The 55956-nt window shown below is 63.2% G+C and carries 53 protein-coding genes and 1 tRNA gene (2 of these 54 running past the window's edge); 27 read left to right on the forward strand and 27 right to left on the reverse strand.

Features of this window, described 5'->3' with window-relative positions:
- From ACZYTC_RS27725 to ACZYTC_RS27765, 9 genes are all read left to right on the forward strand, one after another.
- Positions 1-58 carry the 3' end of a RidA family protein gene (locus tag ACZYTC_RS27725; protein WP_434955091.1) on the forward strand. Its footprint begins 329 nt before the window's first position, so 58 of the gene's 387 nt are visible here — the last part of the coding sequence; its start codon lies beyond the left edge, outside the window; the stop codon is at positions 56-58.
- Positions 59-352: 294 nt separating this feature from the next.
- Positions 353-1210, forward strand: a complete 858-nt coding sequence (locus ACZYTC_RS27730; protein WP_434955092.1) for a LysR substrate-binding domain-containing protein — start codon at positions 353-355, stop codon at positions 1208-1210.
- A gap of 456 nt (positions 1211-1666) precedes the next feature.
- Positions 1667-2737, forward strand: coding sequence for an ABC transporter substrate-binding protein (locus ACZYTC_RS27735; RefSeq protein WP_441771290.1), 1071 nt, complete (start codon positions 1667-1669; stop codon positions 2735-2737).
- A gap of 260 nt (positions 2738-2997) precedes the next feature.
- A complete protein-coding gene (locus ACZYTC_RS27740; protein ID WP_488991052.1) occupies positions 2998-3888 on the forward strand; it encodes an ABC transporter permease in 891 nt (296 codons plus the stop codon).
- Positions 3885-4721 (forward strand): ABC transporter permease, encoded by an 837-nt coding sequence (locus tag ACZYTC_RS27745; protein WP_434955095.1) that lies wholly within the window; start codon positions 3885-3887, stop codon positions 4719-4721. Before ACZYTC_RS27740 ends, ACZYTC_RS27745 begins: the two co-directional genes overlap by 4 nt.
- Before the next feature lie 31 nt (positions 4722-4752).
- The gene (locus ACZYTC_RS27750; protein WP_434955096.1) at positions 4753-5844 is read left to right on the forward strand and encodes an ABC transporter ATP-binding protein; all 1092 of its coding nucleotides are present in this window, start codon (positions 4753-4755) and stop codon (positions 5842-5844) included.
- Between the two features lie 48 nt (positions 5845-5892).
- A complete protein-coding gene (locus tag ACZYTC_RS27755; RefSeq protein ID WP_434955097.1) occupies positions 5893-6684 on the forward strand; it encodes a transporter substrate-binding domain-containing protein in 792 nt (263 codons plus the stop codon).
- Positions 6685-6841: 157 nt separating this feature from the next.
- Positions 6842-7510: an amino acid ABC transporter permease gene (locus tag ACZYTC_RS27760; protein WP_434955098.1), complete on the forward strand. Its 669-nt coding sequence runs from the start codon at positions 6842-6844 to the stop codon at positions 7508-7510.
- Positions 7507-8148, forward strand: a complete 642-nt coding sequence (locus ACZYTC_RS27765) for an amino acid ABC transporter permease (RefSeq protein WP_434955099.1) — start codon at positions 7507-7509, stop codon at positions 8146-8148. Before ACZYTC_RS27760 ends, ACZYTC_RS27765 begins: the two co-directional genes overlap by 4 nt.
- Positions 8149-8181: 33 nt before the next feature.
- On the opposite strand, the gene ACZYTC_RS27770 is transcribed toward ACZYTC_RS27765, so the two are convergent.
- The 4 genes from ACZYTC_RS27770 to ACZYTC_RS27785 form a co-directional block, all read right to left on the reverse strand.
- On the reverse strand, positions 8182-8442 hold the full coding sequence (locus tag ACZYTC_RS27770) for a hypothetical protein (RefSeq protein WP_434955100.1): 261 nt from the start codon (positions 8440-8442) through the stop codon (positions 8182-8184).
- Between the two features lie 4 nt (positions 8443-8446).
- Positions 8447-9457, reverse strand: a complete 1011-nt coding sequence (locus ACZYTC_RS27775) for a WD40 repeat domain-containing protein (protein WP_434955101.1) — start codon at positions 9455-9457, stop codon at positions 8447-8449.
- 141 nt (positions 9458-9598) lie between these two features.
- Entirely contained in the window at positions 9599-10663 is a 1065-nt protein-coding gene (locus tag ACZYTC_RS27780; RefSeq protein ID WP_488991053.1) for a CobW family GTP-binding protein, read from the reverse strand.
- 178 nt (positions 10664-10841) lie between these two features.
- Positions 10842-13991 (reverse strand): cyclic nucleotide-binding domain-containing protein, encoded by a 3150-nt coding sequence (locus tag ACZYTC_RS27785; protein ID WP_488991054.1) that lies wholly within the window; start codon positions 13989-13991, stop codon positions 10842-10844.
- Between the two features lie 610 nt (positions 13992-14601).
- Here ACZYTC_RS27785 and ACZYTC_RS27790 point away from each other — a divergent pair.
- Both ACZYTC_RS27790 and ACZYTC_RS27795 read left to right on the forward strand, forming a co-directional pair.
- On the forward strand, positions 14602-17637 hold the full coding sequence (locus ACZYTC_RS27790) for an ATP-binding protein (RefSeq protein WP_488991055.1): 3036 nt from the start codon (positions 14602-14604) through the stop codon (positions 17635-17637).
- A 101-nt stretch (positions 17638-17738) separates the two neighbouring features.
- Positions 17739-18413 carry a redoxin domain-containing protein gene (locus ACZYTC_RS27795; RefSeq protein WP_488991056.1) on the forward strand — a complete coding sequence of 225 codons (675 nt, stop codon included), beginning with the start codon at positions 17739-17741 and terminating at the stop codon, positions 18411-18413.
- Positions 18414-18527: 114 nt separating this feature from the next.
- Here the strand turns inward: ACZYTC_RS27795 and ACZYTC_RS27800 are convergent, their stop codons facing one another.
- From ACZYTC_RS27800 to ACZYTC_RS27825, 6 genes are all read right to left on the reverse strand, one after another.
- Positions 18528-19397 carry a tetratricopeptide repeat protein gene (locus ACZYTC_RS27800; protein WP_434955107.1) on the reverse strand — a complete coding sequence of 290 codons (870 nt, stop codon included), beginning with the start codon at positions 19395-19397 and terminating at the stop codon, positions 18528-18530.
- Between the two features lie 219 nt (positions 19398-19616).
- Positions 19617-19850, reverse strand: a complete 234-nt coding sequence (gene rpsU / locus ACZYTC_RS27805) for a 30S ribosomal protein S21 (protein WP_068285423.1) — start codon at positions 19848-19850, stop codon at positions 19617-19619.
- A 125-nt stretch (positions 19851-19975) separates the two neighbouring features.
- Positions 19976-21070 carry a 5-(carboxyamino)imidazole ribonucleotide synthase gene (locus ACZYTC_RS27810; protein WP_434955108.1) on the reverse strand — a complete coding sequence of 365 codons (1095 nt, stop codon included), beginning with the start codon at positions 21068-21070 and terminating at the stop codon, positions 19976-19978.
- Positions 21067-21591 (reverse strand): 5-(carboxyamino)imidazole ribonucleotide mutase, encoded by a 525-nt coding sequence (purE, locus tag ACZYTC_RS27815; RefSeq protein WP_434955109.1) that lies wholly within the window; start codon positions 21589-21591, stop codon positions 21067-21069. The genes ACZYTC_RS27810 and purE overlap by 4 nt, the downstream gene beginning before the upstream one ends.
- Positions 21592-21778: 187 nt before the next feature.
- A complete protein-coding gene (locus tag ACZYTC_RS27820) occupies positions 21779-22432 on the reverse strand; it encodes an alpha/beta fold hydrolase (protein ID WP_488991057.1) in 654 nt (217 codons plus the stop codon).
- Positions 22433-22719: 287 nt separating this feature from the next.
- Positions 22720-24315, reverse strand: a complete 1596-nt coding sequence (locus tag ACZYTC_RS27825) for an OpgD/OpgG family glucan biosynthesis protein (RefSeq protein ID WP_434955111.1) — start codon at positions 24313-24315, stop codon at positions 22720-22722.
- A gap of 166 nt (positions 24316-24481) precedes the next feature.
- Here ACZYTC_RS27825 and ACZYTC_RS27830 point away from each other — a divergent pair, with 166 nt between their 5' ends.
- Positions 24482-25057 carry a DNA-3-methyladenine glycosylase gene (locus ACZYTC_RS27830; RefSeq protein WP_434955112.1) on the forward strand — a complete coding sequence of 192 codons (576 nt, stop codon included), beginning with the start codon at positions 24482-24484 and terminating at the stop codon, positions 25055-25057.
- 84 nt (positions 25058-25141) lie between these two features.
- Here ACZYTC_RS27830 and ACZYTC_RS27835 read toward each other — a convergent pair whose 3' ends face one another.
- The gene (locus tag ACZYTC_RS27835; RefSeq protein WP_434955113.1) at positions 25142-25810 is read right to left on the reverse strand and encodes a FecR family protein; all 669 of its coding nucleotides are present in this window, start codon (positions 25808-25810) and stop codon (positions 25142-25144) included.
- 744 nt (positions 25811-26554) lie between these two features.
- Here ACZYTC_RS27835 and ACZYTC_RS27840 point away from each other — a divergent pair.
- Complete coding sequence (locus ACZYTC_RS27840) at positions 26555-26854, forward strand: hypothetical protein (protein ID WP_434955114.1); 300 nt, start codon at positions 26555-26557, stop codon at positions 26852-26854.
- A gap of 171 nt (positions 26855-27025) precedes the next feature.
- Here ACZYTC_RS27840 and ACZYTC_RS27845 read toward each other — a convergent pair.
- Positions 27026-27101: transfer RNA gene (locus ACZYTC_RS27845), tRNA-Glu, on the reverse strand.
- A 221-nt stretch (positions 27102-27322) separates the two neighbouring features.
- Between ACZYTC_RS27845 and ACZYTC_RS27850 the strand changes: the two genes are divergently transcribed.
- Complete coding sequence (locus tag ACZYTC_RS27850; RefSeq protein WP_441771280.1) at positions 27323-28354, forward strand: RluA family pseudouridine synthase; 1032 nt, start codon at positions 27323-27325, stop codon at positions 28352-28354.
- Between the two features lie 8 nt (positions 28355-28362).
- Here the strand turns inward: ACZYTC_RS27850 and ACZYTC_RS27855 are convergent, their stop codons facing one another.
- Both ACZYTC_RS27855 and ACZYTC_RS27860 read right to left on the reverse strand, forming a co-directional pair.
- A complete protein-coding gene (locus ACZYTC_RS27855) occupies positions 28363-28761 on the reverse strand; it encodes a hypothetical protein (protein ID WP_434955116.1) in 399 nt (132 codons plus the stop codon).
- The gene (locus tag ACZYTC_RS27860) at positions 28758-29123 is read right to left on the reverse strand and encodes an ElaB/YgaM/YqjD family protein (protein WP_441771279.1); all 366 of its coding nucleotides are present in this window, start codon (positions 29121-29123) and stop codon (positions 28758-28760) included. The genes ACZYTC_RS27855 and ACZYTC_RS27860 overlap by 4 nt, the downstream gene beginning before the upstream one ends.
- A gap of 540 nt (positions 29124-29663) precedes the next feature.
- On the opposite strand from ACZYTC_RS27860, the gene rpoH reads away from it, so the two are divergent.
- On the forward strand, positions 29664-30551 hold the full coding sequence (gene rpoH, locus ACZYTC_RS27865) for an RNA polymerase sigma factor RpoH (RefSeq protein ID WP_434955118.1): 888 nt from the start codon (positions 29664-29666) through the stop codon (positions 30549-30551).
- Positions 30552-31099: 548 nt separating this feature from the next.
- A complete protein-coding gene (rnk, locus tag ACZYTC_RS27870; protein ID WP_434955119.1) occupies positions 31100-31501 on the forward strand; it encodes a nucleoside diphosphate kinase regulator in 402 nt (133 codons plus the stop codon).
- A 15-nt stretch (positions 31502-31516) separates the two neighbouring features.
- On the opposite strand, the gene ACZYTC_RS27875 is transcribed toward rnk, so the two are convergent.
- Positions 31517-32821: a hypothetical protein gene (locus ACZYTC_RS27875; RefSeq protein WP_434955120.1), complete on the reverse strand. Its 1305-nt coding sequence runs from the start codon at positions 32819-32821 to the stop codon at positions 31517-31519.
- A 307-nt stretch (positions 32822-33128) separates the two neighbouring features.
- Positions 33129-34418 carry an adenylosuccinate synthase gene (locus ACZYTC_RS27880; protein ID WP_488991058.1) on the reverse strand — a complete coding sequence of 430 codons (1290 nt, stop codon included), beginning with the start codon at positions 34416-34418 and terminating at the stop codon, positions 33129-33131.
- A gap of 451 nt (positions 34419-34869) precedes the next feature.
- Between ACZYTC_RS27880 and ACZYTC_RS27885 the strand changes: the two genes are divergently transcribed.
- The 4 genes from ACZYTC_RS27885 to ACZYTC_RS27900 all read left to right on the forward strand — a co-directional run bounded on the left by ACZYTC_RS27885 (position 34870) and on the right by ACZYTC_RS27900 (position 38765).
- The gene (locus ACZYTC_RS27885; protein WP_434959586.1) at positions 34870-35913 is read left to right on the forward strand and encodes an ABC transporter substrate-binding protein; all 1044 of its coding nucleotides are present in this window, start codon (positions 34870-34872) and stop codon (positions 35911-35913) included.
- A gap of 70 nt (positions 35914-35983) precedes the next feature.
- Entirely contained in the window at positions 35984-36883 is a 900-nt protein-coding gene (locus ACZYTC_RS27890; RefSeq protein ID WP_488991059.1) for an ABC transporter permease, read from the forward strand.
- Positions 36880-37665 carry an ABC transporter permease gene (locus ACZYTC_RS27895; protein ID WP_434955123.1) on the forward strand — a complete coding sequence of 262 codons (786 nt, stop codon included), beginning with the start codon at positions 36880-36882 and terminating at the stop codon, positions 37663-37665. Before ACZYTC_RS27890 ends, ACZYTC_RS27895 begins: the two co-directional genes overlap by 4 nt.
- Before the next feature lie 20 nt (positions 37666-37685).
- Entirely contained in the window at positions 37686-38765 is a 1080-nt protein-coding gene (locus ACZYTC_RS27900; protein ID WP_434955124.1) for an ABC transporter ATP-binding protein, read from the forward strand.
- Positions 38766-38806: 41 nt separating this feature from the next.
- On the opposite strand, the gene ACZYTC_RS27905 is transcribed toward ACZYTC_RS27900, so the two are convergent.
- The 3 genes from ACZYTC_RS27905 to ACZYTC_RS27915 all read right to left on the reverse strand — a co-directional run bounded on the left by ACZYTC_RS27905 (position 38807) and on the right by ACZYTC_RS27915 (position 41228).
- Positions 38807-39631, reverse strand: coding sequence for a creatininase family protein (locus tag ACZYTC_RS27905; RefSeq protein WP_488991060.1), 825 nt, complete (start codon positions 39629-39631; stop codon positions 38807-38809).
- Between the two features lie 94 nt (positions 39632-39725).
- A complete protein-coding gene (locus ACZYTC_RS27910) occupies positions 39726-40889 on the reverse strand; it encodes a DUF6600 domain-containing protein (protein ID WP_488991061.1) in 1164 nt (387 codons plus the stop codon).
- Between the two features lie 159 nt (positions 40890-41048).
- On the reverse strand, positions 41049-41228 hold the full coding sequence (locus ACZYTC_RS27915; RefSeq protein ID WP_434955127.1) for a YdcH family protein: 180 nt from the start codon (positions 41226-41228) through the stop codon (positions 41049-41051).
- Between the two features lie 367 nt (positions 41229-41595).
- Here ACZYTC_RS27915 and ACZYTC_RS27920 point away from each other — a divergent pair, with 367 nt between their 5' ends.
- Entirely contained in the window at positions 41596-41820 is a 225-nt protein-coding gene (locus tag ACZYTC_RS27920; protein WP_434955128.1) for a YdcH family protein, read from the forward strand.
- 66 nt (positions 41821-41886) lie between these two features.
- On the opposite strand, the gene gcvA is transcribed toward ACZYTC_RS27920, so the two are convergent.
- Entirely contained in the window at positions 41887-42807 is a 921-nt protein-coding gene (gene gcvA, locus ACZYTC_RS27925) for a transcriptional regulator GcvA (RefSeq protein WP_434955129.1), read from the reverse strand.
- Positions 42808-42937: 130 nt separating this feature from the next.
- On the opposite strand from gcvA, the gene ACZYTC_RS27930 reads away from it, so the two are divergent.
- Complete coding sequence (locus ACZYTC_RS27930) at positions 42938-43225, forward strand: hypothetical protein (protein WP_434955130.1); 288 nt, start codon at positions 42938-42940, stop codon at positions 43223-43225.
- A gap of 199 nt (positions 43226-43424) precedes the next feature.
- On the opposite strand, the gene ACZYTC_RS27935 is transcribed toward ACZYTC_RS27930, so the two are convergent.
- On the reverse strand, positions 43425-44144 hold the full coding sequence (locus tag ACZYTC_RS27935; RefSeq protein WP_434955131.1) for a DUF1013 domain-containing protein: 720 nt from the start codon (positions 44142-44144) through the stop codon (positions 43425-43427).
- A gap of 382 nt (positions 44145-44526) precedes the next feature.
- Here ACZYTC_RS27935 and ACZYTC_RS27940 point away from each other — a divergent pair, with 382 nt between their 5' ends.
- Together ACZYTC_RS27940 and ACZYTC_RS27945 are read left to right on the forward strand one after the other, a co-directional pair.
- Positions 44527-45390, forward strand: coding sequence for a DUF1444 family protein (locus tag ACZYTC_RS27940; RefSeq protein WP_488991062.1), 864 nt, complete (start codon positions 44527-44529; stop codon positions 45388-45390).
- A 14-nt stretch (positions 45391-45404) separates the two neighbouring features.
- Complete coding sequence (locus ACZYTC_RS27945) at positions 45405-45596, forward strand: DUF1192 domain-containing protein (protein ID WP_434955133.1); 192 nt, start codon at positions 45405-45407, stop codon at positions 45594-45596.
- Positions 45597-45618: 22 nt separating this feature from the next.
- Here ACZYTC_RS27945 and ACZYTC_RS27950 read toward each other — a convergent pair whose 3' ends face one another.
- Entirely contained in the window at positions 45619-46215 is a 597-nt protein-coding gene (locus ACZYTC_RS27950) for a TetR/AcrR family transcriptional regulator (protein WP_434955134.1), read from the reverse strand.
- Positions 46216-46326: 111 nt separating this feature from the next.
- Here ACZYTC_RS27950 and ACZYTC_RS27955 point away from each other — a divergent pair, with 111 nt between their 5' ends.
- Positions 46327-47535 carry an MFS transporter gene (locus ACZYTC_RS27955; RefSeq protein ID WP_441771275.1) on the forward strand — a complete coding sequence of 403 codons (1209 nt, stop codon included), beginning with the start codon at positions 46327-46329 and terminating at the stop codon, positions 47533-47535.
- 539 nt (positions 47536-48074) lie between these two features.
- On the opposite strand, the gene rpmE is transcribed toward ACZYTC_RS27955, so the two are convergent.
- Both rpmE and mgtE read right to left on the reverse strand, forming a co-directional pair.
- Positions 48075-48302: a 50S ribosomal protein L31 gene (gene rpmE / locus ACZYTC_RS27960; RefSeq protein WP_434955136.1), complete on the reverse strand. Its 228-nt coding sequence runs from the start codon at positions 48300-48302 to the stop codon at positions 48075-48077.
- A 147-nt stretch (positions 48303-48449) separates the two neighbouring features.
- The gene (gene mgtE / locus ACZYTC_RS27965) at positions 48450-49823 is read right to left on the reverse strand and encodes a magnesium transporter (RefSeq protein ID WP_434955137.1); all 1374 of its coding nucleotides are present in this window, start codon (positions 49821-49823) and stop codon (positions 48450-48452) included.
- 334 nt (positions 49824-50157) lie between these two features.
- Here mgtE and ACZYTC_RS27970 point away from each other — a divergent pair, with 334 nt between their 5' ends.
- On the forward strand, positions 50158-51960 hold the full coding sequence (locus ACZYTC_RS27970) for an ABC transporter transmembrane domain-containing protein (protein ID WP_441771274.1): 1803 nt from the start codon (positions 50158-50160) through the stop codon (positions 51958-51960).
- A 102-nt stretch (positions 51961-52062) separates the two neighbouring features.
- Here the strand turns inward: ACZYTC_RS27970 and ACZYTC_RS27975 are convergent, their stop codons facing one another.
- Positions 52063-52479, reverse strand: coding sequence for a hypothetical protein (locus ACZYTC_RS27975; protein ID WP_434955139.1), 417 nt, complete (start codon positions 52477-52479; stop codon positions 52063-52065).
- 375 nt (positions 52480-52854) lie between these two features.
- Here ACZYTC_RS27975 and ACZYTC_RS27980 point away from each other — a divergent pair, with 375 nt between their 5' ends.
- Positions 52855-53226 (forward strand): hypothetical protein, encoded by a 372-nt coding sequence (locus ACZYTC_RS27980; protein WP_434955140.1) that lies wholly within the window; start codon positions 52855-52857, stop codon positions 53224-53226.
- A gap of 111 nt (positions 53227-53337) precedes the next feature.
- Here the strand turns inward: ACZYTC_RS27980 and ftsH are convergent, their stop codons facing one another.
- Entirely contained in the window at positions 53338-55266 is a 1929-nt protein-coding gene (ftsH, locus tag ACZYTC_RS27985) for an ATP-dependent zinc metalloprotease FtsH (protein WP_434955142.1), read from the reverse strand.
- 243 nt (positions 55267-55509) lie between these two features.
- Positions 55510-55956, reverse strand: the end of a protein-coding gene (gene tilS / locus ACZYTC_RS27990; RefSeq protein ID WP_441771273.1) for a tRNA lysidine(34) synthetase TilS. The gene runs 597 nt beyond the window's last position; the window shows 447 of its 1044 coding nt (coding positions 598-1044); its start codon lies beyond the right edge, outside the window; it ends in the stop codon at positions 55510-55512.

Raw genomic sequence — 55956 nt, forward strand, 5'->3', positions numbered from 1 at the left:
GGGCTTCACGCGTGAGGAATTCAAGGTCGAGGTGGAGGTCGTGGCTGCAAAGGCGTGAGAGCCGAGAGCGTTTTGCGATTTGGTGGTGACGCCAAGAATCGCAAAGACGCTCCAGCCAATCCGTAAGAGTGGCTTGGAACCAAAGAGTTAGAGCAAACAAGCGTTTCCGTCTAAACGCGCTTTGCTCCAGGGGGCAAGGGGACTTGTCGCCGAGCGGTATAAGCCCTTGTGATTTTTGATCGGTGTGGAACAATGCCGACAGGTGTCCTGAGGTCGCAGAAGGCCAGCCAGCACAGGTGGGGGCGCCAGACAAGGGGACCGAAAGCATGGACCACCCTATCCGGCGCCCCGCATGCTGAATCTCGATCCCTATCTGCTTCGCGCCTTTCTCTCCGTCGCCGAAGTGGGGACGGTGAACGGTGCGGCGCTGTCGTTGCATCGCACGCAGGCCGCGGTCAGCATGCAGATCCGCAAGCTCGAGGCCCTGGTCGGCTCGGACCTGTTCGAGCGTAGCCCCAAGGGGCTGACGCTCACCGCGGACGGGCTGCTCCTGGTGCCCTATGCCCGTGAGATCCTCACCTTGACCGACGAAGTCGGCAAGCGCCTGAATGGCCGGCAGATCGAGGGGCGCATCCGCCTCGGCGTGGTCGAGGATTTTGCCGCTACCCGCCTGATCGATATTCTCCGGGATTTCCGCGACAAGAATGCCCGTGTCGACATCGACATCCTGGTCGAGTCCAATGCGCGCCTGGCCGCCATGCTCGAGAATGACGAACTCGATATCGCGGTGTGCGATACCAGCCGCTGCAGCCGCAAGCCGGCGCATGTCTGGAACGAATATCTGCACTGGGTCGGGCGTGCCGATATCGAGTTCACGCCGGACATGCCGCTGCCCGTGATCATGTTCGTGGAGAGCTGTCCCTGGCGGGGACCGGCCATGGCGACGCTGGCTACGCGCAACCGCAACTGGCGCATCGTCTGCGAGGCTTCGACCCTGGTGGCGATGGCGACGGCGGTGCGCGTCGGCATCGGCATCGGTCCGATGATCGCGGCGACGATTCCCGAGGGTTGCCGCGCCCTCGACAAGTCGATCGACATGCCAGGCTCGGCCCGAATCGACATCGGCCTGTACGTTCGCAGCGGCGCGCGCGAGGAATCGCGCTTCCTGGCCGATTTCGTGTTGCGCCAGGTCGAGCTCGGCCACGCCTGAGCTGTTTTCAGTGACCGACCCGAGCTCGACAAAGTCGCCACGAAAAGTCGAGCTCGGCCACGCCTGAGCTGTTTTCAGTGACCGACCCGAGCTCGACAAAATCGCCACGAAAAGTCGAACTCGGCCACGCCTGATACCGATCCGGGCGAGTGTTTTGTCATCCCCGCCGAGCGAAGCGAGGGGAAGGGGATCCAGGGGCCGCAGGTAGAATCTCTTGGCCCCTGGATCCCCTTCCCGAGGCCTGTAGCCTCGCCGGGGATGACAAACAGACACTCAGTATCTTCTGTATGAGATAATCCGTTTCCCCCGGGGAGCATTCAGCAACGCTTATACCCTCACGCGAATTATCCGGCTACCGCAGCCTGCCTTTTTCAGGCCCCTTGGCCTCGTACCGAGCCTGTCCATAACAGTCGATCCACGACGAGGGCATGGTGACGGCTACCGAGGGGAAACATCATGGTCGAATTGTCGCGCAGGAACCTGCTCGCTCTCATAGGCTCGCTGAGCCTGCCCGTCTTGCTGGGGCAGGCCGCACCGGCCCGGGCGGCTGGCACCAAGCTGACGGCCGTCGAATGGGGCGGCGATGTCGTCAAGGCGATGAAGGAAATCGCCGCGCAGCAAAGCGCCGTCGATATCGATTGGGTGCTGCACCAGGGCGGCGCCGCCGCCATCCTGCCCAAGATCAAGGCGATCTGGCCGCGCACCGATTTCGACTATGTCGCCGGCTGGGAAGGCTCTTTCAACTCGATGATCAAGGAAGACTGGCTGGAAACCGTCAATCCAGCCGACATTCCCAATCTCGCCGATATTCCCGCCAAGATGATCATCAAGAACGACAAGGGCGGCATCATGGCGGTGCCGCGCGCCGTCGGCGGCATGTATTTCGGCTATCGCACCGACACCGTGCCGATGCCTGTCACCAAGATCGACGACCTGTTCGACCCCAAGCTCAAAGGGGCGATCTGCTGGCCCGGCCCGACCCAGAGCATGATGTTGCAGATCGTGGCGCTGGCCCTGCATGGCGGCGGCGACGAGAAGAACATGGAGCCGGGCTGGAAGCTGATGGCGGATCTCGCCAAGTCCGGCAATATCGGTCGCATCGCGGTGACGGATGTCGACTTCACCAATTCCTTCACCGCAGGCGAGACCTCCGTCGGCTTTTTTGCAGAACCGAGTTGGGCGGCGGTCGCCAAGAATTTCCCGGTGACCCGCCTGACCAAGCAGAAAGGCATGGCGACCTTCCTCTATCAGAGCGGTTTTGCCGTCCTGAAGAACCGGCCCAATCTCAAGGCAACGCTGGACTTCATCAATTTCGCCATCAGCCCGGCGATGAACACGCTCTACGCCAAGGTCGCGGGCGAAGCGCCGCTCAACGCCAAGGCCGAGAAGCCCGAGAACCTCAAGCATCTCATCTTCACGCCGGCCGAAATGGACGAGTTCGTCCATGTGCCCGACTACAATGTGGTGCTGTCCAACCAGGATGCCTGGGCCAAGCGCTGGGAAGCCGATATCGCCCCGCTGCTTTGAGGTTCTCAACCCTCCCCTGGAGGGGGAGGGTCGGCCTGAAAGGCCGGGGTGGGGTGACTCCTTTTATGGGACTCCGAGATCTCGCCGGCAAATACCTTGAAGACGTGGCGTCAGATCACCCCACCCCACCCCGACGCCTCGCTTCGACCCCAGGCACTTCCAAGAGGAAGTGCCGACCCCCTCCAGGGGAGGGTGTCGTCAGCGCCTATGCCGTTTCCGCCCCTGTGCTCAGCCGGGGTAGGTTGCAGGAGGTTATCGCCTTGTCGTCCCAAGCCGTCCCGATCGCCAGCGCGGCGACGCCATCCCCCAATCGCGGCGCGATGCTGCTGCTCGTGCCGGCGCTCGCCGTCTTCGCCCTGATCTTCGCCGCGCCGCTAATCGACTTGGCGTTGGAGAGCTTCCGTCAATTCGTGCCGGGCCGCATCGGCTCGGCAGCGGATTCGCCCTTCGTCCTCGACAATTACCGTGAACTGGTCAGCCCGTCCTTCGCAGGCGTGCTGATGGAGACGTTCCGCATCAGCGTCGCCGCCTCGCTGGTCGGCATGATCATCGCCTTCCCGATTGCCTATGGCGTCGTGCGGCGCTTTTCCAAGCGCTGGCGGGTCGCCTGCATCGGTCTGATGATCACGCTGGTGCTGCTGTCCATGCTGGTGCGAACCTATGCGCTGGAGCTCACCTTCGGCTCGGTCGGCATCGCCCGCCCCCTCTTGACCCTGCTCGGCATAGCGCCGACCAGCCGCTGGTATATCGAGACGCTGGTCGGGGCCGGGCTCTTGCATGCGGTGATCCCGATCAGCGTGCTGACTTTGATCGGCACGGTGCAGAATCTCGATCCTCGCCTGATCGATGCCGCACAGTCGCTGGGTGCGCCCGCATGGCGGGCCCATCTCGACATCACCCTGCCGCGCAGCCTGCCGTCGCTGGTCTCGGCCTTCCTGGTCTCGCTGACCTTCTCGATCAGCGCCTTCGTCATTCCGATGGTGCTCGGCAAGGGGCGGGTGCTGTTCATCTCCAACGTGATCTACAACCGCTTCAGCGACGTCTCCAATTATCCCAGCGGCGCCGCCGTCTCGATCACCATGCTGATCCTGACCCTCATCGTCGTCTATCTGGTCTCGCTGGTGCAGCATGGCCGGAGGCAACGCGCATGACCGCCGAGGGCAAGACCAAGCTGTGGGGCGACCGTGTCGCCATCTCCACCACGAACATCGTGATCGGGCTAGGCCTGGCTTTCCTGATCGTGCCGTTGCTGGTGGCGGGGCTGCTCGCCTTCGACGCCCGCGACTATCTCGGGCCGCTGCCGCCGCCCGGCCTGTCGCTGCACTGGTTCGAAAAACTGTTCTCGCAGGATTATGTCGTGGCGGGCCTGAGCACCAGCCTGGAGATCGCGGTGCTGGCGACCCTCGTCAATGTGGTCATCGGGACCGCAGCGGCGGTGGGGCTCGACCGCGGCGACTTCCGCGGCAAGGGCGTCATCATGGGGGCCTTCCTGTCGCCGCTGATCGTGCCGGCGGTGGTGACGGGTTTCGCCCTCCTGCTCTTCCTCTCCAAGATTGGCGTGATCAGCGGTTTTCCGCGCTTGCTGGCCGGGCACATCATCATCACATTGCCCTATGCGCTGCGCGCCACGCTGGCCAGCCTGGTCGGCCGCGACAAGCGCTTGACCGAAGCGGCCCTGATCCTGGGCGCCACGGAGCGGCAGGCCTTCTGGAGCGTCACACTGCCGCTGATCCGCACCGGCATCGTCACCGGCGCCGTCTTCACCTTCGCCATCTCGATGGACGATGTCGCCGTCAGCCTCTTCCTCACCGATCCCACCACCTACACGCTACCGGTGGCGCTGGTGAGCAATATGCGGGCCTCCTTCGATCTCACCATCGCGGCCGCGGCCGTCCTGCTCGTCGGCATCACGGCCATCCTCATCATCATCCTGGAACGGCTCGTCGGCTTCGATCGCCTGATCGGCCAAGGAATGTTCAGGTAACGACCTACTCTTCAAATAACGGGAGCGAGACATGGCGAACTCCGTGGAATTCATCGATGCCGTCAAGCATTTCGGCGATGTGACGGCGGTCGACGGCGTCTCGTTCTCGATCGCCGGCGGCGAGACCGTTGCCCTTCTGGGACCGAGCGGCTGCGGCAAGACCACCATTCTGCGCATCATCGCCGGCTTCGAAAGGCCGGATGCCGGCACGGTGCGCATCGCCGGCGAGGATGTCACGCGGCTCAAGCCCTATCAGCGCAATGTCGGCCTGCTGTTCCAGCATTATGCGCTGTTTCCGCATATGACTATCGCCGAGAACATTGCCTACGGGCTGCGCTATCGCGGCTGCCCGCGAAACGAGATCGACGACCGCGTCGCGCAGATGCTGGAACTGGTGCGCCTGCCGGATTTCGGCCATCGCAAGCCCCATCAACTCAGTGGCGGCCAGCAGCAGCGTGTCGCCCTGGCGCGCGCCCTGGCGACGCGGCCCGGCCTGGTCCTGCTCGACGAACCGCTGTCCGCCCTCGATGCCAAGCTGCGCCAGGAATTGCGGGCCGAACTCAAGCAGGTGCTCGCCGCAGTCGACGCCACCACCATCGTGGTCACCCACGATCAGGAGGAGGCGATGAGCCTGGGCGAGCGTGTCTTCGTGATGAAGAGTGGCAGCATCGTGCAGGAAGGACCGCCGAACGAGGTCTATGGCAAGCCCCGCTCGCGCTTCGTGGCCGAGTTCATGGGCAGGGCCAACTGGTTCCGTGGCCGCCTGGAAGCCCAGGGCAACGGCCTTGCCGCCTTCGTCGGTGCCAACGGCCTGAAGCTGGTGGTCTCGACCCCGCACGATACGGCTGGGCGGAGCGAGGTCGATCTGTGCGTGCGCCCCGAGAGCATCGACCTGATGCCGCTGCAGGCGGCGGCTCTTTCCAGTGAGCGCAACCGCATCCCGGGCCAGGTACTGGAGGTGACTCCGCTCGGTGCCATGCGGCAGATCCTGGTCGAATTGCAGGGCGGCGGGCAGGTTCTCGCCGTCCAGCCCAACCGCGGCGGTGACGTGCACGGCCTCGGCCAGCCGGTCATCGTCGGGCTGCCGGCCGAAGGCTGCGTGGTCGTGCCGGTTGCAGCCTGAGCCATTTCCTCCAACCAGAACAAACCATCCAAGGAAAGGACCGACATCATGATCCTACGCAGTCTCCTGCGGGCCGCCACCCTGACGGCCGCCCTGTTTGCCGCGACCGTCGCGGCCAAGGCCGACGCACTCGACGACATCACCAAGGCCGGCGTGATCAATGTCGGCGTCTTCGGCGACTTCCCGCCCTTCTCCTCGGTCAACCCGGATATGAGCCTGAAGGGCTATGACATCGACGTCGCGCAGATCCTCGCCGACGGCCTGAAGGTCAAGCTCAACCTCGTCAGCGTGACCGGCCAGAATCGCATTCCCTTCCTGACCGAAAAGCGCGTCGACCTCTTGATGAGCGTCGGCTACAGCGCCGAACGCGAGAAGGTGGTCGATTACGTATCGGCCTATGCGCCCTATTATATCGCCGTGATCGGCCCGCAGGCCCTCAAGGTGGCCGGAAAGGAAGACCTCGGCGACAAGACCATTGCCGTCAATCGCGGCACGCTGGAGGACACTTCCCTCACGGCGGTGGTGCCGGCTTCCGCCGATGTTCGCCGCTTCGACAATTACAATTCGGTGATCCAGGCCTTCCTCTCCGGCCAGGCCCAGGTGATGGTGGTCGGCAACGACGTCGGCTCGCAGGTGCTGGCCAAGCGGGTGGATCTCAAGCCCGAGCAGAAGTTCCAACTGCTGTCTTCGCCCGATCATATCGCCATCAACAAGAACGAGCCCCGCCTCAAGCAGGCTCTCAATGACGCCGTCGCCAAGCTGCTGGCGGATGGCAAGCTCAACGAGATCTCGGTGAAGTGGTTGCAAAAGCCGCTCGATCCCAAGGATCTCAAGGACTGAGCGGTTCTCAGAATTGACCCGCACGTCATTGCGAGGAGCACTGCGACGCGGCAATCCAGGGACCTGGATTGCTTCGCTCCTCTCGCAATGACGACGCCTCATCGTTCAGGCATCAAGGCCGTTGGTGCGCCCCGGCTTTGAAGGGAAGGGCACGGAAATGGGCAGTAGTCTCGACTTCGGCTGGCTCGGCGCCGCGCTTGCCGCGATCGCAAGAGGCGCCGGGATCACGATCCTGATGATCCTGGTCTCGGCCGTGTTCGGCCTGTTCCTCAGCGTTCTGGGTGCCGCCGGCCGGCGCAGCCGCCATGCGCCGGTCCGCTATCTGGTGACTGTCTATGTGGAGTTGATCCGCAATACGCCGTTCATCGTGCAGATGTTCTTCATCTTCTTCGGGCTGCCGAGCCTCGGCATCCTGCTCAATCCGCTGATGGTCGCCATCGTGGCTGTTACCATCAACCTCACCGCTTATGGCATCGAGATCGTCGGCGCCGGCCTCGACGCCGTCTCGCGGGGGCAGAAGGAGGCGGGGCTGGCTCTAGGCCTGCGACCACGGCAGGTCTTCGTCAAGATCGTGCTGCCTCAGGCCCTCAAGGTGATCTTTCCGGCCCTCAGCAGCCAGATCGTCATCATGATGCTGGAATCGGCGGCCGTCTCGCAGATCGCGGTGAAGGAACTCACTTATGAAGCCGATCTCATCCAGGCGCGCACCTTCCTGCCCTTCGAGACCTATCTGGTGGTCGCTTTGATCTATCTGGTGCTGAGCATCGTCCTGCGGCGTCTCCTGCAGTTCGGCGGCCGGCGTTTCCTGTTCGGAGGTCTGGCATGATCGAGTTCACCTTCTGGGACATCGCGCGCAATCTGTTGCTGGCAGCCCGCTGGACCGTGCTTCTCTCGATCGTCGCCTTCATCGGTGGCGGCCTGGTCGGCCTCGCCATCCTGATCGCCCGCATCGACAGCCGCAAATGGCTGAGCCGGCCGGCCGAATGGTATATCGGGCTGTTCCAGGGCACCCCGCTCCTGCTGCAGCTCTTCCTGGTGTTCTTCGGTCTGCCGCGCATCGGCCTGCGCATAGACCCCTGGCTGACGGCAGTGCTCGGCCTGACCTTGTGCGCCAGCGCCTTTCTCGCAGAGATCTGGCGGGGCGGCGTCGAAGCCTTGCCGCGGGGCCAGTGGGAGGCGAGCGCCAGCCTTGGCCTGCATTACTGGCGCCAATTGCGCCTGATCGTCCTGCCCCAGGTCCTCTCGATGACGCGCGCCCCGACCGTCGGCTTCCTGGTGCAACTGGTGAAGAGCACGGCGCTGACCTCGATCATCGGCTTCGAGGAATTGCTGCGCACGGCCAATGCCATCAACAACGCCACCTTCCAGCCCTTCATCGTCTATGGCTGCGTGGCGTTGATCTTCTTCGTGATCTGCTTCCCCTTGACGCGCTACGTCGATGCACTGGAAAGGCGCGGGGTGTAGGGGCACTCCTGGAACGCCGGTTTCCAGCTGGCCCTATCCAGCCAAGGCCAGCTCTACTGCAGCCCGTTCCACCTCCAGGAGCGGCGCCAGCACCTTGTAGGCCTTGGTCTTGACGCCCGGCTGCATCACCAGGATCACCGTTTCCGTGCCTGGGCAGGCGGCATCGCCGCATTGGATTTCGCTGACGGAGATGGTGGTCTCCTCGCCGAGGCCCAGGATCTCCCGGGCCATCTGCTTGATGGCGGCTGCCCTGTCGCGCTCGGCCTGGCTGGATTTGCGGAACAGGCCGAACATCGCCTCAGGCAGCTCCGGGCAAAGTGAGGATGCCGGCAGCGCCATCCTCGGCGCCGAGGGCGAGCTGGGCTCCTGTCTTGTCCCAGGCCAGGGCTGTGATGCCCGATCCGGGCATGGCACGGCGCACCAGGATTTCGGAGGCGTCGGTCAGGCGGCAAAGCAGCACGCAGCCGTCCTCATAGCCGAGCGCCAGCACCAGCGCCTTGGGGTGGAAGGCCACCTGCGTCACCTTGGCGTGGCGGATACCGCATTCGCGCGGAGCCTTACCCATGGGACCGTCCTTGCTCTGGAACGGCCAGACGATGCCGGCATCGGCGCCGGAAGTTGCCAGCCAGTTGCCGTCATGCGACCAGGAGAAGGAGCGTGTCTTGGAGGGATAGCCCGACATGCGCATGTGCTTCTTCTCGGCCACAGTCCAGCCATGGAGCGTGTTCTCCTGCATGGAGGTGACGATGAAGCGGTTGTCGGGCGAAATCGTGATGTCGAGGTGGCTGCCCTTCCATTCGTAGAATTCGGGGGCAGCGCTCGAATTGGGAAACCAGGCGGATACGCCATTGTAGTGCGCCACGGCGAGGCGGTAGCCTTTGGGCATGAAGGCAAGGCCCCGCACGCTGGACGGCGCCGTCCACTGCTTCACAGTACCCTTCTCGTCGCGGGCATAGACGGCCTTGCCCGCCGACCAGGCCGTCGCGCCTCCTGCGGACACCGCCACAGCGTCGATCCATCTGTTGCCGGCCTGCCCGATCTGGCCGATCTCGCCATTGGCGGAGAGGGCCATGATTCGGCCGTCATCGCCGCCGGCGACGAGTGTGGTGGCATTGGCGGTGACGGCCAGCAGGCCGGCATCGCCGAACAGGGCGTCGCGCTTCTCTTCGCCGATCTCCGCCCTGAGCACGGTGCCGTCGGCCAACGCAAAGACAGGCGTGCGGCCAAGCCAATGGCAGGCCAGCACATGGCTGCCGGCTTCGATCGAGGTGACGCTCTCGGACAGGGAAGGGAAGGTGGTGGTGTTCAAGGGAGACTCTTGGAACTTACACCCTCCCTGGAGGGGGAGGGTCGACGCGTAGCGTCGGGAGGTGACGGGTCCGGGTGGGCGGTGAATTCGTCCCACCCCAGCCTTCAGGCCGACCCTCCCCCTGCAGGGGAGGGTATACGATCACGCCGCGCAGGCGCGGAAGCCCTTTTCGAGCTCGTCGCGGTTGAGATTGTGTCCGATGAAGACGAGACGCGATTCTCGCTTTTCGTCCGGCTTCCACTCCCGCTGGAGGTCGCCGTCCACGATCATGTGCACGCCCTGCAGCACGAAACGGCGCGGCTCGTCCTTGAAGGAGAGGATACCCTTCCAGCGCAGCAGGCTCGGCCCCTCGCTCTGGGCGATGCGGTCGATCCAGGGCATGAACTTGGCCGGATCGACATCGCCATCGATCTTCAGCGACAAGGACTGCATGGTCTCGTCGTGATAGTGCTTCAGGCCGTGGTCATGGTGATGATGGTCATGGCCATGGCCATGGCCATGGTGATGGTCGTGATCATGGTCGTGCTCGTCGACCTCTAGGAAAGCGGGTTCCAGGTCCAGGATGCGGTCGAGGTCGAAGGCGTTGCGGCCGAGCACATCTGAGATCGCCACGTTGGAACGGGTCGCCTTGTGCAGCTTGGCATAAGGGTTGAGAGCGCGGATGCGCATCTCGACCTCATGCAGTTCGGGCGCAGTGACGAGGTCGGTCTTGTTCAGCACGATGACGTCGGCGAAGGCGATCTGGTTCTTGGCCTCGGGGGCGTCCTTGAGCCGATCCTTGAGCCATTTGGCATCGGCCACGGTGACCACAGCGTCGAGGCGGGTCTTTTCGGCGACATCCTGGTCGACGAAGAAGGTCTGCGCTACCGGCGCGGGATCGGCGAGGCCCGTGGTCTCCACCAGGATGGCGTCGAACTTGCCCTTGCGCTTGAGCAGGCCGTCGATGATGCGGATGAGGTCGCCCCGCACCGTGCAGCACACGCAGCCATTGTTCATCTCGAACACCTCTTCGTCGGCGTCGACGATGAGGTCGTTGTCGATGCCGATCTCGCCGAATTCATTGACGATGACGGCATAGCGCTTGCCATGGGGCTCGGTCAGGATGCGGTTGAGCAGGGTGGTCTTGCCGGCGCCGAGATAGCCGGTGAGAACGGTGACGGGAATCTTGTCGGACGTCTTGCTTTCGGAAGCAATCGTGTCGGCCATGGCAATCTCCGGAGCGCGGACGCACTCTTCAGCAACGGATAGGCGCACGGCCGGGTGCGCATTCGTCCCAGCCGCATTCGCTCAGCCTTATATTGGATTGATGGCCCGAGATGTAAGCCCCAAAGCGCGCGATTCTTGATGCTGCGTTCAAAGGCCTCGTGCGCCGGCCCGTTTCCGCTCAGGACGGACCGGGGTCATCCGCGCCGAAGGGAGGCAGGCCTTGCATCAGGCGGGTGAGGCGGCTCTCGGCAAGGCCTAGCCGTTTGATCTGGTCGTGCATCACCACGAGCGCGACGGAGGGCAGTTCGGCAAGGAGATTGACGAAAATGTCCTTGGCGATCTTCAGGGTGCCGAGGTCAGTGGCCGCCACCACCGTGGCCGAACGAGGCAAGCTGCCTATCAGTCCCATCTCGCCGATGATGGAATGCCGCTCGGTCGTGGACAGGTGAAAGCTCTCGCCCTCATGTTCCATGAAGGCGTCGGCGGTGCCCGAGAGGATGACATAGGCGGCATCGGCGACATCGCCCTGGCGAAACAGGGTCTGGCCTTGTGCGAATGCCACGTGTTCGCAGGTGAAGGCGATCAGCTTCAGGCGTGGCGTGTCCAGGGCCGCGAACATCGGCACGTCGCGCAGGGCCTGGACCTCGGGCAAGTCATCGATCAGCGTCTCGGGCACGGCTTCCTGGGGCGCCGTCGGCGCGGATAGCCGGGTCACCGCTTCGATGCGGTTGCCACGGGTCGCAACCACGACATCGAACGAAGTCCGCGCCGTGTCGTCCCGCGTGGCGACGATGAGGGTACACCCGGCCATGCGGCGGCGCGCCGTCTCCAGGATGAGGGCGCGCTGGCCTTCCGGAAACATCAGGTCGGGCTGGTCGAGGATGAGGATCTTCGGGCGTTTGATGAGACAGCGCGCCAAAGCAAGGGCGCATTTGTGGGCCGGCAGCAGCAGGCGTCCGCCGGGGCCGGCCTCCTGATCGAGGCCGAGCCGGTAGATGACAGGCTCGAGCCCGCAATCCTGCACGACCTTGCGCAGGGTGGTCATGACGCGCTCTTCGGCGCCGGCCATCGCATGGTCGATGCGTCCGAACAGCAGATTGTCGCGCAGCGGTGCGGCGGGGCAGAGCCGGTCGGGCGCGTAGAATTCCAGCTTTCGGACGAACCGGGCGGGATCGAGGGCCATGATCTGCCTGCGGGTTCGCACGATCGTCTCGGCGAGGGCATCGGTCACCAGCCCAAGCCAGTGGCGGGTCTCGACATAATTGAGCGCCAGCATGAACAGGCTTTTGCGTTCGGTTGGTGCAAGGGGGCCGGTGCCTCGTGCGCCGGCGCGGGCGACAATCTCGGCAAAGTGCGGCAGATCGCTCGAAGAGATGAAGGAAAAGCGCTCGAATGCGATATGGTCTGCGGCGATCTGCGAGAAGACTTCCACCATGGTCGCGCTGATTTTCAGTCCCAGGTCGGCGAGGCTGCGATCGAGTCCCTGCTCGGCCAGCAAGGCGGCGATCTGCGGGTCGTCGATCAGGGCCTCGATGGCGCCTTCGGCGGTCGGCACGCCGAAGAACAGGTTCTCGCCCAGGGTGGCATAGGGGTTGAAGCAGGCCGGATCGAAAGGCTCGATCAGCTCAGCCAGATGCGTCGCTTCGAGTTCCCGGATGAGCTGCCGGCGGCAGGCAACGAGGCGTTGGGCAAGCTCGGGATCGGGCTCGACGGCGAATTTGCGGGCAAGGCCGAAGCCATAGACAGCCTCGGCGAGGCCGACCTCGGCCAGCAGGTTGACGATAAGCTGGTCGAGTTCCCGCGAATCGGTTGCCCCGGCCCTGCTCAGATCAAGGACGCTCGCACTCGCGCCAACAGGTTGGTTTAGCAGGCTGTAGACGATGTTATCGCGCAGCGAACGCCCAAAAATGCTGCAATCGGGACCGAGATAACCGAGATTTTCCCCGATCCAGTCTGCAGGCAAGGCGGCGATGTCCTGTCCGGCAAAGCGTACCCTGCCGCTGAATTCCGTCAGGCGGCGCGCCAGAACCTGGGCCAGGGCGATGAAGCCCTCGCCGCGGGAGCCGGTGAACAGCACATGCGACCCCAGCGGCAGGGTGAGATTGGCGTTGTCGAGGAGGACGTCGCCGCTTGGCGCGTGGATCCGCAGGGCTTCGACGGCGATGGAGCCGCCGGACGTCAGGTCGGGGGCTGCTCCGGTGGGCCGAGGCAGTTCGGCCAGGGAGAACTGCTCCAGGATCTGCTCATATTTGACCTCGACGTCCTGGCGCTGCTGGTCCCAGTCGATCAACTCCTTGATGGGCGGTGGCAGGTCGCGATAGGCCGCGATCACCGCCACCAACTGGCCGATGTCCAGCGAACCGCGCAAGGCGAAATAGCCGCCTAGCGCGTAGAACAGGAAGGGCGTCACCTGCGCCAGCACGGAATTGATGAATTTCACCATGAACTTCCGGCCATAAAGGCGATAGCGGATCCAGAAGAGCTCATCGAGAATGCCGACGATCCTGTGCCTTTCGTAGGCAGCCGTGCCATGGTTGCTGACCTCGCCGATGCCGTCGACGATCTCGCCGACATGACCGGCAAGCGAGCGTGAGCGTGCCTGGCGCTGGCGCCCGAGCCTGAGCTGCTCGCGCCGCAGCCGCGGGATGATCAGGCCCTGGACCAGCACCATGGCCGCAGCGAGAAGGCCAAGCAGGGGACTTTGCAGCAGGATGAAGCCGAGGGCGGTGAGAGCCTGGCTGCCAAGAAAAGCGGGTTGGATATAGGCGTCGCCGACGAAGCCGCCGATCGGCTCGACCTCGTCACGGATGATGGTAGCGACCTCTGCCGAGCGAATCGTGCGGATGGCTTCGGGCCTGAAGCGCAGCAACAGGTCGAAGAGATCGAGGCGCAGGCGACGCAACAATTCCTCGCCGAGCTTGCCCTTCTGCATGTTGATGACATAGCGAAAAGCACCGTTGACCAGCACCAGCAGCATGAAGACGGAGCTGAGCACCATCAGATAGGCGATGCGGGAGAAGGTGACGCCTGCATAACTCAGCGTGCCGCCGCCCAGAAAGGCCGGCAGGGTCAGGCTGAGGGCGAAAAGCGGCGCCTCGGTAACTTCGTGCGGGAAAGCGCGACCCTGGATGGCATCGTTGACGATACTGCGGGGCAGGTCGAGCGACAGAAAGTAGAACGGCAAGGAGAGCAGGACCGCGACCAGGATAATGATCTGCTGCCGCCGGCTGTTGCGCCAAATATAGACAAACAATGGTGGGAGCGTCTTGCCATCCGCCGCCGGCTCGATGGACCCCCGGCCGGGCGCCTCGGCCTGGATGCTCGGCATGGGCTCTTGCTTCACCGCTCCCTCGTACCAATAGCGCACACGACCTGAGTGAGGTGGTCTTCGGTCGGTGCCTGAAGTCAAAATACCGGGAAATACGGATAATTGTAATCGAAATACTTATCGATTGAAGTTGGTGTGACGGACGGGGCGCGGCGAAACATTCATATCTACTCTTTGCCAAGGAAGAAGGAGGTTGCGAGTGGCCGGCTCAAAAGACGCTTGCTGTGCCCCTATGCGCCGCCTAGAATAAAAACGTGAGCAAAATCCTGCGTTTGGAGCAGGAAGATGTATTTCCTTCCACCTGGCGTCGCTCGATCCATCAGGACATGGAATTGGATCTGGTCTGGCGCTGACCGGCTATCGCGGCCATGGGCGGGGCGGTGGGCCCGCATTATCTCTGGCGGATCGTCCTATGGTGTGCGCCGGGTGCGGTCTTGAGCTGATATCGGTCTTCGCGTTCTGCCCGCGATGCGGATGTGCGCAACCGGCGCCTTGCGCAAAATGCGGCTTCCTCTGTGAAGCCGGATTTGCCTTTTGTCCTCGTTGCGGCACGGCGCGGACGCTCGGCGCAGCTGGCCCGGCCGCCGAACCCGTCGCCCCTGCGCCATTGGTGCCGGCCAAGACGCGCGCCGATCCAGAGGTCGACAGGCGACAGGTGACAGTGCTCTTTGCGGATGTCTCGAGCTTCACCCAGCTCGCCGAGCGGCTCGATCCCGAGGAGGTGCGGGCGTTCCAGAACGCCCTGTTCGAAACCCTGGCGGGCGTGGTGACGCGTTATCAAGGCTTCGTGGAAAAATTCGTCGGCGATGCTGTCCTGGCCGTGTTCGGTGCACCCATTGCCCATGAAGACGATCCGGAGCGGGCCCTCTGCGCTGCGCTGGACATGACGAAGGAGAGCGTCCGGCTCAATGAACGCTGGGCCGGGCGGCTGGGACAGCAGGTGAGCCTCCATATCGGCGTCCATACCGGCCTTGTGGTTGCGGGTCGCCTTGGCCAGGCCGCCGGCGCCGCCTATGCGGTGACCGGCGACACCGTCAACACGACGGCACGCCTGCTGGCGGCGGCCTCAGGCACTATCCTGGTTTCCGCGGTCACACATGCCCTGGCCCAGCACCGTTTTAGTTTCGAGCCGGCGCATGTCCTGGCTCTGCGCGGTAAGGCGGAGCCGGTGGCGGCCTATCGGCTAATCGGCCTGTCGACCACGCCCGCTTCGGCGCGCGGGCTGGCTGCCCATGGGTTGGAAAGCCCGATGATCGGCCGTGACGACGAATTGGCGGGGCTGATCGCCGCCTTCGATCGAGCGCAGACGGGATCTGCCCAGATCGTCAACCTCGTGGGGGAAGCTGGTTCGGGCAAATCGCGGCTGGTCGCCGAATTCTTGGCGGTGCTCGAAGCGCAGGGCAGGCTGGCCGGCGGTGCCGTGCGCCGCACCGCGTGTTCCTCCCTTGGCGAACCGGTCTATGGCGTCTTCGGTGCCCTGTTCCGCGAGGCCTATCGGGTGAACCGCGACGATACGCTCGAAACGGCGAGCCGAAAGCTTGCGGCTGGACTTGTCGGGCTGGGTGCCGAGCTCGAAATGGCCGAGGCCGTCATCCCGGTCCTGAGCTACATGCTCGGCATGGAGGGGGCGAGCGCCGACGAACTCGCGCCCGAACAGGTGAAACGCCAGATCGCCCTGGCCGCGCGCATGCTGATCGGGCGCCGCCTGGACCAGGGACATTTGCTGGTCGTCGTCGAAGACCTGCACTGGGCCGACATGGCCTCGGTGGAGCTGTTGTGCGACATCGCCGACCACCTAGCGGATCGGCGCCTGATGATCGTGCTGTCCCACCGCCCCGGCCGGCCCCCGCTATGCTTTGCCCACGCCGTGCAATCGAGCCTTCCCCTGGCTCCCCTTTCGGCGGATCAGACGCGGGCCTTCGTCGGCGCCCTTTTTGGGGAGGCCGACGCGGATACTCTCGATGAAATCCGGGCCTTCGTCATCCGTCGGTCCGGTGGCAATCCTCTCTTCGTGGAAGAGATCGTCCGAAGCCTGGTGGCCAGGGGCGTGCTCCGGCGCGAGGGAGATCGCTGGATCCGCGCGGCCCCGCTCGAAGCCGACAATGTCCCGCCGACCCTGCAGGGCTTGCTGCTGTCGCGCGTCGATGAACTGCCGGCGGACCAGCGGCGTGTGCTGCATGAGGTAGCCGTACTCGGCATGGCGTTCGAGGATGCCCATCTTGCGGCTATCGCCACCGAACCGGCTCGAGTGGAAGCCGCTCTCCGCGACCTGACCGAGGCAAATTTCATCGTCCGGGTCAGCGAGGGCGCGGGCAGCTATCGCTTCACCCATGCTCTCATCCATGAAGCCGTCTACCAGAACCTGCTGCTTGCCCGCCGGACCGAACTGCACGACCGGGCCGGCCGCGCACTCGAACGGGCCGTGGGTGGCCGTCCCGAGAGGCTGAGCGATCTGGAGGCGTTGGGCCATCATTGGAGCCTGAGCTTCGACAAGGCCAAGGGCGCGCGCTATCTCATGGCGGCTGGCGACCGGGCCCGCGCCGTCTACGCCAATGACGATGCCATCCGCCATTATGAGCGGGCCTTTGGTATTCTGTCCGACTGCGCCGGCTGCGAAGGTGACAGCTTGGCGACACGGGAAAGGTTGGCGGACCTGCTGGCGCTGACCGAGCGGCGAACAGAGGCGGCTATTCACTATGAGGCCGTGCGTCAGGCCTTCGAGGCCGCGGCGGATTCGGCCGCGGCGGCGCGCCTCCAGCGCAAGATCGGTGGTCTGCATTGGGAAGCGGGCGATCGCCAGGCAGCCAGGGGCTGCTTCATGCAAGGCCTCGCCTTGATCGGGGGCGAGGGATATTCGCCCGAGCGTGCGCAATTGCTCCAGGAGGTCGGGCGGTTGGCCTTTCGCACCGGCGACAATGACGGTGCGATCGCCTGGGCGGAACGAGCCCTTGCCGAGACGGATCGTGAGGGTGCCGATGCGGAGCAGGAACGTCTGCGGGAATTGGCTGCGATACGGGCTCAGGCCTACAACACCATCGGCGTGGCGCTAGCGCGCATCGGCCGGCCGGCGGATGCGATCGAGCAGATCGAGCAGAGCGTGCGGCTCGCCGAGGACCATCGCCTGCTGCAGGCTGCCTGCCGTGGCTATACCAATCTCGGCGTGCTCTACAGCTCCCTCGATCCGCAGCGCAGCATCGCAACCTGCCTGCGTGGCTTGGAGATGGCCAAGAAGGTAGGAGACCTTGGTTTCCAGTCCCGGATCTACGCCAATCTCGCGGTCGCCTATTGTGCGCTGACCGATCGCTGCGAAGCGGAGGGCGTCGAAGCGGCGCAGATGGCGGTCGATCTCGATCGGCGGCTCGGCCTGCTCGATCACCTGGCCGCGCCGCTCATCATCCTTGGCCAGATCTATCAATGTCGCGGCGAACACCGGCTCGCCTTCGCCTCCTATGAGGAAGCCTTGCGCCTGGCCGAACGCATGGGCGAGCCGCAATTCCTGTTTCCCTGCTATGATGGCTTGGGCACGCTCCATCTGGACGCTGGGAACCAGGAGCAAGCGGCGCTATACTTGGCCAAGTCGCAGGAGGTTTGTCAGCGTGCCGGCCTGGAGCCAGACGCCCTGATGGTCTTGCCGTTTCTTTGTTAACTCCATTCCTTGTCGTCGCATCGTTTCCGCCGAAACCATCACGGACGGCACACCCTAAATTTTCGACACGATGTTTTTGGCCACGATGAAAGGGGTTTTGCATGAACATGCAGCCGACACTGGTGCCGATTGCCTTGGGTGAACGCGCGCCGGATTTCTCGTTGCCCGCTCTCGACGGGTCGGGCAGCGTATCGCTCGCCGATTTTCGCGGCAGGAATTCGTTGTTTCTTGCCCTGTTCGTCGGATTGTGGTGCCCGTTCTGCCGCAGGGCGATCGCGCAGATGGCCGCAACGGCTCCCCAATTGCAGGCGTTGGGGATCGAGACGCTCGGCGTCGTCGCGACCGAACTCGAAAATGCCCGGCTCTATTTCAAGTTCAGGCCGAGCCGGCTGCGCATCGCAACCGATCCGACGTTGTCGACGCACCGGGCCTATGGTGTCCCCAAGCCGCTGCCGACACCGGAGCTGATGGCCGCCCTGGCGGAGACCCGTGTCAATCCCACCGGTGAGCTGGCGGAACCTTTGCCGGTTCGGCAAGCCGCAGAGGCGCTGGCCCAGCTCGACGGTTACATCGAGAACCAGACCGATCATGCCGATCTGGAGCGGCAATGGCCTCAGCTCAAGGGGCAATTTCTCATCGATCGCGAGGGGCTGGTGCGCTGGACCCACATCGAATGCAGCGAGGGCCTGGCGGGAATCGGGAAGTTTCCTTCCGCCCAGGAAATCGTTGCCGCGGCCGAGACGGCGCTCGGACGGGAGAAAGGCGGGTCCCACTGAGGGCCCTGCCTTCCAGCCGAACGGGCAAGGGGACATCACGCGAGGTGAGACGGCCTGCCACTCGCGGATGGCCGCCCTCACCGACTTGAGGCGCGTTGCCTTGCAGCCGTGCCCTCAGGCGCCGCCGCCGAGCCGGCTGAGGCCGCTCTTAGCCGCTGCGTTGCTCGAATCGATCGCCAGCGCGCGCTGGAAGCTCTCGCGTGCCTTCTGGGTGTCGTTCAAGCCGGCCTGGGCATAGCCGCGGCCCGCCCAGGAGGCGGCGTTGCGGTTGTTGATCTGCAGGGCCTGATCGAAGTCGGACAGTGCTTCCTTGTATTTCTGCAACTGCAGATAGGAGCTGCCGCGTGAATAATAGGGGGCCTCGGCGCGCGGATCGTTGGAGATCGCCGAGGTGAAATCGTCGATCGCGACTTCATGATTGGCGCTGGCCTGGCGGATCAAGCCGCGATTGTAATAGGCCTCGGCCGTCTCCGGCTTGATCTTGATGGCCTTGTCATAGTCGGCCATGGCCTGCTGGGTCTGGCCCTGCAGGCGATAGATGTTGCCGCGGCCGACATAGGCTGGCGCATAATTGGGATCGTGGGTGATCACCTGATTGTAGTCGGCGAGGGCCTGGGCCGTCTGGCCGGTCTTGCGGTAGACCAAAGCGCGGTTGGCCAGGGACTGGACGAAGTTCGGATCGATCTGCAGCGCGCGGTTGAAGTCGGAGATCGCCGGTCCGTACTGGTTGGAACGCGCATAGGCCGAGCCGCGCATGTTCCAGGCTTCGGGATCGTTGGGATTCTTTTCGATCACCGAGGAAAGTGAACCGATATCGGCCGACGAGACCTGGCGGCTGCTGGCATCGCCATCATCGCCACCGCTGCCGGTGGAGGCACAGCCGACCAGACCGAGGCCCGCAACGCCCAGCAGCAGGAGGGCGGCGATACGGGAGATGGAGGTTCTGGCTGGGGACTCTGCCGTGGTTGTCGTGGAAAATGTCATCTTGTCGGTCCGAATCCATCGAGACGAGTTACGGGAGCTGCGAGTCCTCGACCGGCAATCTGCCGCATTAACCTTGCTGGAAAGTAAAGCCTTTCCATGCATTTCGACGCATCTCACCTGGCCGGCGCACCCCCGGCGACCTCATACGCTACAAACGTGAACGCCCGGGCCAAATGGCTCGGGCGTTCGTTCAACCTATCTTCCGATCAAAAATCAGACTTACTTCTTCACAACGCGCGGCGTTGCGGGAATCAGGCCTTCGCGCTGCAGCTTCTTGCGAGCCAGCTTGCGGGCGCGGCGAACGGCCTCGGCAGCCTCGCGGGCGCGCTTCTCGGACGGCTTCTCGTAATGGCCGCGCAGCTTCATTTCACGGAAGATGCCTTCACGCTGCATCTTCTTCTTGAGCGCCTTCAGCGCCTGATCAACATTGTTATCGCGAACGAGAACCTGCACGCGTGCTGTCCTATTATCCTGGTGTGAATCGCTGCGGCGGCTTGGCAACAGGAAACCCGGTGCCAAAGCACCGCCGAATTTGGAAGCGGGGTCATATCAGAAGGTATCGCCGCTGTCCATACGGATTAGCGCGATCTCGGCGTTATCCGTGTGACATGGCCCATTTTCCGTCCCGCACGTGCCTCGCGCTTGCCATAGAGGTGCACCGAGGCGTTCGGTTCAGCGGCCAGAGCACGCCAGGCATGCACGCTGTCGCCGATCAGATTGGTCATCACGGCGTCTGAGTGGCGTTCGGTGGAACCCAGCGGCCAGCCGCAGACGGCGCGCACGTGATTCTCGAATTGGCTGACCAGACAGGCATTCTGCGTCCAGTGCCCGGAATTGTGCACGCGCGGGGCGATTTCGTTGACCAGGACCTGACGGTCCGAGGTCACGAACATTTCGACGGCGAGCACGCCGACATAGTCGAGCGCAGCGATGATCCGGGCGGCGATTTCGCGGGCCTCGACCTCGACCAGCGCCGAAAAATGGGAAGGTACGATCGACTGATCGAGAATGTGGTCGTGATGAAGGTTCTCGGTGAGGTCGTAGGTCCGCACGGCGCCGTCGTCGGCCCGGACTGCGATGACCGAGACTTCTGTCTCGAAAGGGACGAAGGCCTCCAGAATCGCGGGCTGGCCACCCATGCGGGCCAGTGCCTCCGAGAGGTCGTTGCCCGGCCGGATGATGGTCTGCCCCTTGCCGTCATAGCCGAAGCGCCGGGTCTTGAGCACGCTGGGGCGGCCCAGGGCGGCAACGGCGGAGGCGAGGTCGGCATGGCTGTCGACGGCCCGGAATTCGGCGGTGCCGATGCCGAGCGAGCGCACGAAGTTCTTTTCCGTCAGGCGGTCCGCGGTGGTTTCCAGGGCGCGCACGGCCGGCAGGACGGGGCGCGCCGCGGAAAGGATCGCCGCCGTGGCGGCCGGGATGTTCTCGAACTCATAGGTGATGGCATCGACGCTTTCGGCAAAGGCTGCAAGCGCCGCCTCGTCCTCATAGGCGGCACATGTGAAGCGCTCGGCGACCTGGAAGGCCGGGCTGGTATCGTCGGGGCAATAGATGTGACAGCGTATGCCGAGCTGTCCGGCCGCCAGGGCCAGCATGCGGCCGAGCTGGCCGCCGCCGAGAATGCCGAGCGTTCCTCCCGGTCCGACGCGCGGTGTTTGGATACCCTGGCTCATGCCTTCACCGTGTCGTCGGAAACGGGATGATGGGCAACCGCTTCGGTCTGGGCGGCGCGCCAGCGCTCGAGCCGCGTCGCCAGGGCCTCGTCGTGGAGGGCGAGCACGGCGGCGGCGAGCAAAGCGGCGTTGACGGCGCCCGCACGTCCGATCGCCAAGGTGCCCACCGGTATGCCGGCCGGCATCTGCACGATGGAATGCAGGCTGTCCACGCCTGAAAGCGCCTTGGATTCAACCGGAACGCCGAAGACGGGGAGCGGGGTGAGGGCCGCAGCCATGCCGGGCAGATGGGCCGCGCCGCCAGCGCCAGCGATCACCAGCTTGAAGCCCTTCGCCTTTGCCGATTTGGCGAAGTCGTAGAGGCGGTCGGGCGTGCGGTGTGCCGAGACGATGCGGGCTTCATAACCGATGCCGAGCGTATCCAGGGTCTGCGCAGCGTGGCGCATCGTGGCCCAATCGGACTGACTTCCCATGATGATGGCGACAGGCACGGCCTGCCCCGCCGCGGTGCTGGATGGCATCGGGACTCCCTTCGGCAAAAGGGGTGTCTAGAGCAAGATGCCGGTTTTGGGAAGGTAGCGCGTTATTCTCCGCCCGACTTGGAAGTCAGCGATGGGGACGAGCCTTGAAGCAAGGCCTATCTTGCGGGAAGGGAGCACATGAAACGAAGCATTGTGGCACGTTGCGTAGACTGCGGTCGTCGGTTGCTCAAACCTGGGCCAGCAATATCGCGGCCAGGGCCTCGGGCTTCAGTCGCGCGACATTGTGCCCGCAATCGAAGGCATGGGTCGCCCACTCCGGCTCGCTGCTCAGGCGCCGGTAAAGGTCAAGGAACGGGCTTCCTTCCCATCCAAATGCGCCGATGAAGGTCTTGCGCGGCACGTCACGCCAACGTCCGCCGAGATTGATCGACTGGAGAAACGTTCCGATTGGATGGGGCCGGCATCGCGGGTCCAGATGGGGAGGCGGCGCGCAAGTCAGTCCGTCGGCCTGTGTGCCTGCGATGAAGACATCCCGAAAGCGAGGCGTCGTCAGCGACCAGACGGAGTCGCCGGATTCAGGCACATAGGCGTCCACATAGACCAGTGCCCGGATTTGTGATGGTGCAGCATCGGCGGCGCCGCTTACGATCATTCCGCCGTAGGATTGTCCAACCAGGACCACATCGTCGCCATGCGATTTCACGGCACGAACGGCCTCACCTATGTGAGTTTCGAGATTGGCCGCTGGGGCCGGAGCGTTGCCGAGCCCCGAAAGGGTGATCGGCAGGGCCTTGTGCCCGTGCGTGGTCAGTAGATCGGCCACCTTTTGGTAGACCCAGCCGCCCTGCCAGCCACCGGGTATCAGGATAAAGGTGGCCATCTCATGCACCCCCGACTTTGACGCCTGCGGAGCTTCGCCACCTCTTTGGCCGAAATCAAGACCGCTGTGTCGGCAGCCGGGGCCGAATTGAGGCCATGGGCCTATGCTGACTGTCCGGAAGGGGCGAAAATAGTCGCCCCTTCGTCGCTTCAATGCCGATTAAAGCAAAGCTCTTGCGCCGATTTCTGCAGCGCCTGGCATGGACCTCGTACTTTCCAGCAGAGGCTTCCGAGGGACGTGGTGCACACCCCCAGATCGCAAGAGCAGGCGTTCCAGTATATCCAGCGCTATACGAACGGATGGTACTGATAAAGCCAGGTCTCGCTCAGCACCTTGTCGCCGAGCTTGAGATAGCAGCGCAGTTCCACCGGCTCCGGTCCCGTGGCGTGCAGGTCGAACTGGGCGCGCCAATGGCCGTTGATGCCGTCCGGCACTGCTTCGGTGAAGATGTAGGAGAGCTCGCCGCGCGAGGCGGTGATGATCGGCTCGGGCTTGACGCCGTAGGGCAGGTCCTTGAGCGGGTCGCCGAGGAACTCGATCACGAATTTGCGCAAGCCGACCGGGCGCTGCGTGCCGGGATGGCCGCCATTGCCCAGCCGCGTCGCCACCACGCGGGCGAGATTGGTGGGGAAGGGCTCGTCCGCCGACCAGTGCAGACGGTATTTCAGCGTGAATTGCTGGCCGGCCTTGACCGGATCCTTCGGCACCCACATCGCCACGACATTGTCGTGGATCTCGTCATTGGTGGGGATTTCGATGAGCTGGACGGTGCCTTCGCCGAACGGCGCCAGGGGCTCTACCCACAGCGAGGGACGCAGATCATATTTGACGCCGTCGAGATAGTGATCGAACAGGCGGTCGCGCTGCAGCAGGCCGAAGCCGCGCGGGTTGGTATCGGTGAAGGCCGAGGTGGTGGTGGCCGGCACATTGTTGAGCGGGCGCCAGATATGCTCGCCGCCGCCCGTCCACATGGCCAGGCCGTCGGAATCATGCACTTCCGGGCGCCAGTCGACTGCGGTCTGCTTGGCTGTCTCGGAGAACCAATACATCGAGGTCAGCGGGGTCAGGCCGAAACGGCTGATATCGTTGCGCGTGAAGACCTGCGCCTCGATATCCATCAGCACGGCCTTGGCGCGCGTCATCAGGAAGGAGAAGGCGCCGGCGACGGACGGACCGTCCAAGAGGGCATAGACCTTGATCTGGTCGGCTGAGCCGGGAACGGCTTCCAGCCAGAACTCCTTGAAATCGGGGAATTCTTCCTGATGGGGCGGGTTAGGATCGGCTGCGTTGACGGCAAGGCCGCGGGCCGACAGGCCATATTGATAGAGCTCACCGATGGCGCGGAAATAGGAGGCGCCGAGGAAGGCGACCCAGTCGTTCTTCTTCCAGTCGACCGGCCCGTTGCGGGGCTCCTGGAAGCGGAAACCGGCAAAGCCGACGCCGTCGGGCATGGCCTGCGCCGGGCTGTCCGTCGGCATGTCGAAGGAAGCCTTGCGGTAGATGATCTCGCTGGCGTTCTTGCCTTCGACCACGTTGATGGTGACCTTCTTCTGGAAGAAGGTGCCGAGATGGAAGAAGGTGACCGGGAAGGGCGCTGGGCCATCGGCCCACAGAGCGTCCTCGGTCTTGAACTTGATCTTGCCGAGTTCCTCATAAGTCAGCTTGGAGGTGATGTCGGGCGCTGGTTTCTCGGTCGGAACATAGGCCTCCGTCGCCAGCTTCTTGGCACGCTCGACCAGACCCTCGAAGGAAAAAGGCGCAGGCGGACCGAAAGTCAGCGCGCCCTCGTCGGCGAATGCTGCGGTCGGAAGGCCCAGTGCCATCAGAGTCGAGAGACTTACGGCTCCCTGGAGGAAAAGCCGTCGGTCGAAAGCGTCGTTCATCAACAAGTTCCTAACTTCTATTGCGCCCGCAAGCTAAACAGGGATTATCGCCTGTCAATGCCGTGGCGCTTCAAACCGCGTCGATTTCGTGACAATAGATTAATTTGAGCGAGAATTTTGCGCAAAAAAGCTCAAAAGAACCCAATAATCTTCCAAAATCTGAGAAATGCCCAATTCATCCCAGGCCTATGCTCCCGCCGCCTTCTATAGACGCGACGTTCTCACCGTTGCCAGAGATCTGATCGGCATGACCCTCTTGGTCGATGGCGTCGGCGGCGTCATCGTCGAGACCGAGGCCTATGACCGTGACGATCCGGCCTCTCACACCTATCGCGGGCCGACGCAGCGCAACGCCGTGATGTTCGGCCCGCCAGGCCATATCTACATCTATCTGTCCTACGGCATGCATTGGTGCGCCAATATCGTATCCGGAGAGCCCGGCCGCGCTAGTGCGGTGCTGCTGCGAGCCCTGGAACCGACTGCGGGACTCGATCGCATGGCGCAGAGGCGGGGGCTCGCCAATCCGGCCCTGTTCTGCTCTGGACCCGGGCGGCTTTGCCAGGCCTTGGGGCTGACCGGCGGTCAGAACGGGCTGGCGATGACCCAGCTCCCCTTCGAGCTCCTGCGGCGAGCCCATGAGCCACCCATCGCCGCCGGCCCCCGCATCGGTATCAGCAAGGCAATCGAACGGCCTTGGCGCTTCGGCTGGAGCGGCTCGAAATTCCTCAGCAAGAAGTTCTGATATCCCAAGCACAAACGAAAACGGGCCCCCGAAGGGGCCCGCCAAGGACGTGTTGCGATCGCCTGTCCGGCTCGGCTCGAGGCCCTATTTGCCGCCGAAAGTGTCGCAGATCTTGGAATTGGCCGTGCCCGTGCAGTGCTCGGTGGGTGAACCCGCGGCAGGCACGATGCGGATGATGCGATCCTCGCCGACCAGCGCGGTCTCGCCCGGCTTCACCAGCTTGCAATAGCGGATGGGGCGCCGTGGCGGGCAGATGAAGGTCTTGCCCTCATAGAGGGTGATGGCGCTGGTGGGGCTGCGGGAATCGACCTGGAATTTGGTGCCGCGCACGCCAATCGAGGCCTGGGGAGCGTGAATCTTGTAGGCGCTCTTGGCCGAATCGCCAGTGGCGAAGCGGAAGGCTCCCTTGGCGAATTGCAGCACGACGGACTTAGCCTTGCCATTGCCGGCATAGACGAAGCTGTCGAGCGTGACCGACGACTTGGAGCCGAGCATCAGATGGGTATTGTCGAGAAAACGCAGTTCGATCACGCCGCTCGGGCCTGTGACGATCTTCTCGCCCTGATGCACGCTGGACCCGATTTCCAGGCGTCCGGACATCGAACCATGGACGGCTGGCGTCAAGCCGACGACGTCGCCGATGACTTCAGGTCCCTGCTTCGTCGGAGCGGTCTGGGCGGCGGCCGTCTGTGTAGAGAAGGCAGCAAGCAGGATGAACAGCACCGGTGCCAGGCGCGGGAAACGTAGTGTCATGACAAATATCGAACCGTTACTCGAAGGTGGGATCAACGCGGTATCTAGCCGGTGTCATCATAGCGCTGCGGCAGCCGAAAAGTGAAGGCTTATTAAGCATGTGCAGAGCTCATCCATTGGAAACCAAGCGGCCTGTTGCGTTTTTGCATCGCAGTCTAGCGCAGTGTATCGCGTTGCGACAAGCTAGCAGCGGGTGTTCTGATAGCAGTAGCTACGGAAGCGTTTGGATTAGAATTGTCAGGATTAGCCAATTTAGGGATAGGGTTTTCTGGGATTCCATTGGGTAAATTATTCTTTATTGGTATTTCTTACGCAGAGGTATTTGAGGTGCCATGCCCCTTGCGTGGCTTGATCCCGCTTCAACCGCATGCCAGTTGCTGATCGAAATCAGGCAGGCCTCCGAGGTACTGTGTTCGCCTGGAAATTATTGCAGACCGGAATAGGGGGGCGTCGGACATCCCTGGAGCAAAGCGCGTTTAGACAGAAACGCTTGTTTGCTCCCACTCTTTGGTTCCAAGCCAATCCAACGGATTGGCTAGAGCACCTTTGCGATTCTTGGCGTGACCGCCAAATGGCAAAACGCTTTGGGGCAGCGCTGTCGCTCGTATGCAGTCAGCGGCTTTTCGGCGCGTCGATCCCAACTTTTGCCGAAATTGCAACGCATAGCTGCTCAGCCTTTGTTGCACTGCAACATTGCGAGAATCCTGCTATGGTGCCGTCAAGTGAAAGAGAAGGCATAGATCCGTGAGCGAGACCTGGAACACGAAATTCGGCAGCCGGCGCGTCAAGCAGGCCCTTCCGACCATCGAGGAAGCCCTGGTCGCCGCCGAATGCCTCAATGATGACTTCGACCAGCAGGTCGAGATCGCCGCATCGCTGCTCGGTATCGCCGTTGAAGACGTGCGTGCCATTGCCAAGCGGTCGGTGAAGCCGACCGAGCGTCGTCTCAGCCTGCCGATTGCCAAGTCGCCCCGCGCGGCGGTCGCGCCGCGGGCCGTGGTGGTTGAATATCGTACGCCCAAGCGTCTGGTCGGCATGCGCTGACGCACCGACCCAGACCTCATTTCCAATGAAAATCTGACGGGCGCCGCGGGAAACCGTGGCGCTTTTCGTTTGGCGCATAGGACGATCAGCGGCGAGGCGCGTGTTCGACGCCGCATGGCGGTGCAAATCAGCCGATGTTCTGGAAATGCTTGCTTAAGCGCTTGAAAAGCTTGGCGCTCCCAACCGGACTCGAACCGGTGTTTTCGCCGTGAGAGGGCGACGTCCTAGGCCACTAGACGATGGGAGCAGCGGCAAGGAGTGCGCCTATAGCGGCAAATCAGGCCGTCGGCAAGCGGCAATCTGCACGATTGGCGCATTTGTGGTTTGAATTCTTGGCATTGCTGACATTCCCGCTTAAAGCGTCCTGCGATTTGATTGAATCGGCAGGAATCGCAAAGGCGCGTCGAAACAAAGAGTTAGGGAAAAATGACGTTTCCACTTGAACGTGTTTTGCTCTAGTAGGCGCCCATGAACAGCATCGCCAACAACTCCGAAGAGACGCTTTTCGAGGTCGCCGAAGCCGGTGAGCGCATCGACCGCTTCCTGGCCCGCCAATGCCAGGGCGCCGATAACAGGCCCGATCTGCAGCCTCTGTCACGCACGCGCATCAAGGCCCTGATCGAAGCCGGCCATGCCACGATTGATGGCCGTGCGGTGCTCGATGCCGGCCAGATCCTCAAGCCGGGGCAACGAATTGCGCTGCGGGTCCCCGAGCCGGAGCCTGCCGAGCCGCAGGGCGAGGATATTCCGCTTGCCATCGTCTATGAGGATGACGACCTCCTGGTCATCGACAAGCCGGTCGGCCTGGTCGTGCATCCCGCGGCGGGGCATGAGAGCGGCACGCTGGTGAATGCGCTCATCGCCCATTGCGGTGATTCGCTGTCGGGTGTTGGCGGCGTGAAACGGCCCGGCATCGTGCATCGCCTCGACAAGGACACGTCCGGCCTGCTCGTGGTCGCCAAGAACGACAGGGCGCATCAGGGATTGGCGGCTCAGTTCGCCGATCATGGCCGTACCGGACCGCTGGAACGGGCCTATCTCGCCTTCGTCTGGGGGGCGGCGCGCGCGCATGGCACGATCGAGACCGGCATCGACCGATCCACCCGCAATCGCGAGAAGATGGCCGTGGTGGCGCTTGGGCGCGGCCGGGAGGCGATCACCCATTATTCCCTGGTCGAGGCCCTGGGCAGCCACGGCGGCCAGCCGCTGGTCAGCCTGGTGGAATGCCGGCTGGAGACCGGCAGGACCCATCAGATCCGTGTCCACATGGCCCATCTCGGCCATCCGCTGCTGGGCGATGCCGTCTATGGCAGCGGCTTCAAGACCAAGGCGGCCCTCCTGCCGGAGGCGCCGCGCGCAGTGCTTGCCTCTCTCGGGCGACAGGCACTGCATGCCCGGCTGCTCGGTTTCGAGCACCCCGTCAGCGGCAAGCATCTGGTGTTCGAAAGCCCGTTGCCGGCGGACCTCGCCGCTTTGGCCAAGGCCTTGCGCACCGGTTGAAGCCGAAGCTAGCGCTTGCGGCCGAGCCAGAAGCCACCTGCCAGAGCTGCGAGCGCCAGGGCGCCGCTGACCGTCTTCTTGTCCGGCAGGCTCTCCTCGACGACGCCCGCCGCTGTCACCAAGGTCGCGGCGAGGAGCCGGCGGCGCTTGGCTTTCCTCTCGGCGGCCTGCGCCCCAACCAGAGCCAACACCGCCAGCACTGCAAATCCACAGCCGAGCGCTGCATCGGCCCAATAGGGGCCATAGGTTTCAGCCAGGAAACGGTGCAGGCTGATCAGCCCGATGATCGCCATCGCGACAACGCAGCAGCCTGCGAGCAAGCGCCAAAGGAGGACGGTGCCGTACTGACGCAGGACGGCGCTCAGTTCCTCCTTGGCGAGGGCACCTAAAGCAAGGAGACGAGTCACGAGCGCCCCTTGCTCCACAGGCCGAGGATCAGGCCGATGCCGGCAGCGAGCGCCACCGATTGCAGCGGCTTGCGGGTGATGTAGTCGAGCGTCGCCTTCTGCAGGTCGGATGCCTGCTCCCTGGCGGCATCGCCGATTTCGCTGGCTTTGGCGCCAGCCTCGTTCACCTTGTCGTCGAGCACCTGCCTGGCATGCCTGGCTTCCTTGGACAGGAATTTCGACCAGGAACTCTTCTCCGCGTCGACATAGGCGCTGAGCTGCTCGGTCAGGCGGGCAACTTCAGCCCTCAGAGCGTCGAGATCCTTGCCGAGGCTCTCGGAAAGATCGGCCTTGGCCTGAGCCGTGCGCTTATCGCCGTCCATACTGATGTCTCCTGTCTGGTCAACAGTGAAGGGCCGCGGCCGATTTCCAGCATCGCGGGCTGCGATGGCGGAGGGCACTCTAGAAGAGTTAGGCCGACGGGTGGTTGGTGCAAGGTAAACAAAGCGTTACGGTAAACGCGGTACGACGGGCGGCGGTTCCCTCAGCCTGGAAATCGATTAACATCCCTTAATTTGACAATGTTACCGAGCTGTCACATTAATGCATGGCCGCCTGGGAAAAATTGCAACGTGAAAACGCCGCAATCGGGCGCATGATGAGTTGGGTGATCGGGATTGGTCCGTGCCTCAGCCGCCCGGGTGACGAATGTCCCATGGCCGGTGAGACGTCCTCGGTGAAAGCAAGTCAATAGATTTGCCGAGGGTGGCACATGCGGGGCCGCGAGATGCCGTGACCGGGAAGATCCACAAGGGTCTTCACAAGGGCCGGTATCGTCCCCATATCACGTAGGCGCCGTCTGCTTCGTAAGGAGGGATGGCGATTTGAACCGCCCTCGATGGGGGTTCAGAGGAGAGGAACATATGGCTTCTGCCGCGCTTCCCGTCTTGGCCGCCGAGAGTGGCCTGTCGCGTTATCTCGATGAAATTCGCCGCTTCCCGATGCTCCAGCCGGAGCAGGAGTACATGCTTGCCAAGCGTTGGCGCGAGCATGGCGACCGTGAGGCTGCACATCAATTGGTGACCTCGCATCTGCGGCTCGTGGCCAAGATCGCCATGGGCTATCGTGGTTATGGCTTGCCGCTGGGCGAGGTGGTTTCGGAAGGCAATATCGGCCTGATGCAGGCCGTCAAGCGTTTCGAGCCTGAAAAGGGCTTTCGCCTCGCTACTTACGCCATGTGGTGGATCCGCGCCTCGATCCAGGAGTACATTCTGCGCTCCTGGTCGCTGGTTAAGATGGGTACCACCGCCAACCAGAAGAAGCTTTTCTTCAACCTGCGCAAGGCCAAGAGCCAGATTTCGGCGCTGGATGAAGGTGATCTGCGCCCCGAGCAGGTCAAGTCGATCGCCAAGTCGCTCGGCGTGCAGGAGCAGGAAGTGGTGGAGATGAACCGCCGTCTCGGCGGCGATGCTTCGCTGAATGCTCCCGTGCGCGAGGAAGGCGACGGCGAGTGGCAGGACTGGCTGGTGGACGATTCTGTCAGTCAGGAGACCCGCCTGGCCGAGACGGAGCAAAGCGAGAACCGCTCCACCGCCCTGCGCCAAGCCCTGAATGTGCTGAACGATCGCGAGCGGCGCATTTTCGAGGCACGCCGCCTTGCCGATGATCCCATCACGCTCGAAGAACTCTCCGACGAGTTCGGCGTCTCGCGCGAGCGTGTACGCCAGATCGAGGTCAGGGCCTTCGAAAAGATCCAGGCGGCAGTACGCTCCGGCGTGGCCCGTCTGGAAGCCGCGCACGCGCCGGCCTGATACTGCTCGCGATAGCCTAAAGGGGAGCCGCCTTCGGGCGGCTTTTTCCTTAAAGCGTTTTGCGATTTGGTGGAATCACCGAGAATCGCAAAACGCTCCAGCCAATCCATTGGATTGGCTTGGAATCAAAGAGCTAGAGCAAAACAGCGTTTCCGTCTAAACGGGCTTTGCTCTAGGGGGCGCAGCTGTCTCCATGCCTCGATGTAAAGCGCGTTCGGGACATCATCCGATCCGGCTTGACAGGATTGGTGTCGATCAACATGGTGGAGCCATGAGCACCGTGGTCAAAATCACCCTTCGTCTCTTCCCGATCGCGGAAGCGTAGCCCCGGGCTCGGCCGTTTGCGCCCCGAGCTGCGGGGCGCGCCGCTTCCCATCCGGGGCGGCATACCACCCGGCGCATTTTTCAATCCGTCAAATCGCAATGCTGTCGCCGGCAGGCTCGCGCCAAGCGCGGGGCCGGCGCATCCATTTTTCGTCGCCATGCTCAGCGGGTAGCCGCTTGGCAGGTGGGCGTGCCATGTCGCGGCTATTCTGAGGTATCCAATCATGAATCAACCCATCAAGAACCAGACCAAGCCCAATATCATCGTGAACGAGATCGATTTCGAGCGCCTGACGCAGCTCGCCACCTCCGCCCTCGATCGGTTCCCTGAAGTGGCCGAGGCGTTGCTCGGCGAGCTCGACCGGGCCGAGATCGTTCCGGCGGTGCAGGTCGGCGAATGTGTGGTGCAGATCGGCTCCGTCGTCACCTTCGAGACGGAGGGCGGCGCCTTGCGCGAGGTCAAACTGGTCTATCCGGGCGAGGCCGACATTGCCGAGGGCAAGGTCTCGATCCTCACGCCGATCGGCACGGCCTTGCTGGGCCTGTCGCCGGGGCAGTCGATCACCTGGAAGGCCCGCGACGGCCGCGAGCACGAATTGCGCGTCACGACCGTAAAGGCATCCTGAAAGGGGCGCCGCGATCTATTGCGCCGCGGCGGCGTCGGTGTTCCAGGCGGCCATGGCGTCGTTGAAGGCCTTCTCGCCAGTCGGCCCCTTCTCGAAGGTGAATACGGCGTTGCGGCCGTTGGCGAAGGTGAACACCAGGTCGAACCATTGATTGGCCTGCAACATCTTGGCGTTGCGGCCCTTCTCGTCGGGTGGGTCGAGCAGACCCATCAGGAACACGCCCGTCGTGACCTTCATCAACGCCCCGTCGAGCTGCAAGCCAGGGACCTGCGGATCGGCCTTGACGTTCACGCTCTTGACGTCGCCGACGGCGCCGCTGGGATAGTCGGCCGGTACGCTCATCTGGATGTTCAAGAGGTAGTTTGCCGGCAGGGAACGGTCGGAATTGTGCCTGAGGGTGAGGAGCACCTTCATCTTGCGGTCGGGAACGGTGATTTCACCGACGACGACAGTGTCGAGCGGTCCGTTGGTACCGCTGGCCTGCGATTCCGTACGCCAGTTCACGGTGCCTTCGAAGAGGCGGCCCTTCATCGGGGCGCTCGGGTCTTCCTCCATCAGGCGCGCGCGTTGCCCCTCCGGCGCCTCCGACTGCGTCGAGGGCAGCAGCGGTGCGGGCGCTGTTGGAACCTGCGGCGCCGGTGCGGCAGGCTGCGGGGCGGCCGGCGTCGGTGCCGAAGGATTGCCGGTGGCGACTTCGGTCGGGGGGGCGGCCGGCGCGCCGCCGAGGCGGTCATTCAATTTGCCGGGCTCGGGTGCGGGCTTGGATGATGCTTGTGGTGCGGGCCCCGGCTGAGGTACCGGCGCCGGGCTGTCGTCGCTTCCGCGCAAATAGAGCGCAGTGGCGGCGCCTCCGCCGATGATGACGGCTGCCAGCGCGGCCATCACGGCATAACGCCGGAAATTGCCGTTGGAACTGCTGCGACGAGGCGCCTGAGGCCGCCGCTTCTCGGTCTTGCGCTCGGCGAAAGCCGGCAAGCCGTTCGGCCGGGACGAGGCAGGCGAGGGCGCCTCATCGTCCACGGCATCGTTGTCGGCAGGCTGGCCATCGGACTGGGACTGGGGAGCGGCCGGGCGCTCGGAGACGACCGGCTCGGGCGTGAACTCGGCTTCGTCGTAATGGTGCTCGACGCGCCGTATGGCCTCTTCGAGCAGGTTGCGTTCCCTCGCAATCTGCCCCTCCGTCAGCGCTGGATCAGCGGCATTGAGCTGGCGGAGAAGGGCGGAGCGGGCTTTCTCATAGAGCGCCTGGCGGGTTTCCTGCGTATTGGGGGAAAGACCCTGCACGGCTCGCTGGATGGGAGGAAAATAGTCCGTCGACACGCGTTCTGGCTCGATCTCTTCACAGAAGCATTTTCCAGAAAAGTTTATGGACTTTTCGGTTAGGAAAATGCGTCAAAACAAGACGTAAGAGCAAAATGCGATTCGGAGAAATCGCAGTTTGCTCCGGGCCCATGATCCGCTGCAGGCAGGCCCGGCTGCCAAGACGTGGTCGAAACCACGCCTGATCCTGCCCCTGGGAACAAGACCATCGCCGGATACGCCCGGCGCCGCGCGGATCGCAACCCGCACAGTGCCATCGCAGCAGATCACGCACTAATGCCCGAATCTGACGGGATTAGGTCTGCTCTTAGACTTGAAAGGGATTTTGCACAAGGATCGTGTCATCCCGGTCGGGGCTGGTGGAGAGCACGGCCACCGGCGCCCCGATCAGCTCTTCGATGCGGCGCACATATTTGATCGCCTGCGCCGGCAGGTCGGCCCAGGAGCGGGCCTTGGCCGTGGTTTCCTGCCAGCCCTCGATCTCCTCATAGATCGGTTTCACGCGCGCCTGGGCGGCCTGGCTGGCCGGCAGATAGTCGATTTCGCGACCATCGAGTTCATAGCGCACGCACACCTTGATGGTCTTGAAGCCATCGAGAATGTCGAGCTTGGTGAGGGCGATGCCGGTGATGCCGGAGGTGCGGATGGTCTGGCGCACCAAGGCGGCATCGAACCAGCCGCAGCGGCGGGCCCGGCCGGTGACCGTACCGAATTCGCGGCCGCGCTCGCCGATCAGGCGGCCGGTCTCGTCAGTGAGTTCGGTGGGGAAGGGGCCTTCGCCTACGCGCGTCGTATAGGCCTTGGTGATGCCCAGCACATAGTCGAGCGCGCCCGGGCCGAGGCCGGAGCCGATGGCGGCCTGCCCCGCGACCGTGTTGGAAGAGGTCACATAGGGGTAAGTGCCATGGTCGATGTCGAGCAGGGCACCCTGGGCGCCCTCGAACAGGATGCGGTTGCCGGCCTTGCGCGCCTTGTCGAGCAGGGCGCCGACGTCGTCCATGAAGGGCAGGACGAGCGGCGCCACGTCCGCCAGTTCCTGATAGAGGGCTTCCGGATCGATTTCGTTCTGGCCGGTGCCGCGGCGTAGGGCGTTGTGATGGTTGAGCAGGCGCGCGATCTTCGGGCGCAGGGCGCCGAGATCGGCCAGGTCCATCAGGCGGATGGCGCGGCGGCCGACCTTGTCTTCATAGGCGGGACCGATGCCGCGCCCGGTCGTGCCGATCTTGGTGCCATCGGTCGCCGATTCGCGCAGGCGATCGAGGTCCTGGTGCAGCGAGAGAATGAGCGGGGTGTTCTCGGCGATGCGTAATGTCGTGGGCGTCACCGAAACGCCCTGCTCCGTCAGCTTCTTCACCTCGGCGACGAAGGCGCGGGGGTCGAGCACCACGCCATTGCCGATCACCGAGAGCTTGCCGCGCACGATGCCCGAGGGCAGCAGGGACAGCTTATAGACATTGTCGCCGATGACGAGGGTATGGCCGGCATTGTGGCCGCCCTGGAAGCGTACGACGACGTCGGCCTGTTCCGACAGCCAGTCGACGATCTTACCCTTGCCTTCGTCGCCCCATTGCGACCCGACCACGACGACATTGGCCATGGTGATCTCCCTTCTCTCTCTGGCCCTCGGCCCCGAAATTCCGAGAGCAAAACGCGTTCAAGTGGAAACGTCGTTTTGCTCTAACTCTCTCGTTTCGATACGTTTTTCGATCGCTGGTGGTTCCACCAAATCGTAAAACACCTTCGCACGGAATTCCAAAACCCGGACACGCAAAAGCCCGGCTCATCCGATGGCCGGGCTTTTTCACTTCCTAACGGATCGAGCGGGCGTCGTAAACCCGTAAAAATCGCTGCAAACAGTGAATATTGAGGCTGTCATATATGACGGCCACTATTGACACAAAAGTGTCAACCGTCATTGATACCAGCGCCGCTGTAAAAACCTTTACGGAAAAATGGGCCGGCGCGGCACCATCTTAGGAGTTGGACAAATGAGCAGGAAAACGTGGCTGGGTATCGCATCGGTATCCGTGCTGGCCTTGGCGGCTTCGATGGGCAGCGCGTTGGCCCAGAGCCAGGAGCTGATCGACGCCGCCAAGAAGGAAGGCCAGCTCACCACGATCGCGCTGCCGCATGACTGGTGCGGCTACGGCGCCATCATCGAGGGCTTCAAGGCCAAGTATGGCCTCAAGGTCAACGAGCTCAATCCGGACGCCGGTTCGGGCGACGAAGTCGAGGCCATCAAGGCCAACAAGGGCAATACCGGCCCGCAGGCGCCCGATGTGATCGATGTCGGTCTTTCCTTCGGCCCGACCTCCAAGAAGGATGGCCTGATCCAGCCCTACAAGGTGGCGACCTGGGCTTCCATTCCCGACAATGCCAAGGACGCCGATGGCCATTGGTACGGCGACTATTACGGCGTGCTCGCCTTCGAGGTGAACAAGGACATCGTCAAGAATTCGCCCAAGGACTGGAGCGACCTGCTGAGCTCCGACTACGCGAATGCCGTGGCACTGGCTGGCGATCCCCGCACAGCCAACCAGGCGATCCAGGGTGTCTATGCCGCCGGCCTGTCCGCCGCCAAGGGCGATGCCAGCAAGGCTGCCGCCGAGGGGCTGAAATTCTTTGCCGAACTCAACAAGAAGGGCAATTTCGTGCCCACCATCGGCAAGGCCGCCTCGCTCGCCCAGGGCGCGACCCCGATCGTGCTGCGCTGGGACTACAACGCCCTTACCGATCGCGACACGCTCAAGGGCAATCCGGATGTCGACGTGGTGATTCCCGCCAGCGGTGTGGTCGCTGGCGTCTATGTCCAGGCCATCAGCGCCTACGCACCGCATCCCAATGCCGCCAAGCTGTGGATGGAGTATCTTTATTCCGACGAAGGCCAGATCGGTTATCTGAAGGGCTATTGCCATCCGATCCGCTTCAACGACCTCGTCGCCAACAAGAAGATCCCGGCGGACCTGCTTGCCAAGCTTCCGCCGGCGGAAGCCTATGCCAAGGCCGTGTTCCCGACACTTGATGAGCAGGGCGCTGCCAAGGCCGAGATCACCAAGGATTGGGACAGCGTGGTCGGCGCCGCCGTCAAGTAACATCGTTTGTCATCTCCTGCGCGTCCTGTCCGGTTTCTCCGGGCAGGACGCGTGCTATTGTGGTCGCCGCATGAATACCACCGCAAACACTGCCCCAGCTGCAGCTCCAGGCTCGGCCAGAGCCAGTGGAGGGCTGGCCGTGCTGGGCATGGCGCCCTTCGTGCTCTTCGCCTTGCTCTTCCTGGTGGTCCCGACGGCCTTGCTGCTGGTGGGGGCATTCTTCGACCGGGAGGGGCATTTCACCTTCGGCAACATCTTCGAGCTGTTCACCAATCCGGCGATCGTTTCGTCTTTCTGGCTCAGCATCAAGATCAGCTTCGCCTCGGCCCTCGGTGGTGCCTTCATCGGCTTCTTCGTGGCCTATGCGGTCATTCTCGGTGGCCTGCCGGAGTGGATGCGCGGCGCCGTGATGACATTTTCGGGGGTCGCCTCGAATTTCGCCGGTGTGCCGCTGGCCTTCGCCTTCCTGGCTACGCTGGGGCGGGTGGGGCTCGTCACCGTCCTGCTGCGGGACTGGCTCGGCTTCAACCTCTATTCGACCGGCTTCAACATTCTCAGCTTTACCGGTCTGACCGTGGTCTATCTTTACTTCCAAATTCCCTTGATGGTGCTGGTGATCGCGCCAGCTCTCGATGGATTGAAGCGCGAATGGCGCGAGGCCAATGCCGTGCTGGGCGGCAGCAATTTCCACTATTGGCGGCACATCGCCCTGCCGATCCTGCTGCCGAGCATATTGGGCGCGACGTTGCTGCTGTTTGCCAATGCCTTCGGCGCGGTGGCGACCGCTTATGCGCTTACCGGATCCAGCCTGCCGATCATTCCCATCCAGCTCTTCGCCCAGATCCGCGGCGACGTGCTCAGCAATCCCAATCTGGGCTACGCCATCGCCTTCGGCATGGTGGTGATCACCAGTATTTCCAGCGGCGCCTATATCTGGCTGCGCAGCTATAGCGAGCGGTGGGTGCGATGAAGAAATCCTCCGTGCTGTCCTGGCTGATCATCCTGCTGGCAATCAGCTATTTCATCATCCCGTTGCTCTCCACCTTCGAGTTCTCGCTGCGCATGCTGCGCGGGCAATACAGTTTCGAAGCCTATCGCGTGGTGTTCGCCCAGGCGGAGTTCCAGAACGCGTTCATCCGTTCGATCCTGCTCGCGCTTGCTACGATCATTCTGAGCATCCTGCTGGTGGTGCCGGCGGCCTATCTGGTGCGCCTGCGCCTGCCGCGATGGCGGTCGCCGGTGGAGTTCGTCACGCTGCTGCCGCTGGTCATTCCGGCAATCATCATCGTGTTCGGCTATATCCGCATGTTCAACTCGTCGTCCTGGCTGCCTTTGACCGATAGCGAATGGACCACGGACCTCCTGCTTACCTTCGGCTATGTCGTGCTGGCGCTGCCCTATATGTACCGTTCCGTCGATGCAGGCCTGCGCGCTATCGACGTCAAGACGTTGACAGAGGCGGCCCAGAGCCTGGGTGCCAGCGGTTTCACCATCCTGTGGCAAGTCATCCTGCCGAACATTCGCTCGGGCGTGCTCAGCGGCTCCTTCATCGCTTTCGCTATCGTCATCGGCGAATTCACCTTTGCCAGCCTGCTCAACCGGCCGGTCTTCGGTACTTATCTGCAATTGATCGGCGCGAACCGGGCCTATGAGCCCTCGGCGCTCGCCATCGTTGCCTTCATCATCACCTGGGCCTGCATGGGCCTGTTGCAATTGGTCGGACGCTCGCGCGGCGCCCGGCCGGCACGCTGAAACTGCTACTGGAGGTCAAGATGTCCTTTCTCGAGATCACCGGGCTGCAGAAGAGCTTCGGCGCCAACCAGGTGGTGAAGCGTTTCGATCTGTCGGTCCAGAAGGGGGAATTCATCACCCTGCTCGGTCCCTCCGGCTGCGGCAAGACCACGGTCCTGCGCATGGTCGCCGGTTTCGAGTCGCCATCCGCCGGCTCGATCCGCATGGACGGCAAGGAAATCACTGGCCTGGCGCCCAACCAGCGCAATGTCGGCATGGTGTTCCAGGCCTACGCCCTGTTTCCCAACATGACCGTGGTCGAGAATATTGGCTTCGGCCTGAAGATCGCCAAGAAATCCCAGTCCGAGATCGACGCCCGCGTCAAGCAGATGCTGGAGATGATCAAGCTGCCGCAGATCGCTGATCGCTATCCCTTCCAACTCTCCGGTGGCCAGCAGCAGCGCGTGGCCCTGGCGCGCGCGATTGCGGTGCGCCCGAAGATCCTGCTGCTGGACGAGCCGCTCTCGGCGCTGGATGCCAAGATCCGTGTGTCCCTGCGTGACGAGATCCGGGTGCTGCAGCAGGAACTCGGCATCACCACCTTGTTCGTCACGCATGATCAGGAAGAGGCGTTGTCGATGTCCGACCGCGTCGTGGTGATGAGCGCCGGGCAGATGGAACAGGTCGGCACGCCCTTCGAGATCTACAATTTCCCCAAGACGCGCTTTGTCTCCTCTTTCGTCGGCACGCTGAATTTCCTCACGGGCAAGGTCGTCGATGCCGCTGCCGGGCGCTTCTCGGTCGATGGGCAGGAGGTGATCACCAGCCGTGGCCTGCAGGGTGCCAGCAATGGTGAGACGCGCACGCTGGCCTTGCGCCCCGAAGCCGTGGTGCTGGGCACCGGCGGCGAGGGGCGCAATAGCCTCACCGGTCGCATCGAGCTCGTCAGCTTCCTCGGCTCGATCGTGCGCATCCGAGTGCGCTTCGACGAGAACGTGGTCTCGCTCGACACCTTCAACAATCCGGGTGCCCCGCCCCCGCAGATGGGCGAGGACGTGACGGTGTCCTTCGGCCGCGGTGATCTGCAATTGCTGGAAGAGGTCGAGAAGGTCGCGGCCTGAGGGCTGCATCCTTCTCTCCTTGCGGGAGAAGGATGCAGCCCTCATTCCTTGAGCGGCCCGTTCCTCAAACGTGAAAGATCGAAGTCCCGGATATCCCTGAGCAGGTCGACCAGCGCCTGGGCGCCGAATTCGGCCGAGAGTTCGCCATGTTCCGGCGTTGCTTTCCCAGCATCGCCCGCCGCGCCCTCGGGGCGGATGTCCTGGGCCATCCAGCCGAAGCCGCCGGGACGGCCGGTGCGCAGATATTTGAAGGTCTGCTCCATTTCGTAGGTGACCGGACGGAAGTCCTTGGCCTTGTCCATGCGCACGAGGTCGGGCTGGAAGGCGAGCATCAAGGCTGTCTCGATCTCGCCGGCATGGATGCCCAGGCGCGTCTCGTCATCCGAAAAGGCGCCCTTGGGGTAGCCGAACATGTGCCAGGAGGTGAAGGCGACCAGCATGCCGTGGCGCACGCGCAATTCGCGGGCCACGATATCCATCGCCGCCATGTTGCCGCCGTGGGAATTGACGATCAAGAGCTTGCGGATACCGGCCCGGTGCACGCTTTCGCCGATCTCGACCCAGGCCCGGATTACAGTTTCGGCCGAAAGGCTGAGGGTGCCTGGGAATTCCAGATGTTCGTTGGATTTGCCGATGGTCTGGATCGGCAGGAAGGTCGCGGGAATGTCGGCGGGAATCAGCGGGATGGCGCGGTCGAGATAGCCCTGCATGATCATGCTGTCCACGCCAACCGGCAGATGGGGCCCGTGCTGTTCCACGGCGGCGATCGGCAAGACGGCGATCCAATCGGCGGTTTCGCCGGTGCGGAAATCCTCCGTCGTCATCTCGAACCATTGGCGGCGGGGCAGGGAAGCGGAGGCGGGCATGATCGATTCCAGGAAAAGGGATGCCCGAACCATACAGCCGCGGGGCGCCATTACAACGCCCCGCTGCATTCTCGGTCCGGCCAGCCAGTGCCTGCTACCAGACTTGCTGGCCGCGATAGGGGCCGGGCGGACGGGGTCTACGATAACGCTGGCCGGAATTGGGTGAAGTCGGATTGTTGGAGGGCGTTACCACCGGGCCCGGCGGCGGGTAGCGAGGCGGCCTCTGGACCACGGGGCCATCATTCCAGACAGGTGGGCGGCGGCGGGCCGGTGGGCTGTAGATCGGTGGCTCGTCGACATAGTCCGGCGCAGGATAAATCCGCCGCCTGCTGCGCGGGGCTTCCGGCGCATCGACCCGGCGCAGGTCGCGCCGTTTGGCATAGCGGGGCGGAGGTGGGCTCCAGGACTTGAAGCGGGGGGCTGCCGGCGTCGGCAAGGCGATGGGCGTGACGGCCGGCGCTGCTGGCGGCGGCGCGCAGGCAGCAGCAAGGCTGTCACCGACGGTCAGCGAGGCGGCCGAGGCGGCGGTATTGAGCCAGAGCAGCCATTCGCCGAGAAACTCGGCCGGCCAGGGCGCAACCGGGCCGGTGTCGTAGTCGATGACGGTTGCAGGCGGCGGCAGCACGAACACGGCAATGCCGCGCACGATCTTGATGCGTGTCACCGGGGCCGAGCCGACGAAGGTGCCGACTGGCACCGCCGAAGCTTCACCCTCACAGCGATTGCCGAGCTTGGCCGTCTCGATGAAGGTCCATTGCCTGTCCACGTTGAAATTGGCCAGGCTGATTTCCTGCTGGTCGGTTGCGGGCGGTGTCGGTGCCCATCCGGTCCAGTCGCCGCCGCCGCGCCAGATTACCCAGGCGGGGCTCCATTGCGTGCCGGGTATCCAGACCCAGCCATTGCTGCCGTCCGAGGCCCAGCGGCCGTAATGATGGATGATCTTGCCCCAGACGGTGGGGTCGTCATAGGTCCAGCCGAAATTGCGGTCATAGACCCAGCGGCAGGCCGGATAGGGGTGCCAGCCAGCAGGCACCACCGAAGGCTTCCAGACCTCGCCATAGCGTTCGGAATAGATGTATTGGCCGTAGCCCGACAGCACGGTCTTGAATTCTTCGAGGCTGGGAGCCTGCGCCTGGATGGCGGCGACGGGCGCGGCCCGCGCCCGGTCCGCGAATGTGGCTGCAGTAGGCAGGATGGCACAGGCCAGCAGGAAGGAAGAAACGAGGCCAATCCCCAGATGGCGTGTCGTGCCGGCCATAGCAAACCCCTCCATGGGTTATTGCTTCGATCACAGCCGATGATGAACCTGTTTGGGGGAGCCGTCCGTATCAATTGGCACAAGGTGGCCACAAAATGAAACCGCCGGTACCGGATTTTGCTCCGGTCCGGCGGTCAGAATGCACCAGCTTCGACTGGTTCAGTGCAACCTCTCGGTGCTCTTCAATCTTGCAATTTCGTCTTTCAGAAGGAGTTTCTTGCGCTTCAGCTCTGCGATTTTGAGGTCATCCGAGGAGGGATGAGCCAGTGCGATGGTGAGTTCTGTTTCGAGAGCGTGATGTTTGCGCTCCAGTTCGACCAAATGCGACTGCACAGGCATTAACGGCTCCTTGTGTCACAGTTCCGACATTCAACGTTCTCACGAAACGGTACGCATGTCGAAGGAAAATCGTGGATTCTCGCCGTGAATCGATTGTGCAAAGCAACAATAAATTTAGTCAGAACAATAGCTTACCGCACGGTAATGCAGTGTGGAAGAGCCAAAAAGAATGCTGGATCAAAGGCCTAGGAAGGGCTTGTGAAAGTTGTCCGGCAAGCTTTGCCAAACGGGTGTAAATAGATGGCGATATCTTGCCGCAGCGCTTGCGGGCGAGAAATCGGCTCGGCATAGTTCGGCACCGTGCCCGAAGGGGCATGGGGCGGCAGGACGGTCCAAATACCGAGGCTGCCATTCGGAATGGAAGGGTATGGGCTTGTCAAATCCACTCACCGAGGAGGAGGAAGCCGCGATGATTGCGGAGCTGGGGCAGTTGCGCCAGGAACACCGCGATCTCGACTCCGCGATTGCCGCTTTGGAACAGGTGGGAACTCCCGACCGTCTGCAGCTTCAACGCCTGAAGAAGCGCAAGCTCCATCTCAAGGACCGCATGTCCCTGCTGGAGGACCTGCTGACGCCGGATATCATCGCCTGACGCTTTTGCGTCACCGGCATTGCATGGGGCGCGGGTCACGATAGGGCGTGCGCGCGAACCGGGCCGTCAGACGGCCTTGCCGCTGGCGATCTCGGCCAGCACCCAGTCCCGGAATGCCTTGATCATCGGCTTGTCCGCCTTTGTCCGCGGTGCCACCAAATGATAGGCGAATTCCGGCGCGATCTTCAGCGACAGGTCGAAGGGGCGCACCAGCCGGCCCGCCGCCAGATCGTCGCCGACCAGGCTGGTGTTGCCGAGCGCCACACCCTGGCCGTCGACGGCCGCCTGCAGGGTCATGATCGACTGGCTGAAATGCAGGCCGCGTATCGGGTCGGGTTTGTCGGCCTTGGCGGCCATCAGCCACATGCGCCAATCCGGCCACATCGAATCCTGGCTGTGCCAGTCGAGATGGATCAGGGTGAAATATTGCAGGTCGTTGGGCTCTCGCAGCGGAATGGGTCCATGCAGAAGCTGCGGACTGCAGATCGGAAAGACGTCCTCGACGAACAGGCGGTCCGAGCGCAGGCCGGCATAGGCGCCACGGCCGAAGCGGATGGCGACGTCGACTTCCTGGCGGCTGAAATCGGCGAGCGTATCGGAAATATCGATGCGCATGTCGATGTCGGGAAACTGCTGGCGGAAGCGCGGCAGGCGCGGCACCAGCCATTTGGCCGCGAAGGATGAGCCGGAAGAGACGGTGAAGCTCTTGCGCTGGGTGGTGTTGGCGGCCCTGTGCAAGGCTTCGTCGATGGTGCGCAGGGCGCCGCCGGTCGCTTCGAGCAGTTCCTCGCCTGCATGGGTGAGCTTCATGCTGCGGCTGGTGCGAAAGAACAGCCGGGTGCCGAGGCGGTCCTCGAAAGCGCGGATCTGGCTGCTGACGGCGGCGGGGGTCACGTCGAGCTCGATCGCGGCCTTGGCAAAGCTCAGATGACGAGCGGCGACGGCAAAGGTCCACAATGCACCGAGGCCAGCTCCCGATCTGCTCATGCCCTACCTGTGATCATCAAGTTTTTGTTGATGGTGAAGAAAGGTTTGCTCCATTGATAATCTAGCATAAAGCATTGAAAATAGGAAACATATCGCAAGAGCGTATTTACTTTTTGTTGAGGGTACGAGTATGTCGAGCGTCGAATTCCACGAAGATGAATGGGGCCGGCATTGGAGCTATGCCCCGGCTCTGCACGGGACGCAGGTGCGCCTGCACTACTCGATCGCCGCCATTCTGGTCGAGGGGGCCACATCCTTCGTCGAAGCGATCTCCGCCGGCCTGGCACAGCTCAGGGGGCAGGATCAGACAGTCGCGATGGGGCATCAGCGCGACGTTTATGGCGATGACGATGTCCCGCCGATCCGCTATGCCCGCTATGAGGGCGTGCGCGACGAGTTCGGTCGCCAGCTTCCATAAAGGTGATGTTCCTGGATTCTATCGGATGACAAAAAGGGCGCGATCACCGATCGCGCCCTTTCTTGTTGCCGGTATTAGGTCGCAACGGGTCCGGGAAAGCACGGCTGGAGCCGGCTGCCAACCTCCACAAGCAAAAGGGCTTTTCCGCGCTGGCGAAAGAGCCCTTTCAAGTGGTGGATCTGAGCTGGCCGCCTGGGGCTCAGTCGTCCTTCTGCTTGATACCCTTGAGCTTGGCGAACACGTTGGCGACGTCCAGTTCGTCCTCCTCTTCCGCCTGGCGCGGCGTGTTGCCAAGGGAGGCGAAGGGATTGTCTTGCCTATGGCCGCGATCAGCCGTCGGTCCGGTGGTGATTTCCGCGGGCAGCAGCGTGGCGCTCTCGGGCTCGGGCGGCCGATCCTTGGAGGCGCGGGCGACTTCGAAATCGAGATCGATCTGGGTGCAGAGACCGAGCATGACCGGATCGGCCGGGGCCAGCTGCGCGGTGTTCCAATGGGTGCGATCGCGAATGGCGGCGATCGTCGTCTTGGTGGTGCCGACCAGACGCATGATCTGGGCGTCCTTGAGTTCGGGATGGTTCTTCACCAGCCAGAGAATGGCGTTGGGGCGATCCTGGCGCCGCGAGACCGGCGTATAGCGCGGGCCCTTCTTGACCTTGGCGATGGCGATCTTGACCTTCGGCTCGGCCAGCCGGAGGCGGTGATGGGAATCGCGCTCGCCGCGGGCGATCTCCTCGCGGGTGAGCTGGTTGGCGATCACAGGATCCTGGCCCTTGATGCCGGCCGCAACCTCGCCATCGGCAATGCCCTTGACCTCCAGCGGATGCAGTTTGCAGAACTCGGCGATCTGGTCGAAGGTGAGGGCAGTGTTCTCAACCAGCCAGACGGCGGTGGCCTTCGGCATCAGCGGGGCGGTCGACATTGGCATCTCCTCGGAAAGCATGAGCCCGCTGCCGCCTCGCTCCAGCCTCCTGGAACGAAGCCCGACGCGAGCTGATTGTCGGGATTCATACCTCATATAGTCGTCGTTCGCCCGAAAGGGAAGCCTGTTGCACCGCTTTCCCGCCAGGATTGTCGACAGGGAGCCATCCTGGCTATGGTGATCCCCTCGGTGCGGGCAGGTGGGAGCGGACGGGATGGCAGGGCGGAGCCCAAGCAAATTCCTCCTGATTGTGCCATGGGCACGATCAGGAGGAATTTGCAGGATATCAAACATTGGCAGAGTTTTCTGGCGGGCCGCATCCGCGGGCCGCACCGGAAAACTCTGCTTAGACGGGATCGGACGCCGCCGGGTGATGGAAGCGATGGTGGGGCTTGTGGTTGCCGGTGTCCCGGCCGCGGCGGTGGGCGCTCCCGAGAGCTTTCGCGAGGAAGTGGTCAGCCTGCTCCGCCGGCACCGGCCCGCTTTGAAATTCACTCTGCCCGGCGATGACCCCGAGAGCGTGCATGTCAAGGTCGGCGAAGATACCAAGCAGGTCTATCTCGGCAATCTGCAGCGCCAGCTCGGCACGGCGCGGGGGGCGGACCGGGAGAGCCAAATCCTTACTTTCTTCGATGGTATCCTGGCCGTCCGGCCCGCCGATGACGACGAGCGCAGGCATTGGCAGGATGCGCGTGCAAAACTGCGCCTGCAGATCGTGCCTATCGAATATCGCCAGCAGGCCAAGGAGCTGATCTCGCGCGATCTGACGGCCACGGTGGTGATCGCCTATGCGCTCGATCAGGGTGAGCGCTATTCCCTCGTTACGACGGATGATCTGAAGACATGGGGCGTCAATGCCGACGCCGTTCACGAAGCAGCCTTGTCGGGGTTGGAGGCCGCCTCCGGCGCGCTGGCGATCGGGGCCAAGAAATCGGCGAGAGGCCAGGGCGCCTCCGCGACCATTCTGACCCAGGATGGCTATGATGCCGCCCGCCTGCTGCTGCCCTCGATCCGGCAAAGGCTGCTGAAGGCGCTGGGGAGCGACCTTGTGATCGCCGGCATTCCCAATCGGGATTTCCTGGTGGCCTGGACGCCCGACTTTTCGGCAAGGGCTGATTTTGCCGCGAAAGTGAGCGAAGATTCCAAGTCGCGCTCACATCCGCTCACGGACGAGCTTTTTGTGCTCGATGCCAATGGGTTTAGAATGGCGACGACGGCGGAACTCGCCGAGCAGCGCCGTATTTGATGTGAGGAGACGAAATGGCGATTTTCGACGAAGAGCCGCGAAAGGTGCCGGTGGCACATCAGATCGGGCAGGACCTCTCGACCTTGTCGCTGCATGAGCTCGACGAGCGCATCGCGGCCCTGAAACAGGAGATGGTGCGCCTGGAGGAAGCCAAGGCCCGCAAGGCAGCCTCGCTTTCGGCAGCGAGTGCCTTCTTCAAGACTTGAGCCTGTAAGCCAAACCCGCCGTTCAGGCGGGGTGACGCAGGAGGCCGTTCAGCAAGGCATGAAAGGCCTTCACCGCCTGCTTGGACGCCGCCTGTGGATCGGCCGCATTGGCGATCCATTGCGAGGCATGCCAGGTGGCGCCATTGACCAGCCGGGCTGCGGCCTCCGGGTCGACATCGGCAAGAACACCGTCCCGCTTCAGCGCGGCCAATGTGGCACTCATCGAGGCGATGCAGCCATCCTGGCTCGGCCATTGTGAGGGATCGCCGAGGAAGGCCGGGCCGTCGCGAAACAGGATACGCTGGATTTCGGGCTCCAACGCCATCTCGATATAGGCCGAGCATTCGGCGACGAAACCCTGCCAGGGATCTTCAGCCTGGGCCGAAACGGCGGCGAGCCGCTTGGACATCTCGGCGTCGAGTTCCGTGATCACCGCCGCGAGCAGGCCCTTCTTGTCGCCGAAATGGTGATAGAGAGCGCCGCGCGTCAGGCCGGCAGCCGCCGTGAAATCATCCATCGACGCTTCCGCATAGCCGACCGTGCCGAAGGCGGCGCGTGCCGCGGCCACCAGCTTGGTGCGGGTCTCGGCGATCATTTGTGCTCGCGGTTTGCGGGCCATGTCCTCTCCTTTGCATACACCGCGTATATTAGTTGACATACGAGACGTATGCAACTATGTCGAATACATACGTTGCGTATGTCAGCGCATCCTTTTCCCTTGGAGTGCCCGATGTCCAATCCCTACAGCCTGATCTTCCGAGCGCCGGGGGCAAAGGCCTTCGCGGCTGCCGGTTTCCTGGCGCGCCTGCCACTTGCGATGGTGACCATGGGTATCGTTGCCATGATCTCGCAGACCCACGGCGAATATTGGCTGGCCGGCGCCGTCTCGGCGACCTTCGCCCTCGGCAATGCCTTCATGTCTCCGCAGATCTCCCGCCTGGTGGACCGCCACGGCCAGAGCCGAGTCCTCATTCCCGCGACGAGTCTGTCGGTTGTCGCCTTCTCGGTTCTGCTCCTGGCCGCGCATTTCCATTGGCCGGCATGGATCTTGTTCGTTGCGGCCCTGTTCGCGACCACCATGCCCAGCATGCCTGCGATGGTCAGGGCACGCTGGTCGGAGCTCTATCGCGATACGCCGCAATTGCACACTGCTTTCGCCTTCGAATCGGTGGCCGACGAAGTCGTTTACATGGCTGGATCCATCCTTTCGGTCGGGCTGAGCGTGGCGTGGTTCCCTGAGGCCGGTCCGCTGGTTTCGACCGTGTTCCTTGCCGTCGGCACGGCGCTTTTCGTGATGCAAAAGTCCACCGAACCGCCCGGCCGCTTCACCGGCCCCAGTGCTTCCTCGGCCATCCGCTTGCCCTCGGTGCGCATCCTGACTTTCGTCCTGATCGCCATCGGCACCATCTTCGGAACGGCAGAGGTCACGGTGATCGCCTTTACCAAACAATTGGGGCAGGCGACGGCAGCCAGCTTTGTCCTCGCTGGCTACGCCGCCGGCTCCCTCATTGTCGGCCTGGTGTTCGGGGCGTTGAAGCTGAAGACGCCGCTCGAGCGTCAATTCGTCATTGCCATTGCGGTAGCCGCGGCCACAACTGTGCCGCTGCTGTTCGTTTCCAATGTGGTGATGCTGGCGCTGTTGCTGTTCTTGTCGGGTGTATCGATCTCGCCGACACTGATCACCGCCATGGGTCTGGTCGAGCGGCATGTGCCGGCGGCCAAGCTCACCGAGGGGATCACCTGGGCGATGACCGGCATCGGCATCGGCATGGCGGTCGGCTCCTTCGCCTCGGGCTGGGTTATTGATCGCTTTGGTGCTGCCGACGGCTTCTGGATCTCTTTTGCGGCCGGTATCGTCGCGCTCACGGCTGCGCTGCTGGGTTCGTGCAGGCTGACGCCGGTAGCGAAGGAGGACGGGCTATGCGCGGCGGCCGCCTGACTAAAGCATTTTCCAAAGAAGTTGATAGATTTCTTGATTAAGAAAAATACGTCAAAACAAAGAGTTAGAGAAAAATGCGACTCGGATAAGGCACGCTTTGCTCTCGAACCGGCGGGCGTTAACCGAATATCAAGAATTCCGCGATAACCTCACGCCATTCCAGCTCGCTGGATGTTCGAGTGGCTCCTGTTCACTCTGTTTGACGCCTCCCTGTTTCGACTTGGACAAGCCGCGATCATCCGTATCGCGGCTTCTTTTTGTGTGTGGGGGGCGGATCTTCGGATCCGCCTGGAGGCGCGAGGCTCGATGGAAGAGCAGGGCGGGTCTGAAGACCTGCCTCCCACGACCAGGACAGCCCAAAAACAAAAGCGGACCCGAAGGCCCGCTCTCATCGTCCCAGCCATGTCTGCTAGAGCAAAACGCGTTCAAGCATGAACGCTTATTTACTCTAACTCTTTGTTTCCAAGCCAATCCAAAGGATTAGCTTGAGCGTCTTTGCGATTCTTGCCAATTCCGTCAAATCGCAAATCGCTCTAGGCTCAGCGCTTGAAGCTGATGCCGGCAAAGCGCTGGTTGAACTTCGACACGCGGCCGGCGCGGTCGAGGAGCTGCTGCGAACCGCCGGTCCAGGCCGGATGGGTCTTGGGGTCGATGTCGAGCTGAAGGGTGTCGCCTTCCTTGCCCCAGGTCGAATGGGTGTGGAACTCGGTGCCGTCGACGAAGACAACCTTGATCTTGTGATAGTCGGGATGAATGTCGGACTTCATGGGGTCAAATCCTGCTCTGTGCCGGAGCGCTACCCCGGTCGGACAAGTCAAATTCGAATGAGTGGGCGGCTCGATAGCGCAATTTCGGTCCGGATACAAGCACCGCTCCCGCATTTCTCACATGCGGGAAACGTCATCTCGCCGGGGCTACAGCAATGTTCCCCGCAGAATGACCAGGGCGACGGTGAAATAGATGACGAGGCCGGTGACGTCGACCAGCGTCGCGACCAGGGGCGCAGAAGCGCTGGCGGGGTCGAAGCCTACCTTCTTGAGAATGAAGGGTAGCATGGAGCCGGTCAGCGAGCCGAAGGTGACGATCGCCGTGAGGGCGCAGCCGATGGTCAGGGCCAGCAGGGCCCAATGCGGCCCGTAGTCGTAGAAGCCGGCCTTCTGCCAGACCACGATGCGCACGATGCCGATCAGGCCGAGGATTGCGCCAAGCACGATGCCGGTCGGCAGTTCGCGCAGGGCGACCCGCCACCAGTCCTTTAGCTTCACCTCGCTCAGCGCCAGCGCGCGGATGAGCAGGGAGGTTGCCTGGGAGCCGGAATTGCCGCCCGAGGACATGATCAGCGGGATGAACAGGGTGAGCACCACTGCCTTTTCGAGTTCGCCCTCGAAGAATTGCATGGCGCTCGCCGTGAGCATCTCGCCCAGCAACAGCACTGACAGCCAGCCCGCGCGCTTCTTGATCATCGACCAGAAACCGATCTGGTCATAGGGATCGTCGAGGGCCTCCATGCCACCGAACTTCTGGGCGTCCTCGGTGCCCTCGGCCACGATCGCGTCGATGATGTCGTCGAAGGTGCAGATGCCGATGACATGCATGCTGTCGTCGACCACCGGCACCGCCAGGAGGTCGTATTTGGCGATCAGGCGTGCCACTTCCTCACGGTCGGCCGTTGGCGCGACGGTGATCGGCTTGTCGAAGCGGGCGGCCGTCAGCACCGAGGCCTTGGGATCGGCGGTGATCAGGCGGCGCAGCGCCACGGCCTTGAGCAATTGGCGGGTCTTGGGATCGAGGACATAGACCGAATAGATCGTCTCGCGCGTGCGCTCGACCCGGCGGATGTGGTCGAGAGTCTGCTCCACCGTCCAGGACGAGGGCACGGACACGAATTCGGTGGTCATCAGCGCGCCGGCGGTGTCCTCGGGATAGGACAGCAGCCTGTCGAGCGAAGCGCGGGTCTCAGGATCGAGCCGATTGAGCAGATCGGTGCGCGGCGGATCGTCCATGTAGCGGAAGACATCCGCCACACGGTCCGAGGACATGCCGGCCATCAGCTTGAGCGCCCGTTCGGCGGGCAGGGCCTCGATCAGTGCCGCAGGATCGTCCAGGCCTGGCTGGTCGAGCACCTCGATGGCCCGCTCGTCGGGCAGGTGCACGAGGACATGCGCCTGTTCCTCGATCTCCTGCTCGTTGAGCAGCTCGACGATGTCGGCTACGTGCTCGAGGCCGAGGCAAACCTCGAGGATGTCGCGGTCAGCAACGTCAACGGTCTTTTCAGCCAGGTCTTCCATGGCTCTTCCTTCCTCTCGGCCGTTGCCGGCCGGAAGGACGAGCCCGCAAGCGGTCAGTCCTTACAAGCCGTCAACGGCGCGAACATTCGACTGCTACTGTCGCTTGGCATGATCTCGTTGATCTCGTGGGGTCCGGCCAGGGACGCTTCCTTTGGAATAAATCCAAAGGCCGGAACAATCGCGACTTGCGCCTCTCCGCCGTCGCAGTCAAGCGCTTTTTTGCACTGCGCGATAATATGGAGAGCGCGGCAAACTGAAGCGGTTTGGGCCCGTGCGATTGCAGCAGCGCCCACAGCGGGGCATTGTCCCGCGCGCTCGAAAGGAAGAATACTACGTGGCCACGGAAACTGACCCGAAAACCCGAGAAAATACCGCGGAATCCGCCAGGAACAGCCGGACCTTGCGCCCGCTGATGGCGCTGGCACCCTATGCCCTGGCTTATCGTGGCCGCATCCTGCTGGCTTTCCTGGCTCTGACGCTGGCGGCGGCGGCGACGCTGGTGGTGCCGATCGCCATGCGCCGCATGATCGATCACGGCTTCTCGGCCGATCATGCCGTCGCCATCAATTCCTACTTCCTGGCCATGACCGGCGTGGTGCTGATTCTCGCTTTGGCCAGTGCCTGCCGCTATTATCTGGTGATGACGCTGGGCGAACGGGTGGTCGCCGACGTGCGCACCGCCGTGTTTGCCCACTTGACCGACCTTTCACCGGTGTTCTTCGATACGGCCAAGACCGGCGAGGTGCTCTCTCGCCTCACCGCCGACACGACCCAGATCAAAGCTGCGTTCGGTTCGTCCGCCTCGGTGGCCCTACGCAATCTTTTCCTGTTCGCCGGCGCTGCGGTGATGATGGTGTGGACCAGCCCCAAACTCTCGGCGCTGGTGCTGATCGCCATTCCCATCATCGTGCTGCCGCTGGTTGCCTTCGGCCGGTCCGTGCGCACCCGCTCGCGCAAGGCGCAGGACACCCTGGCCGATGCTTCCGCCTATGCCGGGGAGATCATCGGTGCCATGCGGGCGGTGCAGGCCTTCACGGCCGAGCGCCTCGCCATAGGGCGCTTTTCGGGCGAAGTGGAGAATGCCTACCAGGCCGCTGCGATTTCGACCCGCTCGCGCTCGGTGTTGACGGCAATCGCCCTCTTCCTGGTATTCGCCTCGGTGGTCGGCGTGCTCTGGCTCGGCGCTCATGATGTGGTGGCGGGTGTGATGACCCCGGGCACCCTGTCGCAATTCGTGCTCTATGCCGTGTTCGGTGCCGGTGCCCTTTCGGAGCTTGGTCAGGTCTGGGCGGAGATCGTGCAGGCGGCCGGTGCCGCCGAGCGTCTGGGCGAACTTCTTGGCGAAAGGCCGGCGATATCGGCGCCGGCCCGGCCGCTGGCCCTTCCCGAGCCGGCGCGCGGTGCCGTGGCCTTCGAGGGCGTGACCTTCGCCTATCCCACCCAGCCGGACAGGCCGGTGCTGCACGATATCGATCTTGCGGTGAAGGCGGGCGAGACGGTCGCCATCGTCGGGCCGTCCGGAGCCGGCAAGAGCACGCTGTTCCAGCTCCTGCTGCGCTATTACGACCCCCAGTTCGGCCTGATAACGCTGGACGGCGTGATGCTGCCGCAGGCCGATCCCAAGCGCGTGCGCCAGCGCATCGCGGTGGTGGCCCAGGATCCGGTGGTCTTCGCGGCGACCGCCCGCGACAATATCCGTTTCGGCCGTCCTGACGCCAGTGACGCCGAGGTCGAGGAAGCAGCTCGCCTGGCCGCGGCCGACGGCTTCATCCGAGCCATGCCACAGGGTTACGACACGCCGATCGGCGAGCGCGGCGTGACGCTGTCGGGTGGCCAGCGCCAGCGCATTGCCATCGCCCGTGCCATCCTCAAGGATGCCCCCGTGCTGCTGCTCGACGAGGCGACCTCGGCGCTGGATTCGGAAAGCGAAAAGGCGGTGCAGGCGGCGCTCGACGGCCTGATGACCCAACGCACCACCCTGGTGATCGCCCATCGCCTGGCCACGGTGCAGGCTGCCGATCGCATCATCGTGCTCGATGACGGACGCATCGTCGAAGAGGGCACACATGAGGCCCTGGTGGCGCGCGGTGGCCTCTATGCCCGGCTGGCACAGCTGCAATTCAGGGACGCGGCCTGAGCCGGAGGAGCGGTGTGCCGGTCTTCAGACCGGCATTTCCCGTGTTGATGAACGCGGTGTTTTCAAGAATGTCGTCTGAAGATCGGCACACCAGCCGCGCTCCTATCGTCCCGCCGCGTTCACGACGGCGCAGATATGGGTACGCAGGGCGCTTTCGGTCGAGAACTGGCCGGGCTGCACATGGAATTCGAGATCGACGCGGGTCGCGCTGCCAGTCTTGCGGGCGATGACCCGGATTGTCTGGGGTCGGCCGGAATTGGCGCCGTCCTGGGTTGCGATCAACACACCGGCCTTCTTGTTGACGCTGACGACGTCGATACCCTCAGCGGACAGGGCACGCCCGACATTGTCGAGCGCCTTGGCCGGAGCAACCTTGGGAAAGACTGCCCAGGTGCTGTAGGTCAGGCCGGTGAGCAACGGCACGCCGGAACTCTTGAAGTTCTGCGCGCAGCTTTGCGCAGCGGCGGGTGAGGCGATCAGGAGAGCGAGCGCGGCGGCGCCGGTAATATTCTTCAGCATGGAAACATCTCTGGCTGCCGCCGGGCCCCGGTCGGCGATGGCTTAAAGCGTTTTGCGATTTGACGGGATCACTTCAAATCGCAAAGGCGCTCTCGCCAATCCGTTGGATTGGCCTGGAAACAAGGAGTTAGAGCAAGGCACGGTTCGGATAAACCGCACTTTGGTCCGGGGACATCACAGTGGAGAGCGAGGCAATCCATCATGACCATCCGTGATAAGCTACCTACCACTACGGGAATAGAAGAAATTCGATGGCTATTGGGTTGCTGTTTCGCAGGGTACTTGCCGACCGAGGATGACAAGGCAGATCGGTAGATGGGATACGCCGTGACATAAAGAGTTCGGCTACGGCCTCTCTTCGATCGGAGATTTGGGGTGGAACAGGCTCCTGGGAACGAAGATCGCGGCCTTGCGGACGAGAAGAGCCGGGCTTGGCGCGATCTTGGCTGGGGGATCGGGTGGTCATGCCTGCTTCTGGTACTGATCATTGCCCTGATGTGGAGCGCGCTTGCCTTGGAAGGCATCCTGCCGAGCGGGGCAGTGGCCCTGTTATTCTTTTTCTCCCTGGCCGCCATCATCCAGCTCGTCTTCCTTTATCCGGTCTTCTCGGCGATGGGCACTTTGTTCAAAATCTATGTCGGGCGCCGTCTATGGCGGCTGACATGGGTACGGTGGCTGGTATGGTCCTTCCTCGCCGTGATCGCGGTCAGCGGCCTCTACCAAGCCTGGTCGGATCTGATGTCCTGAAATGCGGCTCGTCTCCGATTCCCCGGCGGCCAGCCGCAACCTTCGACGGCCGAGTCACGAAAAAGGCCGGTCGCGAGACCGGCCTTGATCGTATCGAATATCAATGCGCCATCAGGCCGAAGGGGCCGGCTCCATGCCGCCTTCCGTCTGCGGGGGCGGGCGACGTGGCTTGCCGGCGGAGATGGCCGAGCCGCGGGTCGTCTGGGGCTCGTCCAGCGGATCGCGCGAAGGCGGCTTGCCGTTGAGGAGGTCGCGGATCTCGTCGCCGGTCAGCGTTTCATATTCGAGCAGCGCCTGAGCCAGGGCCTCGAGCTCGTCCCGTTTTTCGGTAAGGATGTGCTTGGCGTCTTCCCAGCCCTGATTGATCAGGCGGCGCACTTCGGCGTCGATCTTCTGGGAGGTCGCCTCGGACACGCTTTGCGTACGGCCCATGGACATGCCGAGGAAGACCTCGTCCTGGTTCTCGCCATACATCACGGTGCCGAGCTCATCCGAATAGCCGTAGCGGGTGACCATGGCCTTTGCCATGCGCGTGGCCTGCTCGATGTCGCCGGCGGCGCCGGAGGTGATGTTCTCCTTGCCGAAGATCATCTCCTCGGCCACGCGGCCGCCCATGGCGACGGCGAGCTGGGAGGTAAACTCGACAAATTTCATCGAGTAGCGATCGCCCTCGGGCAGGAACTTCACCATGCCGAGCGCGCGGCCACGCGGGATGATCGTGGCCTTGTGCACCGGGATGCCCTTGGGCACGTTGAGGCCGACGACGGCGTGGCCCGCCTCGTGATAGGCGGTGAGGCGCTTTTCCTCCTCCGACATCGCCATGGTCTTGCGCTCGGCGCCCATCAGGATCTTGTCTTTGGCGTCCTCGAATTCGAGATGGGTGACCATGCGCTTGTTGCGGCGCGCTGCGAGCAGGGCAGCCTCGTTGACCAGGTTCATCAGATCGGCGCCCGAGAAGCCGGGCGTGCCGCGGGCGATGATCTTGAGGTCGACGTCGGGGGCGAGCGGAACCTTGCGCACATGCACGCGCAGGATCTTCTCGCGGCCGGACAAATCAGGGTTGGAAACCACGATCTGGCGGTCGAAGCGGCCGGGACGCAGCAGGGCAGGGTCGAGCACGTCGGGGCGGTTGGTCGCCGCGATGATGATGATGCCCTCGTTGGTTTCGAAGCCATCCATCTCGACCAGCAACTGGTTGAGGGTCTGCTCACGCTCGTCATTGCCGCCGCCCAGGCCGGCGCCACGATGGCGGCCGACGGCGTCGATTTCGTCGATGAATATGATGCAGGGCGCGTTCTTCTTGGCCTGCTCGAACATGTCGCGCACGCGGCTGGCGCCGACGCCCACGAACATTTCGACGAAGTCGGAACCGGAAATGGTGAAGAAAGGCACGTTGGCTTCGCCGGCGACGGCACGCGCCGTCAGCGTCTTACCGGTGCCGGGCGGACCGACCAGCAGCACGCCGCGCGGGATACGGCCGCCCAGGCGCTGGAATTTCTGGGGATCGCGCAGGAACTCGACGATCTCCTGCAGGTCCTCCTTGGCCTCGTCGATGCCGGCCACGTCATCGAAGGTGACGCGGCCATGGGCCTCGGTCAGCAGCTTGGCCTTGGACTTGCCGAAGCCCATGGCCTTGCCGCCGGCACCCTGCATTTGGCGGGACAGGAAGATCCACACACCGATCAGAGCCAGGATCGGCAAGGCCTGCAGCAGGAGCTGCAGCAGCCATGGTGTTTCGGCCGGCGGCGCGGCACTGACCTGCACGCCCAAATCATTCAATGTCTTGGCCAGTCCCGGGTCGTTGGGCAATTGCGTGGTGAAGTTCGAGCCGCCATTGACGTAGCTGCCCTTGAGCTCACTACCCGTGATGGTGACGTCCTTGACCTTGCCTTCCTTGGCCGATTTCACCAGTTCGGAATAGGAGATCGAACTGTCGGCGGAAGCGCTTTGGCTACCCGTCTGCCGGAACAGAGTGAAGAGTGCCAGCAACAGCAGCACTACGATCACCCAAAGCGCAAAATTTCGGAAGTTCGCGTTCATCTCTTGCCTTTCGCGGCGGACGGCCTGCCTGTGCAGGAGACGCCACAGCATATCGCGGCTAAAATAGGCACGGGCGAGCCAAATGCCAAGCCAAGCCCGTGGGATAGATAGCCCTGCGCTCCCTTATAGAAGTGGCGAGGGCTTGTCACGGTGAAGATTCAAGTGGCGCATGCGCCGCTAATTTCTTGAAATAGGCCATTATTTTGCCGCTTCTAGGGCAAGGCCGGTGGAAAATGACAATTTCTACATCTTGGTTTTTGCAGCACCGCGCCGGCGTTCGGGCTCACGGGTGATTTGCAGATTGCCGGCCTTGTCCAGCCGCAGCAGCGTGCCGCCGAGGCTGCGCTGCCAGGATCCGCCTTGGCCGAGAGCCGGGTCGAGGGCTTGATCGAGTGCTGCGGCCAGCGCCTCCAACCGTTCGAGGCGCAGGCCATAGGCTGATGCCTTGCTCTTGTCCTGCATCAGCAGGACGGCTCGCTCCAGGATACGCAGCCTGATATCGGCGGGGCAGGCCGCAAACCCCGGGCCGTCGAGATGCAGGCGGTCTTGTTCCCGTCGGGCGAGAATCTCGAAACGCTCGGCCGCAACGGCCTCAAGGGCATCGTTGCTGCGCGCGGCGCGGCGGGCGAGCAAGGCCAGGCGTGCCGGGTCGAGGCCGAGCGGCGCGAGCTGGGCGAGAAGGGCGCGCAG

This window comes from Labrys sp. F242, assembly GCF_057813875.1.

What these genes read in the sequence shown, in the direction of transcription:
- ACZYTC_RS27945 (WP_434955133.1), top strand. Translation starts at nt 45,405, where the DNA reads ATGGCGATTTTCGACGAAGAGCCGCGAAAGGTGCCGGTGGCACATCAG.
- ACZYTC_RS27910 (WP_488991061.1), bottom strand. Translation starts at nt 40,889, where the DNA reads ATGGCCGGCACGACACGCCATCTGGGGATTGGCCTCGTTTCTTCCTTC.
- ACZYTC_RS27800 (WP_434955107.1), bottom strand. Translation starts at nt 19,397, where the DNA reads ATGACATTTTCCACGACAACCACGGCAGAGTCCCCAGCCAGAACCTCC.
- ACZYTC_RS27825 (WP_434955111.1), bottom strand. Translation starts at nt 24,315, where the DNA reads ATGAACGACGCTTTCGACCGACGGCTTTTCCTCCAGGGAGCCGTAAGT.
- ACZYTC_RS27880 (WP_488991058.1), bottom strand. Translation starts at nt 34,418, where the DNA reads ATGGCCAATGTCGTCGTGGTCGGGTCGCAATGGGGCGACGAAGGCAAG.
- ACZYTC_RS27735 (WP_441771290.1), top strand. Translation starts at nt 1,667, where the DNA reads ATGGTCGAATTGTCGCGCAGGAACCTGCTCGCTCTCATAGGCTCGCTG.
- ACZYTC_RS27770 (WP_434955100.1), bottom strand. Translation starts at nt 8,442, where the DNA reads ATGTTCGGCCTGTTCCGCAAATCCAGCCAGGCCGAGCGCGACAGGGCA.
- ACZYTC_RS27755 (WP_434955097.1), top strand. Translation starts at nt 5,893, where the DNA reads ATGATCCTACGCAGTCTCCTGCGGGCCGCCACCCTGACGGCCGCCCTG.
- ACZYTC_RS27780 (WP_488991053.1), bottom strand. Translation starts at nt 10,663, where the DNA reads ATGGCCGACACGATTGCTTCCGAAAGCAAGACGTCCGACAAGATTCCC.
- ACZYTC_RS27835 (WP_434955113.1), bottom strand. Translation starts at nt 25,810, where the DNA reads ATGACACTACGTTTCCCGCGCCTGGCACCGGTGCTGTTCATCCTGCTT.
- rpmE (WP_434955136.1), bottom strand. Translation starts at nt 48,302, where the DNA reads ATGAAGTCCGACATTCATCCCGACTATCACAAGATCAAGGTTGTCTTC.
- ACZYTC_RS27785 (WP_488991054.1), bottom strand. Translation starts at nt 13,991, where the DNA reads ATGCCGAGCATCCAGGCCGAGGCGCCCGGCCGGGGGTCCATCGAGCCG.
- gcvA (WP_434955129.1), bottom strand. Translation starts at nt 42,807, where the DNA reads ATGAGCAGATCGGGAGCTGGCCTCGGTGCATTGTGGACCTTTGCCGTC.
- ACZYTC_RS27915 (WP_434955127.1), bottom strand. Translation starts at nt 41,228, where the DNA reads ATGCCTGTGCAGTCGCATTTGGTCGAACTGGAGCGCAAACATCACGCT.
- mgtE (WP_434955137.1), bottom strand. Translation starts at nt 49,823, where the DNA reads ATGGAAGACCTGGCTGAAAAGACCGTTGACGTTGCTGACCGCGACATC.
- ACZYTC_RS27930 (WP_434955130.1), top strand. Translation starts at nt 42,938, where the DNA reads ATGTCGAGCGTCGAATTCCACGAAGATGAATGGGGCCGGCATTGGAGC.
- ACZYTC_RS27900 (WP_434955124.1), top strand. Translation starts at nt 37,686, where the DNA reads ATGTCCTTTCTCGAGATCACCGGGCTGCAGAAGAGCTTCGGCGCCAAC.
- ACZYTC_RS27830 (WP_434955112.1), top strand. Translation starts at nt 24,482, where the DNA reads ATGCCCAATTCATCCCAGGCCTATGCTCCCGCCGCCTTCTATAGACGC.
- ACZYTC_RS27920 (WP_434955128.1), top strand. Translation starts at nt 41,596, where the DNA reads ATGGGCTTGTCAAATCCACTCACCGAGGAGGAGGAAGCCGCGATGATT.
- ACZYTC_RS27940 (WP_488991062.1), top strand. Translation starts at nt 44,527, where the DNA reads ATGGTGGGGCTTGTGGTTGCCGGTGTCCCGGCCGCGGCGGTGGGCGCT.
- ACZYTC_RS27955 (WP_441771275.1), top strand. Translation starts at nt 46,327, where the DNA reads ATGTCCAATCCCTACAGCCTGATCTTCCGAGCGCCGGGGGCAAAGGCC.
- ACZYTC_RS27850 (WP_441771280.1), top strand. Translation starts at nt 27,323, where the DNA reads ATGAACAGCATCGCCAACAACTCCGAAGAGACGCTTTTCGAGGTCGCC.
- ACZYTC_RS27905 (WP_488991060.1), bottom strand. Translation starts at nt 39,631, where the DNA reads ATGCCCGCCTCCGCTTCCCTGCCCCGCCGCCAATGGTTCGAGATGACG.
- ACZYTC_RS27895 (WP_434955123.1), top strand. Translation starts at nt 36,880, where the DNA reads ATGAAGAAATCCTCCGTGCTGTCCTGGCTGATCATCCTGCTGGCAATC.
- purE (WP_434955109.1), bottom strand. Translation starts at nt 21,591, where the DNA reads ATGCCATCCAGCACCGCGGCGGGGCAGGCCGTGCCTGTCGCCATCATC.
- ACZYTC_RS27750 (WP_434955096.1), top strand. Translation starts at nt 4,753, where the DNA reads ATGGCGAACTCCGTGGAATTCATCGATGCCGTCAAGCATTTCGGCGAT.
- rnk (WP_434955119.1), top strand. Translation starts at nt 31,100, where the DNA reads ATGAATCAACCCATCAAGAACCAGACCAAGCCCAATATCATCGTGAAC.
- ACZYTC_RS27820 (WP_488991057.1), bottom strand. Translation starts at nt 22,432, where the DNA reads ATGGCCACCTTTATCCTGATACCCGGTGGCTGGCAGGGCGGCTGGGTC.
- ACZYTC_RS27745 (WP_434955095.1), top strand. Translation starts at nt 3,885, where the DNA reads ATGACCGCCGAGGGCAAGACCAAGCTGTGGGGCGACCGTGTCGCCATC.
- ACZYTC_RS27810 (WP_434955108.1), bottom strand. Translation starts at nt 21,070, where the DNA reads ATGAGCCAGGGTATCCAAACACCGCGCGTCGGACCGGGAGGAACGCTC.
- ACZYTC_RS27765 (WP_434955099.1), top strand. Translation starts at nt 7,507, where the DNA reads ATGATCGAGTTCACCTTCTGGGACATCGCGCGCAATCTGTTGCTGGCA.
- ACZYTC_RS27730 (WP_434955092.1), top strand. Translation starts at nt 353, where the DNA reads ATGCTGAATCTCGATCCCTATCTGCTTCGCGCCTTTCTCTCCGTCGCC.
- ACZYTC_RS27950 (WP_434955134.1), bottom strand. Translation starts at nt 46,215, where the DNA reads ATGGCCCGCAAACCGCGAGCACAAATGATCGCCGAGACCCGCACCAAG.
- ACZYTC_RS27935 (WP_434955131.1), bottom strand. Translation starts at nt 44,144, where the DNA reads ATGTCGACCGCCCCGCTGATGCCGAAGGCCACCGCCGTCTGGCTGGTT.
- ACZYTC_RS27885 (WP_434959586.1), top strand. Translation starts at nt 34,870, where the DNA reads ATGGGCAGCGCGTTGGCCCAGAGCCAGGAGCTGATCGACGCCGCCAAG.
- ftsH (WP_434955142.1), bottom strand. Translation starts at nt 55,266, where the DNA reads ATGAACGCGAACTTCCGAAATTTTGCGCTTTGGGTGATCGTAGTGCTG.
- ACZYTC_RS27975 (WP_434955139.1), bottom strand. Translation starts at nt 52,479, where the DNA reads ATGCTGAAGAATATTACCGGCGCCGCCGCGCTCGCTCTCCTGATCGCC.
- rpoH (WP_434955118.1), top strand. Translation starts at nt 29,664, where the DNA reads ATGGCTTCTGCCGCGCTTCCCGTCTTGGCCGCCGAGAGTGGCCTGTCG.
- ACZYTC_RS27760 (WP_434955098.1), top strand. Translation starts at nt 6,842, where the DNA reads ATGGGCAGTAGTCTCGACTTCGGCTGGCTCGGCGCCGCGCTTGCCGCG.
- ACZYTC_RS27890 (WP_488991059.1), top strand. Translation starts at nt 35,984, where the DNA reads ATGAATACCACCGCAAACACTGCCCCAGCTGCAGCTCCAGGCTCGGCC.
- ACZYTC_RS27860 (WP_441771279.1), bottom strand. Translation starts at nt 29,123, where the DNA reads ATGGACGGCGATAAGCGCACGGCTCAGGCCAAGGCCGATCTTTCCGAG.
- ACZYTC_RS27795 (WP_488991056.1), top strand. Translation starts at nt 17,739, where the DNA reads ATGAACATGCAGCCGACACTGGTGCCGATTGCCTTGGGTGAACGCGCG.